The 47,106-nt window shown below is 66.7% G+C and carries 30 protein-coding genes and 1 tRNA gene (1 of these 31 only partly in view); 16 read left to right on the top strand and 15 right to left on the bottom strand.

The genetic code is table 11. From position 1 onward, the window contains the following. Window positions 1–230: 230 nt before the first annotated feature. The 4 genes from ACFYNP_RS33615 to ACFYNP_RS33600 all read left to right on the top strand — a co-directional run bounded on the left by ACFYNP_RS33615 (window position 231) and on the right by ACFYNP_RS33600 (window position 9,056). Window positions 231–3,992 (top strand): AAA family ATPase, encoded by a 3,762-nt coding sequence (locus ACFYNP_RS33615; protein ID WP_388790929.1) that lies wholly within the window; start codon window positions 231–233, stop codon window positions 3,990–3,992. Between the two features lie 598 nt (window positions 3,993–4,590). Then, window positions 4,591–6,276, top strand: coding sequence for an ADP-ribosylglycohydrolase family protein (locus ACFYNP_RS33610; RefSeq protein WP_388790927.1), 1,686 nt, complete (start codon window positions 4,591–4,593; stop codon window positions 6,274–6,276). Window positions 6,277–6,308: 32 nt separating this feature from the next. Continuing rightward, the gene (locus ACFYNP_RS33605; RefSeq protein ID WP_388790925.1) at window positions 6,309–7,373 is read left to right on the top strand and encodes an ADP-ribosylglycohydrolase family protein; all 1,065 of its coding nucleotides are present in this window, start codon (window positions 6,309–6,311) and stop codon (window positions 7,371–7,373) included. Between the two features lie 627 nt (window positions 7,374–8,000). Continuing rightward, on the top strand, window positions 8,001–9,056 hold the full coding sequence (locus ACFYNP_RS33600; protein WP_388790923.1) for an EcsC family protein: 1,056 nt from the start codon (window positions 8,001–8,003) through the stop codon (window positions 9,054–9,056). Between the two features lie 155 nt (window positions 9,057–9,211). On the opposite strand, the gene ACFYNP_RS33595 is transcribed toward ACFYNP_RS33600, so the two are convergent. From ACFYNP_RS33595 to ACFYNP_RS33550, 10 genes are all read right to left on the bottom strand, one after another. Next, complete coding sequence (locus ACFYNP_RS33595) at window positions 9,212–9,514, bottom strand: hypothetical protein (RefSeq protein WP_388790921.1); 303 nt, start codon at window positions 9,512–9,514, stop codon at window positions 9,212–9,214. A 60-nt stretch (window positions 9,515–9,574) separates the two neighbouring features. Then, the gene (locus tag ACFYNP_RS33590; RefSeq protein WP_388790919.1) at window positions 9,575–10,093 is read right to left on the bottom strand and encodes a DUF3293 domain-containing protein; all 519 of its coding nucleotides are present in this window, start codon (window positions 10,091–10,093) and stop codon (window positions 9,575–9,577) included. A gap of 625 nt (window positions 10,094–10,718) precedes the next feature. Further along, window positions 10,719–11,198 (bottom strand): cyclophane-containing RiPP N-acetyltransferase HaaN, encoded by a 480-nt coding sequence (gene haaN, locus ACFYNP_RS33585; protein WP_388790917.1) that lies wholly within the window; start codon window positions 11,196–11,198, stop codon window positions 10,719–10,721. Window positions 11,199–11,239: 41 nt separating this feature from the next. Further along, window positions 11,240–12,403 carry an FxsB family cyclophane-forming radical SAM/SPASM peptide maturase gene (locus ACFYNP_RS33580; RefSeq protein WP_388790937.1) on the bottom strand — a complete coding sequence of 388 codons (1,164 nt, stop codon included), beginning with the start codon at window positions 12,401–12,403 and terminating at the stop codon, window positions 11,240–11,242. A gap of 13 nt (window positions 12,404–12,416) precedes the next feature. Further along, the gene (gene haaA / locus ACFYNP_RS33575) at window positions 12,417–12,608 is read right to left on the bottom strand and encodes a HaaA family cyclophane-containing RiPP peptide (RefSeq protein ID WP_388790915.1); all 192 of its coding nucleotides are present in this window, start codon (window positions 12,606–12,608) and stop codon (window positions 12,417–12,419) included. A gap of 149 nt (window positions 12,609–12,757) precedes the next feature. After that, entirely contained in the window at window positions 12,758–15,538 is a 2,781-nt protein-coding gene (haaT, locus tag ACFYNP_RS33570; RefSeq protein WP_388790913.1) for a cyclophane-containing RiPP biosynthesis TPR protein HaaT, read from the bottom strand. 378 nt (window positions 15,539–15,916) lie between these two features. Beyond that, on the bottom strand, window positions 15,917–19,198 hold the full coding sequence (locus ACFYNP_RS33565; RefSeq protein WP_388790911.1) for a type I restriction endonuclease subunit R: 3,282 nt from the start codon (window positions 19,196–19,198) through the stop codon (window positions 15,917–15,919). After that, window positions 19,195–20,427: a restriction endonuclease subunit S gene (locus ACFYNP_RS33560; RefSeq protein ID WP_388790909.1), complete on the bottom strand. Its 1,233-nt coding sequence runs from the start codon at window positions 20,425–20,427 to the stop codon at window positions 19,195–19,197. The genes ACFYNP_RS33565 and ACFYNP_RS33560 overlap by 4 nt, the downstream gene beginning before the upstream one ends. After that, on the bottom strand, window positions 20,420–22,042 hold the full coding sequence (locus ACFYNP_RS33555; protein ID WP_388790907.1) for a type I restriction-modification system subunit M: 1,623 nt from the start codon (window positions 22,040–22,042) through the stop codon (window positions 20,420–20,422). The genes ACFYNP_RS33560 and ACFYNP_RS33555 overlap by 8 nt, the downstream gene beginning before the upstream one ends. A gap of 17 nt (window positions 22,043–22,059) precedes the next feature. Further along, on the bottom strand, window positions 22,060–24,207 hold the full coding sequence (locus ACFYNP_RS33550) for a hypothetical protein (protein WP_388790905.1): 2,148 nt from the start codon (window positions 24,205–24,207) through the stop codon (window positions 22,060–22,062). A 231-nt stretch (window positions 24,208–24,438) separates the two neighbouring features. Here ACFYNP_RS33550 and ACFYNP_RS33545 point away from each other — a divergent pair, with 231 nt between their 5' ends. The 7 genes from ACFYNP_RS33545 to ACFYNP_RS33515 all read left to right on the top strand — a co-directional run bounded on the left by ACFYNP_RS33545 (window position 24,439) and on the right by ACFYNP_RS33515 (window position 34,950). Then, a complete protein-coding gene (locus ACFYNP_RS33545) occupies window positions 24,439–25,032 on the top strand; it encodes a hypothetical protein (protein WP_388790903.1) in 594 nt (197 codons plus the stop codon). 320 nt (window positions 25,033–25,352) lie between these two features. Then, window positions 25,353–25,784: a hypothetical protein gene (locus tag ACFYNP_RS33540; RefSeq protein ID WP_388790901.1), complete on the top strand. Its 432-nt coding sequence runs from the start codon at window positions 25,353–25,355 to the stop codon at window positions 25,782–25,784. 80 nt (window positions 25,785–25,864) lie between these two features. After that, window positions 25,865–27,550, top strand: a complete 1,686-nt coding sequence (locus ACFYNP_RS33535; protein WP_388790899.1) for a DUF6119 family protein — start codon at window positions 25,865–25,867, stop codon at window positions 27,548–27,550. A 432-nt stretch (window positions 27,551–27,982) separates the two neighbouring features. Further along, window positions 27,983–30,358: an AAA family ATPase gene (locus tag ACFYNP_RS33530; protein WP_388790897.1), complete on the top strand. Its 2,376-nt coding sequence runs from the start codon at window positions 27,983–27,985 to the stop codon at window positions 30,356–30,358. Continuing rightward, the gene (locus ACFYNP_RS33525) at window positions 30,358–30,726 is read left to right on the top strand and encodes a hypothetical protein (RefSeq protein WP_388790895.1); all 369 of its coding nucleotides are present in this window, start codon (window positions 30,358–30,360) and stop codon (window positions 30,724–30,726) included. Before ACFYNP_RS33530 ends, ACFYNP_RS33525 begins: the two co-directional genes overlap by 1 nt. A 101-nt stretch (window positions 30,727–30,827) precedes the next feature. After that, complete coding sequence (locus ACFYNP_RS33520; RefSeq protein ID WP_388790893.1) at window positions 30,828–34,217, top strand: ATP-binding domain-containing protein; 3,390 nt, start codon at window positions 30,828–30,830, stop codon at window positions 34,215–34,217. A gap of 397 nt (window positions 34,218–34,614) precedes the next feature. Next, window positions 34,615–34,950 (top strand): hypothetical protein, encoded by a 336-nt coding sequence (locus ACFYNP_RS33515; protein WP_388790891.1) that lies wholly within the window; start codon window positions 34,615–34,617, stop codon window positions 34,948–34,950. A gap of 261 nt (window positions 34,951–35,211) precedes the next feature. Here ACFYNP_RS33515 and ACFYNP_RS33510 read toward each other — a convergent pair whose 3' ends face one another. Then, window positions 35,212–36,828 carry a hypothetical protein gene (locus tag ACFYNP_RS33510; RefSeq protein ID WP_388790889.1) on the bottom strand — a complete coding sequence of 539 codons (1,617 nt, stop codon included), beginning with the start codon at window positions 36,826–36,828 and terminating at the stop codon, window positions 35,212–35,214. Window positions 36,829–37,829: 1,001 nt separating this feature from the next. Here ACFYNP_RS33510 and ACFYNP_RS33505 point away from each other — a divergent pair. Next, window positions 37,830–38,411, top strand: coding sequence for a hypothetical protein (locus ACFYNP_RS33505; RefSeq protein WP_388790887.1), 582 nt, complete (start codon window positions 37,830–37,832; stop codon window positions 38,409–38,411). 237 nt (window positions 38,412–38,648) lie between these two features. Here ACFYNP_RS33505 and ACFYNP_RS33500 read toward each other — a convergent pair whose 3' ends face one another. Beyond that, window positions 38,649–38,996, bottom strand: coding sequence for a helix-turn-helix domain-containing protein (locus tag ACFYNP_RS33500; protein ID WP_388790885.1), 348 nt, complete (start codon window positions 38,994–38,996; stop codon window positions 38,649–38,651). A gap of 145 nt (window positions 38,997–39,141) precedes the next feature. Between ACFYNP_RS33500 and ACFYNP_RS33495 the strand changes: the two genes are divergently transcribed. From ACFYNP_RS33495 to ACFYNP_RS33480, 4 genes are all read left to right on the top strand, one after another. Then, window positions 39,142–40,089: a hypothetical protein gene (locus tag ACFYNP_RS33495; protein WP_388790883.1), complete on the top strand. Its 948-nt coding sequence runs from the start codon at window positions 39,142–39,144 to the stop codon at window positions 40,087–40,089. A gap of 212 nt (window positions 40,090–40,301) precedes the next feature. Further along, window positions 40,302–41,216 carry a hypothetical protein gene (locus ACFYNP_RS33490; protein ID WP_388790881.1) on the top strand — a complete coding sequence of 305 codons (915 nt, stop codon included), beginning with the start codon at window positions 40,302–40,304 and terminating at the stop codon, window positions 41,214–41,216. Window positions 41,217–41,558: 342 nt separating this feature from the next. After that, window positions 41,559–42,701, top strand: coding sequence for a hypothetical protein (locus ACFYNP_RS33485; RefSeq protein ID WP_388790879.1), 1,143 nt, complete (start codon window positions 41,559–41,561; stop codon window positions 42,699–42,701). A 160-nt stretch (window positions 42,702–42,861) separates the two neighbouring features. Further along, window positions 42,862–42,937, top strand: a tRNA-Arg gene (locus ACFYNP_RS33480). Window positions 42,938–43,559: 622 nt separating this feature from the next. On the opposite strand, the gene ACFYNP_RS33475 is transcribed toward ACFYNP_RS33480, so the two are convergent. The 3 genes from ACFYNP_RS33475 to ACFYNP_RS33465 all read right to left on the bottom strand — a co-directional run. After that, window positions 43,560–45,812 carry a hypothetical protein gene (locus ACFYNP_RS33475; RefSeq protein ID WP_388790935.1) on the bottom strand — a complete coding sequence of 751 codons (2,253 nt, stop codon included), beginning with the start codon at window positions 45,810–45,812 and terminating at the stop codon, window positions 43,560–43,562. A gap of 146 nt (window positions 45,813–45,958) precedes the next feature. After that, a complete protein-coding gene (locus ACFYNP_RS33470) occupies window positions 45,959–46,690 on the bottom strand; it encodes a DUF3800 domain-containing protein (RefSeq protein WP_388790877.1) in 732 nt (243 codons plus the stop codon). A 233-nt stretch (window positions 46,691–46,923) separates the two neighbouring features. Continuing rightward, window positions 46,924–47,106, bottom strand: the 3' portion of a protein-coding gene (locus ACFYNP_RS33465; RefSeq protein WP_388419958.1) for a hypothetical protein. The gene runs 162 nt beyond the window's last position; only the last 183 of its 345 coding nucleotides appear in the window; the start codon falls outside the window, past its right edge — the gene reads right to left on this strand; it ends in the stop codon at window positions 46,924–46,926.

Raw genomic sequence — 47,106 nt, 5'->3', positions numbered from 1 at the left:
TGGCACCTGCCCAGAATCACTGGCTGACGTCAGGACGGCAAGGCAATTGGACGGAGCACGCACACGCTCGGTGATCATTTGTCAGACAAGCCCTAAGGGGTTGTGCTACTCGCCGTGACCGCGCCGAGGATTGCCCCACGGACGGCTCTCTCAGTTGGCACCCACAGCCCGCCGGCTGATGTCTAGGCTTGGCGGACACAGTCAACACGTGATCTGCGGAGGGGCAAGCGATGGCCTACGTGCAGCATCTGTCTGTGCGCGTTCCATGGCACGACACGGGCTGGGAGGGCACGATCTGCGCCGACCCAGTTGCCAACCACTCGTGCCTCGCGCTTGGCAACATCGCCAAAGACCGTGATGACCAGCACGAGGCGACCCACAAAGGACAGGCGTGGAGCACGCTGGGAGAGAAATTGCCTCCCTGCGCCCTGGAACGTGGCAGCTTCATGAGCGACCGCTCTCACACCGTGCGGCGCACCCACCCCTATGCCTGGTTCCTAAAGGAACTGCGGCCAGCCAGCCTCCCGGTTCCGGCCCACTCCGTTCACGGCATCCCCTACTTCTGGCTCAACCGCAGCAACATCGAGGAAAGGGTGCTCGCGGAGCAACCCGTCCCCGGGTACCGCTCCGATGCAGAAGATGAAATCGCTCGGAATTTCGACAAAGAAGCACTGCCATGGGTGATGCATGGCGATAATCAGCAGGCCATTATCAAGACATTCTTCCGATACGTCACACCCCAAGATTCGCTGATTTTCTTCTACCTCAAGCACTCCCCCTTCGAGAACCAGCCCCGGCGCATGCTGGTCGGGGCTGCCACGGTAACCAGCACAACCGGGCCTGAGCCGTGGCCTGGAGCGCAATCCAGTAAGTTTCCTAGCCACATGTGGGAGACCACACTGAGACACAGCCTGCGCCCCGACGGCACCGGCGGCATCCTCTTGCCCGTCCAGGCATTGGCCAACCTGGCAGCTCGCGGCGTGGACGTAACCTCGACCTTAGCCGTGGCTCCTGAGACCGGCCGGAACTTCTCCTATACCACCGAGCACATTTCACCGGACTGCGCGGTGGCGTCGTTGATGGAGCTCTACCGCGCCACGCAGGCCGCCATCTCGTTGGGAGAGCCCACCATCGGCGTCCCTGAGGCGTCGCTTCAATGGCTGGATGAGCAATTGGCCCGGGCGTGGGAACGCCGCGGCCCCGCCCCCGGCCTTCCGGCCGTCCTGCAGTACCTCGGCTTTCGCCACTCCACCTTCGCTGCTCACCGACTACTGTCCGCGGTTGACGACGGCGGAGACCCATGGCCACTGCTGGAGAACCTCCTGGAGGGGCTTGCCGACCCACCCGACCTCACGGAGCTGGCAACCCAAACGCGTAGTGCCATCTGGAAAGGCACGAGCGAACTCGACCGCCGCGCCCTGAGGACTCTCTCCCGCTTCGACCTGACACCGGAAACAATTGCACGCGTCATGGGCGGCCAGACCGGCGTGCCAATCACGCCCGAGGACTTGCTGGACAACCCTTACGACCTTGTGACCTGCACCGTCGATGATGGCGAGCCGATCGCCTTCGAGACCGTGGACCGTGGCTTGTTTCCCGACCTCCAGCTCGCCGAGCACCACCCATTGCCACTCACGCACCCCTTCGACGACCCAAACGATCAACGCCGCCTCGACGCCGCGATCACAACTGTGGTGGCCCGCGCTCAAGCGGAGGGACACACTCTCCTGCCGTTCCAGCAGGCAGCCGAGCGCCTCGCGCTTCTCACAGTCACTGCGCCGCTGGCCATCGAGTACTCGATCCTGAAGCCCCTGGGGCTGGTTCCAAGCAAGTTGTTGCCTTCGGATAGCGAAGATCTCCCGGAACCCTGGAGCCAATTGCGCCGTGCTGACATCAACGGCGGCGAGCCTGCCTACAAGTTGGCCTCAGCCGCAGCGCGCCGCGACTTCATCCGTGAGCGCCTGAACCAGGTTCTCAAAGCCCCTCTCCACAAAGTCCCCTCTAATCTGTCTTCAGCCCTTGATCAGATTCTCGGGAACCTGGCCGCAGATGCAGATACGAAAACCGAGCAGCGAGCTCAATTCGAGAAAGCCGCCGCGTTCGAGGAAATGTATAAGCGGCGCGTGACAATCTTGAACGGTCCAGCCGGCACTGGTAAGACGACGTTGATTCAAGCGCTGGCCAAGCGGACGGAAGTGCTGGAGCGAGGCCTCCTACTACTGGCTCCGACCGGCAAAGCGCGCGTTCAGTTGGAGCAGAAGGTGGGCCGACCGGCCTTCACACTCGCCCAGTTTCTGCGCATCCGAAGGCGCTACGACGATCAGTACGCCCGCTACCTCACCGACCCGGAAGGGGACCGCATGCGGGTGGGAACGGTGGTGGTCGACGAGGCGTCCATGCTCACCGAGGACATGCTCGCCGCATTGTTGGACGCCGTAGAAATCACCGATCGTCTGATCCTGGTCGGCGACCCGCGCCAACTACCACCCATCGGTGCTGGGCGACCATTCGTCGACCTTGAACGCCACCGCAGACCCACCACCATGCCATGGCCACGCATTGCCCCAGGGTGGGCAGAGTTGACCGTTCTTCGCCGTCAACAGGGTCGAGATCGGGCGGATCTCGCACTCGCCCATTGGTACAGCGGAGACGGACACCCGGACGACGCGGAGAACGTGTGGCGAACGCTCCTGGCCGGACACGACATGCAGACCCTGCGGGCCGTTGCGTGGAACGGCCGTAGTCCCTCCCGCGTCCTTGAGGATGTGCTGCGAGAGGAGTTCGGGGTCCGCGACGAGCTGACCTTCACCCATTCCTACGGCGCCACTACCTGGACGAACGCGCACGGCAATCAATACCCCAACTACTCCACTGCCTCAGCTTTGTGCGATCAGTGGCAGGCGCTGTCGCCAACTCGCGGCCGGGCGCATGGGACCACCGACCTCAATCGCCACCTCAAGCAGACTTTCCGTCAACGAGCACTGGCACAGGCACACACTCGTCCCTTCGAACGGCGAGTTCCCGAACCGCTCGGTCCAGAGCAGATCGTCGTCGGCGACAAGGTCGTCAACACCCGTAACCAGTTGCTTCCCGCGTACAAGCCGCAGAGTCGAACTGCGGAGAAAACGTACGTAGCCAACGGCGAGCTTGGGGTAGTCACCGGCCAGCTGCGATCCAAAGGATCGCGTACTCCGCCTTGGCAGACACAGGTCGAATTCTCCTCGCAGCCTGGCCTGAGGATTACCGCTGCGCGGGTCGGCTCAGACGACGAACCATCCATGGAGCTGGCTTGGGCACTGACCGTTCACAAGAGCCAAGGAAGTGAATTCGGCACGGTCATTCTTATGTTGCCCGCGAATCTGCAAGGAGTCTCAAGGGAGCTGCTCTACACAGCATTGACGCGCCAGACCGAGAGGGTGATCATCTGCCACGAAGGATCCCTGAACGAGCTGCGAGAAGTGGCCCGCCCTACAGCATCCGACACCGCACGCAGGCTTACCGACCTCACCAGGGCACCGAAGCCAGTCCCGGTGCTTGACGCTGAAGGACACCGTATCGGCCTCTTCGATGCGAACCTCATCCACATCACCCACTTTGGCCTGCCGGTGCGCAGCAAGAACGAAGTGATCATCGCCGACCTCCTCCAGCGTCACGCACAGGGACGCTTTTCGTACGAGCAGCCGCTGATTGGACGTGACGGCAGGAGGAGGTTCCCCGACTTCACCATCACCACCGACGACCCCAACAGACCGATCTATTGGGAGCACTTGGGCATGCTCGACAACCCGGAGTACGCCCGAAAGTGGGAACAGAAGAAGGCCTGGTACGCAGAACACGGCATTCTCCCGGGTGGCGGGCCGCAAGGAGTGTTGCTGGTCACTGACGACCTGCACGGGGTAAAGGAGGACGAGTGGGAGGACGAGTTCAAGAAGCTCCTCGGGGCCGCAATTAGCATCAGACCGCGGCAAATCACCCGGAGACCGCGGACGTAATAGCGCGTCCGCGGGGCGTCGGAAACCGCCCGGCGGACTCTGCATCCGATGCGGTGACGCGCTGAGGCGCGCCTGGGTCAGCTCTCCGTGGCACCGTTCGTAGACCACTCGTTGACATCTGCGACCGATCCTCGCGCCGGACACGAACGCCCACGCCTGGCTGCATATACACCGAGCAATGCTCAGCCGCGCATACGACCCCGTACTTGTTCGAAGGCAGTCGCTCCATCTGTCCGCTTCCGCCCCCTCCCGCACCCGCTCGTCCACAACCGCAGCAGAACCCAAGCGACTCGCTCTACCGCCCCCCCTCACCGTAGCCACGGCTGAACGACCGGCTGCTGCCACTACTCCACTCACCCAGCCGAGATCGGACGGATCGCGTGGTTCCAGGCGCCGATCTCGGCAAACTTCCAGTATCGTCTCATTGACGATAAGCGGGATGCCCTGTCAGGCTGACGGAGCGTCAATGTGCCGAGGAGTACTCCTTTTTCGGCATTCTGCAGCGCCTGCGCCGTCCCCGTTTATTCCGCGTGGGATCGAGCCTGCACGCCATCGCCCGCCCCGCTCTCCGCGCGCCACCGCACCTTATGGAGTTCCCATGGCCCATGCCCCGCAGCCCCGCCTGGACACGCGGGCCACCGACCGGGCCGCCGGTGTACTGCTCGGCGCGGCCGTGGGCGACGCGTGCGGCGTGCCCTACGAGTTCAAGGCGACGCTGCGCGACGACCAGCAGCCGCGGATGATCGGCGGTGGCCTGGGGCCGTACGAGCCGGGCGAGTACTCGGACGACACTCAGATGCAGGTCTGTATCGCCGAGGTCGCGGCTGGCGGGGCGGATCTGCGCACCCCGGAGGCCCTTGACGCGATCGCCACCAACTTCCAGGGCTGGCTGAGCGGCGGCGCCAGTTACGTCGGCTCCCAGACCCGCGCCGTCCTGGGCGCCGCCCGCAGCGTCCCCGGAGCGCCGGGCGCGGCGATGCTGGCCGCCGCCCGCAGCTTCACCGCCGGCAACGACCGCAGCGCCGGGAACGGCTCATTGATGCGCACCGGCATCGTCGCCCTCGCCTACCTCGGCGGTGCCGCCGCGATGGCCGAGGCCGCCACCGCCGTCAGCGCGCTCACCCACCCGGACCCCGACTGCGCCGACGCCTGCGTGCTGTGGTGCTCCGGCATCCGCACCGCGGTGCTGCACGGGACGTTCGAGGGCGTGCGCGCCGGCCTGGACCTGCTCCCCGCGGAGCGCCGGGGGGTGTGGGCTAGGCGGCTGGACGAGGCGGAGGCCAATCCGCCGCATCACTTCGCCAACAACGGCTGGGTCGTCCACGCGCTTCAGGCCGCCTGGTCGGCGATCACCCGCACCACCGTCCCCGAGTTGAGCCCGGCCGAGAGCAGCTTCCCCGCGCAGCACTTCGGCCTCGCCTTGGAGGCGGCGGTACGGGCCGGGACGGACACCGACACCGTCGCGGCGATCGCGGGCGCCCTGCTCGGCGCGCGCTGGGGCTGCTCCGGCATCCCGCTGGCGTGGCAGCAGGCCGTCCACGGCTGGCCCGGCCACACCGGAGCCGACCTGGTCCGGCTGGCGGTGCGTACCGCCAGGGGCGGGAACGACGACGCCCAGGGCTGGCCGTCGGCGCCCCGCATGTCCGTCGGCGACCACCGCGGCTTCGCCATACCCCACCCGCACGACCCCGGGGTGGTGCTGGGCAACCTGGCGCTGGCCCAGGACGCCGAGCCGGTCCCTGTCGAGGCCGTGGTGTCACTGTGCCGTACCGGCACGGACCCGATCCTGCCCGGCACCGACGTCGAGCACGTCGGCGTGTGGTTGGTGGACAGTCAGGGGGCGAACGCCAACCTCCACTACGTTCTGGACCAGGCCGCCCGCCAGGTGGTGCGGTTGCGTCAGGAAGGCAAGCGGGTCCTGCTCCACTGCTTTGCCGGGCAGAGCCGTACCCCGGCCGTCGCTGCGATCTACAGTCACCTGGCCACCGGCACCGACTCCAAGACTGCGCTGAACGACCTGCGCCGGGTGCTGACCAGCGGCTGGCATCTCGAGGCACACCCGGAGATGCACGACGCGGTGCACGAGCTGACCGCCCGGCGCGCCGGAGGCGGGCAGCCGGCCAGTCCAGGCGTTGCAGCGACTGATCCGACCGCGGCCGGGTCGGCACCGGCCCACCGCACCGCACCGCACCGCGGGAACGGGACCGGGCGCAGGCCGAGCACAGGCAGGGGGCGCTGGACCTGGGCCCTGGCGAGGAGCCGGAGCAGCCGAGGGAGGTCCTGAAGGAGAAAGGGGCGGCGTCCCGGGTACGCGGGATGATGCTGGGCCTGGCGCTGGGAGACACGCTGGGCGCCGCCCGGGGCAAACTGCCGGCCGACGGCCCGCTGCGGGCCGGTGTCAGCACCCAGTTGGCCTGCTTCACCGCAGAGGGCACGATCCGCGCGTGGGTGCGCGGCGAGCACAAGGGCATCTGTCATCCACCGTCGGTGGTGTGGCACGCCTACTGCCGGTGGGCGGCCCTGCAGGGGATCGAGGTCGAGCGGATGCGCCAGCGCTGGGCCCACGGCGACGAGGTGTGGCCCAACGGCTGGCTCGCCCAGGTGCCCGTGCTGGCCGAGCGGCGCGGTTCAGCACCGGCGACCGTGGCGGCCCTGTCCAAGACCGAGCAGGGAAACATCGGGATGCCGACGTCCAGCCGCGGCTGCCACGCGCTCACCCGCACCCTTCCTGTCGCCGTGGTTGGCGCCGCACACGGCTCGAAGCAGTCAGTCCAGTTGGCCCGGGAGATCGCCGCCCTCACCCACGGCGACCCAGCCGCGCAGTCCGCGGCAGCCCACGCAGCCGTGCTGGTCAACCACTGCCTGACCAGCACCCCGGAAATGCAGGACTCGCTGTTCGGGGGGCAGTCGCAGGTGCAGCAAGCTCTGCAGAAGGGCCTCCTTGCCCTTCGTGGAGCCAAGCACAGCCTGGACGCGCGGGAACTCGACCAACTCGCCGAGGCGCTTCAGGAGGCTATCGCTCATCCGGCAGACGCCAAACGGCTCGCAAAGCTCGCACCGGACGCCACCGCACCCTCGGCACTGCTCGGCGGCCTGTATGTCGCCGCCTCCTTCCCCGACCGGGACCAGGTGGGCGCCGCGCTGCGCTTCGCCGCCGGGGCGCCGGACGGCGACTCGGTCGCCTGCGTGACCGGCGCACTGCTCGGAGCGGCACACGGCGTGGAGGCACTCCCCATCGATCTGATCAGCCGCCACGAACTCGCGTGGGTCCTCGACACCCTGGCCCGCGACCTCGTCGCCCAGTTCACCGACTCCCCCAGTGGTGGCGATTACAGCGGCGGCTGGGACCCACACTGGTTGGACCGCTACCCCGGCTGGTGACCCGCTGGCCCCGCCTCGACGACATCGCTGGGACCAGTCGAGGACGTCGAGGAGGAGCCAGAAGGATGTCTTCCGGGAACAGAGGCGACTGCCTGGCGGCAGGGGCGAGTGAAGTCAGGTTCCCTGTAGCCGTGCGCTGGGCAAGGTGCTCACATCGCGGGAGGACATTCCCTGGCCGACGGCAGAGGGCATGGGTGGCTTTACACGGCATTGGGTCTGCACCACGGTCCGCGGCCAGACGTTGTTCACCCCGTGGGCAGTTCCTTCAGCCCGTCGCAGACCAGCATCAGGACGTCACGGACCCCCGGCTTTTGAGTTCGGTCAGGACCTGCTGCCAATGCTTGGCGCCTTCACAACCTTCGCTGGCCCCCCAGCCCAAGGATGTTCCCTCGAACCCTCCAGGTACCTCGTCAAACGCGTATTCTGCTTCACGATGTTCCTCCCCGGGAGACTCACCAGTACTAACTAGCGCCCTCCGGACGGGAGTTACACAACTCACCGTACAGGCCGGCGAATCTGGCTGAGGTCATGGCGGGAAGCTACAAGGAGTTCCTCGTCCAGCGGCGCAGACTCATGGTCGCGATCATGCGGGACTGCTTCCAAGCAATCTGATACTGAGGCGACGACATGACTCTCTCTGCTTACGAACAACGGGAGTGGGACCAACTCCAGAAGCGAAAGGCGGCTTCCCTCAACAAGCAGGCGAGGAACCTCCTTCCGCAGCAGGCCCGGGACCGACTCGCTTCGCTCGGCCAGAAGGCGATGAGCACCCCGGGCGCCGACAAAGTGGCTGCCGCCTACGGCGGAGCCGCAAAGGGTCTCGGCAAGGTTGTGGGAGACACCGCAGGCCGGACAGTGAGCAAGAAACGTGTCGTTGAGCAGTATCGACGTACCGGACACGACATCGCCGGGTTGGACGAGATCCGTGAGCTCGACCTGCGGGTCGTCGATGAGGTTTCGAGGCACAACTTGGTTCGGTACGGCCACGCGCTCTCGGCAGCGGCTACCGGCCTCGGATCCGCTGCGGCCGTGACCGGCGGAGAGGTGCTCGCCGGCGCCGGAACAATCGCCGGCGCCGGCGCGGGTGCCGCACCCGGACTCGGGACCGTAGCCGGGGCGATGCTCGCCGACACCGCGATGATGCTCGCCCTTGCCACGCGAACGGTCGCCGCCACAGCTCTCTACTACGGCTACTGCCCGAGCGATCCCGAAGAAGAACTCTTCGTGATGTCCGTGATCGCTCTCGGAATGGCCACCGGCACATCGGCGAAGACGGCCGCGTACCGTGAACTGTCTCAACTCACCCAGTTGCTGGCACGGAACGCTCCTTGGGCCAAGTTGAACGAGAAGGTTCTCACCAAGATCGCCCAGACGTTCGCAGCGAAGTTCACGCAGCAGCTGACGAAGAAGAAGCTCGGGCAGTTCGTGCCCATCGCCGGCATGGCTGTCGGCGCAGGGCTGAGTTACAGGCACATCGATCGCATCGCTGTTTCGGCGCGCGACGCATATCGCGAACGCTTCCTGATCGACAAGTCGGGCGGCGACCTGACCCGTGACCCGAACTACGGCGACGCCGACCCCTCGCAGGACGATGACGCGATCGGCGTGATCGAACTGCTCCGGGAGGAGGATGCTCTGCCGACGTCTCCCCCGTCCGACTCCGAGGACCAGCCGGACAACTGAGCTCGGCGAAGCACTGCAGGAGAACCGTTAGGGGCCCGAATCAGCTGTCGCCGACCAACAGGCGAGAGCAGCATTTACGGAGGTCAGGGCGCACTTTCCGGAGATTCTCAATATCAGCCAACTCCGCTTGGGGAGTTCGAGCTCCACTTCGACCTCTAACGAGTTGTTGCGGGAACAGTGACGGAGTAGGACTCGAGGCGAAATCCAGTGCGCTGTTCACACGCTCGTCGGCGATCGTGGATGTGCTTCACGCGGTAGGCGAGTCGGTTGCTCCGCTGTGCGACCTCAACGGGCGTCACCGGGACGTCACACTGCCGCAGCCACCTGACGGGGTCAAAACGCTGATTGGTGACGGTGAGTGCGTCGGCCAGGTCGAGGGCAAGGATGCGCCGGGCACGATCGTCAGCATCACTGTCGGCGATGACGGCGGCGAGAGTTTCGTAGTTGCCGCGGTTCATGAGTGTGGCTCCCTCGGGGTGCAAGGCTGTCTTCTTGGCATGTGCGACTGATCGTTGGGGCTACGCGACAGACGGCTGGGAACCCCGTTGAGGTGCTGGCGTGAGGAGGGCAGCGTGCCAGTCGGCGATGACCGTGTCGTGGGCCGCGTCGGTGCAGGCCAGTAGTCGCCATGACGCCGGTGACCAGGCGAACACGGCGTCCTGGCCGAAGCGTCGGCCCAGGTTCCGGGCCTGGGCGTCGTCCATTCCGACGACGGCTGCGCTGATTTCTGCGTGAGTGTCGGCCAGATCGCCTCCGACGGCTGGCCACCACTGCAGCCTATTGAGGCCGATGCTGTGCAACAGCTCGTGTTGCGCCCGAAGGTTGGCTCGGACACTGGTGTTGCGTCCGCCGGGGTTGAAGGCGGTGACGATGTGGATCGAGTGCACATCGTTGAACGGGTATGGGAGGCTCGTCACCCCGCCGTCCGAGGGACCCGCTGCGACACGAATACTGTGTGCGGGGAAGGCGATGTCCACAACCGCGCGCAGATAGTGCGACCACTGCGCAGGCTTGGCGACATGAGAAACGGCAGGCACAGGAGTCTCCTTTGAAAGGGGACCCCCTTACCTGCCAGCAGGGAGATCTATAGAGCCGCTAACGCGGGTCAACCGCAGTTGCCAGGTGTTGATCACCTGACGGACGGGATGCTGTCACATGGCCCTGCTCGAAGTCCATAGGCTGCCCCAAGAGAGGCGTCGTTGCTGCACACCCCTCGCCGCGCTGGCGCAGCCGCCAACCGCGACGCCCGCACCGGCATGAAGGTCGACTCTCCGATCAGCTTCGTTGTGCCGCCAACGAAGCCTGACACTCCTCACACCGCCGAGTCGCCCGCCGGGTGGTGTTGCCGACGGTGGCCACCGCCGGACAACTACTGCCCAGACGGTCCCAGAGTCCGGGCGCAGGATCGCGAATCCACCCCCACCGCGGCGGCTTCACCAGCTCCTCTGTGAGGTGTGTGCATGCCCCCGGTAGGTGCGCGTACCGCGTGGATGAGATCAGGATCGTGTCCGCAGGGAAACGCCACCATTCCTGTCGTGGCTGGGACGCGGAACGCGACTTCGGCACGGACCCGTCAGGTGGGCAGCCGCACCCCAGACCGATGATGCACTCACACCGTTCGCAGCGTTCTTCCTTCACAACCTCGCTCGTTCCCATGCCTTCTCATGACTCGCCGACTTCGACCCTGTAGACGATCTTCCCGTCGAACTCCGCGAACCCGAGCGACTTGTAGAAGGCTCGGGCGCCCGGGTTGTCGCGGTCGGTCATCCACTCGACGCGGCTGCACCCTGGGCGGGCCGCAGCGATGGCGCGCAGCTCGTTCATGAGGCGTTCTCCGACTCCCTGCCGACGGAGCACATCACGGACGTAAAGCTCCTTGAGGAAGAGGGAGTGGGTCGACCCCGCCGACGGCCACAGAAACGAATACGCGGCGAGACCGACAATGTGTCCGGCCTCGTCCTCGACCAGCAGGGCGGAGGCGAGGGGCGGTGAACCGAACAGGGCTTCCTCGACCTGGTCCTGGCGCTCGTCGAAAGGCTGGATCTCGGCGTCGGTCGTGCCGTAGAACCGCTCGATCTCCTCGATCAGTTCAGCCAATCCTTGGAGGTCGCTCTTCTCGGCGGGCCGGATCGTCACGGTCATCGGCGTGCAACTCCTGTCGTTTGCGCTGTCGTGCATGGTGGCTACGAGGACCCGGCGGCAGAAGCCCCGAGCGCCCAGCCGTGCCGTTGTAGAGAACCCTGGACATGCCGTATGAGATACGCCAGGTCCGCGCAGTAGACGGACGGGTTCCTGTACCCACGTGCCTCGCTGAAGCGGTGCGGCAGGTAGCCGCCGCCACATACGGCCACCAGCGGACAGCATTGGCACTCCTCGGAGAGGGCGGCCGTCCCGCTCTCCTGGCGATGCAGCAGCTTGGGGTGGTGGACCGCCGCGTCGAAGGAGTCACTGAAGACATCGAGCCCGAGCCAGGACTCGCCCTCCTCCACCGAGCGCAGGGTGTCCACGCCCTCGACGGAACCGTCGGACTCGATCACGACGCTGGCCGGCGGCGCGAGCCCGAGTGTCTCCACCGCACCGCGCGCGCCGGAGCTGAGCGCCACGATGTCCTCCAGCATGCGCACGCTGTGCCGGTACTCGGGCCGGGCAAGCCAGGCATCGTAGAGGCGGCTCATCCACACCCCGTACTCCGGGACAGCGGGATCATTCCGATCCGGCGGCGCATCGTGGGTTCCGTGCGGCAGCCCGAAATCGATCACCGGAGGCTCGAACGACGCGAGGTAGTCGTGGACCTCCACTGGATCGTTCTCCAGGTCCACAACGGCGAGCAGCCCCGCGAACAGCCCAGGCCGGGACCTCAGCAGCTCGATACCCCGTACCGCCGAGGCCGCGCTCGATCGGAAGGCGTGCGTGAGCCGGTGCCGATCGTTAGCGGCGGGCGGTCCGTCGAGACTGACGCCCACCGTCACCGCGTACTGCTCGAAGAGGTCGAGCCACGCCTCCGATACGAGCGTCCCGTTGGTCTGCAACTCCAAGCGGACCTCGACGTCGGACGGGATGCCGTCCTTGAGCACGTCGAGAAGCTCCCCCAGGTGCCGGGGGCCGGCGAGCAGCGGCTCGCCACCATGCAGCACGACGTGGACGGTCCGTAGCCCGTACGTCGTCACATGCTCGGTGATCCTTCGAGCCGCCGCCCGAGCCACCTCTACGCTCATCCGCGCCGGTAGGCTCCGCCACGCCTGGTCCTTGGAGTTGAAGACATAGCAGTAGTCGCAATCAATGTTGCATCGGTTTGCAACCTTGAGGATGAAGGTGTGGAACGGCGTATGAGGTGGCGTCGGTGTCATCAAGCAGCAGCTACTACAGCGGCCACGGCCAGATCAGCGAGGCGGCATGCGCGCCGTCCCCGATGCTGTTCGAGGCGGCCCGCTCAGCCACCAGGCGGCGCTGCACGCGGGCGGCGACACGGTCCAGGACTTCGGGGCCGAGCGCGAACTCCGAGGTGTCCGGGCCGGCGGCCGAAGGGGAGGGAACATTCGTGCTGGGCGGCATTCAACGCTCCTCGTGATGGGTGTCGAGAGACTGGGACGCTGCGATGGCGATGGAAGCAAAGGGCGGTTGAAGCTACAGATCGGCTGGCAACGTAGCAGCGTCGCCACTCACCGCGACATACGGAAAATGGTCACGTATTTCGCTCCGGCTCATCCCGTCTGCGACACCAAGAGCCGCTCGACGTCGTCGGCCGACGCGCTCACGCCCAACTGTCGGTACATGGTGAGCGCTTCACGCAGCATCCCCTCGGCCTGGGCGGGGCCGTCGATCGTCCAATCGCAGCGGCCAATCCCCTCCAGCGCCCGTGCCTCCTCCAACGGACAACGGATGTCCCGAGCCAGAACCAGCGCCTGTTCGAAGTGCTCGCGCCCGGCGGTCGGGTCACCAGACGTCCGCATCAGCGCTCCCCAGTGGTTGAGCACCTCTGCCTCGCCACAGCGATCGCCGAGATCACGCAGAATCTCCAGGCTCTGCCGGAATGCCTCAACAGCAGCGTCCTGCTCACCGATGATCCCGCGGGCGATCCCCAATTCGCTCAACGAGGCGGCTTCGCCGCCACGGCTGCCGAGATCGCGATACGCCTCCAGAGCCTCCTCGAGCACACGGATCGCTGTCAGCATGTCCCCGGACAGACGGTTCAGCACACCGAGGTGGCGGACGCTGTTCGCGCGCCCGAAGCGTTCGCCGAGCTCGGTGTAGTGTTCCAGCGCCTGAGTGTGGGCGTCGCGAGCGCCCTCGAGATCACCGGTGAGCCGCTGCACCACGCCCAACTCGTTGAGGGCGTACGCCTGGTGGACCCGGTCGTCCAGCGCCTTGTAAATGTCGAACGCTTCGCGCTGCCGCTCGGTGGCGAGGCCGTACTCACCCATGAGGCAGTGCACAATGCCCAGGTCCCGCAGGGAGTTGGCCTCCCCGTACCGGTCGCCGAGCTCACGGTAGATCGACAGTGCTTCGGACTGGGCCTCGACGGCCTCATCGAACCTACTGGTCTGGCGCCGCACCATGCCGAGGTCGGCCAGCGCGTTGGCCTGACCGAGCCGGTACCCGAGTTCTCGGTAGAGGGCGAGCGCCTCAGTCTGGGCACGGGCCGAGGCATCGTTGTCCGCAGTCAGATACCACACGATGCCCACCTGGTTCAGGGCATCCGCCTTGCCACGCCGGTCCCCGACCGCGTCGTACCGCGTCACAGCCTCGTTCAGGGCTTCCGTCGCTTCGGGATAGGACGCCATGAAGCGCCGTACGACACCGAGCTCGGCCAGAGCGCCGGCCAGCGCCTGCTGGTCTCCGGTGTGCTGGGCGGCCCCGGCAGCCGTCCAGTGAAGCCCGACGGCCTGGTCCCAAGGGCCAGCCTGCCGCAGGAAGGGTGCCATGGCCGCGGCCAGACGGATCACGAGGTCGTGCAGAGCGAGCTCGTCGGCCTGCCGGATGCAGGCCAGGATGTTGGGCCGCTCGTTCTCCAGCCAGCCCAGGGCCGCCGTACGCGACTCCATGGCCGGGGTCTCGACGTGTCCCGCGTCGTCCGCCGAAGATGGCACCCCGGAGCCGCCGCGGACTATGTGCTCATTCGCGACGGCCAGAGCGGCCAGGTAGTAGGTGCACACACGCTGAACGGCCGGTACGTGGTCCATGCTGTCTCCTTCGTCAGCGAGACCGCGCGCGTAGTCGCGTAGGAGATCGTGAAGCCGGTAACGGCTCCCCGGGTGCTCGTCGATCAGGTGGGCGTCGTAAAGCGCTTCGAGTTGTCGGCGGGCTACCACCACCGAAACCGATCCGAGCGCGGCCCCGACGTACGCGTCGAGTTCCGTGCCCGGGTAGAAACCGAGGCACCGAAAGAAGTGCTGGCGTTCCGGTGCGAGGTCCCGATAGGACAGATCGAACGTCGCGGCGACCGCGCGCTCGCCGGCGCGCAGTTCTCCCAGCCGGTCCCGGGCCGCCACCAACCGCCCGTGCAGGTCCTCGGCGCTCCAGGACGGATGGTGCCGTAACCGCGCGGCGAGCAATGACACTCCCAACGGGAGGTACCCACAAAGCCGCACTAGATCCTCGACTACATCCCGGTCGAGTGAGTCCGCCGTCCGCCCGCTGAGCCGTATGAACAGGTCCACCGCATGGTCGGACGGCAGCGCCTCGACCGGCAGCACCACTTCCTCATGGGCAGCCAGCCGCTTGCGGCTGGTCACCAGCACGAGACAGTCGCTCCCACTGGGAAGCAACGGCTCCAGCTGCCGATAGCTGGCCGCGTTGTCGAGGATGAGCAGCGCCTTCTTGCCCGCGAGCCTGCTCCGCCATATGGCGGCCCGCGCCTCCGTGATCGCCCCGACATCGTCGCCCACGGGTATCTGCTGCGTCGGCACACCGGTGGCCGCGAGGAGCGACGCGAGAGCCTCGGTCGCCTGCACCGGGCTGCGCCCCGTTGTGTGCCCGTTCAGGTTGACGAAGAACTGCCCGTCGGGAAACCGCTCGGAGAGCACGTGCCCCGCGTGTACGGCGAAGGTCGTCTTCCCCACTCCGGGCATCCCGTCGATGACGTGGACCAGCAGGGCCTCACCAGTCTCCTGCGCAACACGTACCGAGCGCACCAGTAGCTCCAGCTCGGCCGACCGATCGGTGAACGCCGCGGTGTCTCGCGGCAGCGACCGCAGCACCAGGGCAGCCCCGGGCGGACCTGATCCATCATCCGGGCGCACTGTCGGCTCAGGGCTCTGCCCCGGCGCCCGGTGATCGTCCAACGCGGCAAGTAACGCCGTCAGCCCGGCCGTGACCACCCCCAGAATGACGAACGACAGCCAGGGATGCGCCTGCAACCACCCCAGCCATGAAGGCCAGTGCGACTGTTGGGAAACGGCGTTCGTGACCAAGCCCACGAGCATGGTGGTGATCGCGCCTCCGCCGGCGATGACGGCGATCGTCGCGCCGCGCCTCGCTCTCATGAGCGCGTCACCAGGTCGGCTGCGCAATACCCAATGAGCCCCGCTCCCCGGCCATCGGACCAGAACAGCGCATGCAGAGCGGACTTGATCACGTACGCAACCCCCAGAAAGACATCCCAACTAGCCAAGCGGACCAGCCTCATAGAGCTTGGTCAAGGTCACCTATGCGCCATCGGTCCCTCGGTCTGTCAGACGGCGATCGCCACTCGGTGCGGGTGGCAGCCCCTTCGGCCACCGAGAGAGTGACTGCCATCATCCAATTGCCCATCGCTTTACTGGAATCGGGAGCGTTGCGATCCCTGCATCTCTCCTCAACGTGTGGCACGTCCCCAGGCACAGAGCAGTGAAGGCGTGACCACGAAGTCTCCGGGGTTGGCGTCAGCTCTCCCGGCCGCCGGTTGTGGACCACTCATTGGCGAAGTGCTCCATCTGCTTCAGGACCAGGTTGATGGCCTCGACTTCCTGGTCCGGCGGGTAGTTGCGGCGGGCCAGGAGGCGCTTGATGGCACTGCGGAGTCGGGCGCGGACCGGTTCGCGGGCGATCCAGTCGGGCTTGAGCTTGCTGCGGACCTCCGCTACCAGCTCGCGGGCGATGCTGGCCAGCACCTCGTCGCCCATCACCGAGCGCGCCGTGCCGTGGTCGGCCACCGCGTCGTAGAAGGCGAGTTCGCGCCAGTCAAGCGGCGGCTCGAACTTCTCGCCGCGGCGGGCGTCGTCCATGACCTCCTTCGCCATCTCGACGAGCTTGGCGATTAGCTCCGCACTCGTGTACTGCTGCCGCATGTATCGGACCATCAGGTCCTGCAGCCGCTCGGAGAACGTCGTACGCCGGACGATGTTGTGCCGCGTCACCTCGCGCATCTTCCGCTCGATGAGCCGCCGCAGCGCCTCCGCCGCCAAGTGCGGGGTCTCGCTGTTCTGCAGCTGCGCGACGAGCGCGTCGTTCAGGTGCGTCAGGTCTGCGGTCTCCAGACCGGCCTCGGCGAACAGGTCTGTCACCCCGCCGGTCTCGACGACCGAGGACGTCAGCTGCGCGAGGTACAACTCAACATCGCGGGCGACCGGCAGACCGCGCGCCTCGCGGTCCATCGCGTCGTACTTCGCCATGTAGGCGCGGACTTCGACGAAGAACTGGACGTCCCGTCGCCAGGCCGGGTGGTCCGGGAAGCGCTCGCCGATGTTCTTGGCGCTGGCGGACAGGGCGTAGAAGCGCTCCAGGCGGTAGGAATGCTCGCGGAAGCGCCGACCGAGCGTCTGGCGGGGGTCGTCGAGCTTGTCCGGGTCGTTGCCCGCCGTGCGCGGGTCCCGCAGGTAGTTGGCGGCCCTGATCGCGGCGTCGATGAACGCCGTCTTGGACGGCATGGCCAGCCTGGTTTGCCAGTCGAAGCCTCGCAGGATGTCCGTGAGGATGTCGTATTCGTTGCGCAGCTCGTCCAGTGCCCGGTCGAGGTCCTGGCCGAGCGTGCGGTCCTCCTGATCGGCTTCGGTGTACTCGGCGATCGCCCGCTGAAGGTTCTCCGTCAGCGGCGCGTACCCCACGAGGAGGCCGTCCTCCTTGGCGCGGAAGCGGCGGTTGACGCGGGCCAGGGCCTGCATCAGGTTGGCACCCTTGAGTGGCCGGTCCAGGTACATCGTGTGGACGGGCGGGGCGTCGAAGCCGGTCAGGAGCATGTTGTTGACGATGAGCAGCTCCAGCTCGTCGTCGGGGTCCTTGGCTCGGTTGATGACCGCCTTGCGCCGGCCATCGCTCAGGGCGTGGGTGAGCAGGTGCTCGGGGTCCTTACGGGAGTTCGAGGAGAAGACGATCTTCATCGCCCCCTTGTCGATCTCCTTGCTGTGCCACTCGGGCCGCAGTTCGCGCAGGGCGTCGTAGACCCGGACACAGATCTCTCGGGTCGCGCACACCACCATCGCCTTGCCGGCCGCACCGCCCGTCTCGGAGACGCCGACGAACGGCTTCATCCGCTCACGCCGCCCCTCCCAGTGCTCCACCAGGTCCGCGGCGAGGTCCCGTATGCGGGCGGGCGCGCCGTACATCGCGTTCATCGTGGCGACGGCCTGCTCGACGCGGCGCCGCTCGGTGTCGTCGAGGCCGTCGGTGATGCGGTCGGCTTCCTCATCGATCTTCGTCGGGTCGACGTCCTTGTCCAGGACGAGCTGGACGACGCGGCTCTCGTGGAAGACCTTGACGGTGGCGCCGTCGTCGGCTGCGCGCTTAAGGTCGTAGACGTCGATGTAGCCGCGGTATTCGCCCTTGTCGCCAAAGACCTCGCGGGTGTTGCGGTCGGCCTGGGAGAGCGGGGTCCCAGTGAAGGCGAGAAGCGTGGCGTGCGGGAGCGCGTCGCGCAAGTGGCGGGCGTAGCCGTTGAGAGAGTCGTAGTGACTCCGGTGCGCCTCATCGACGACGACCACGATGTTGCGGCGGTCCGACAGCAGCGGGTGGTCCGCTCCGGACTCCTTCTCCTCCTTGGTACGGCCGAACTTCTGGAGGGTGGTGAAGAGGATGCCGCCCGTGCGCTTGGCTGCCAGCTCTTCGCGCAGCTCGGCCCGGGTGAGGATCTGCTTCGGCGCCTCCGGGAGGATCTCGCTCTCCAGGAAGGTCGAGTACAGCTGGTCGTCGAGATCCGTGCGGTCCGTAATGACGACTACGGTCGGATTCAGCAGCGCCGGGTCGCGCATCACAGCGGTCGTCGTGAGGACCATTTCCTCCGACTTGCCTGACCCCTGCGTGTGCCAAACGACACCTGCCTTACCGTCGCTCGCCGCGGCCTCACGTACGGCCTCCGCGGCGCGGGTCACCGCGTAATACTGATGCGGCTTCGCGATGCGCTTCATCCGCTTCGATGGCACGAAGTTAATGAAGGACCTGATGAGGGAGAGGAAGCGCGGCTGGGTAAACAGGCCGTGCACGGCCAGGTTCTGGCCCGAATCCCATATGCCCTCGGCGTCGAGCGGGTCAACGCGGGCGCCGAACTCGTCCGTGTTCCAAGGCGCGAAGTGCTCATACGGGGTGAAAGGTGTGCCGTACTTCGCCGTAATGCCGTCGGAGAGCAGGACCACCGCGTTGTAGCGGAAGGCGGTCGGGAACTCCTCGACGTAGCGAGTGACCTGCGAGTGCGCCGTCTGAAGCGTGGCATCCTCGTCGCCGGCCCGCTTCAGCTCGAGTACAGCGAGCGGCAGGCCATTGACATAGAGCACGGCGTCGAAGCGGCGGTTCCGCTCACCGTCGATGACGGTGACCTGATTGAGAGCGCGGTAGACGTTCGCGTCCGGGTCGTCCAGGTCGACGAGGCGGATGGTGGGGTTGTGCTCGGCGCCGAAAGCGTCGGTGTACGTGACAGCGCGGATGCCGGCCGTTAGATACCCGTGGGCGGTGCGGTTCTCCTCGTACGTGTCCTGCGATGCCGGGGTCGCGGCAGCTGCGACAGCGTCGCGGACAGCGTCCGGGGGAAGGTCGGGGTTGAGCCGCTCGACCGCCTCGCGAAGGTCGCGGTAGAGGATCAGGTCGTCCCACGACTTGCGGTGGTCGGAGCCGGGCGCGAACTCGTTTCCGGGCGTGTGTTCCCAGGCCAGCTCGGCCAGCTCGTCGAGGGCGAGCAACTCCCAGTCGGACTCCAAGGGGTTGTGGCGCTCTCCGTTGTCGTTGCGGTGATGCGTCATGCGTGGTCCTCGACAATCTTCTCGGCGTCGCTGACTCGGATCCGACCGGACATGAGCTGAGGAAGGAGGGTGTCGCGGAGGGTAACGAGGGCCACGGATTCAGCCAAAGCCTGACCGGCCGACTCTTCCAGCGCGTCGAGCTTGGGGCGGAGTTGCTGCTGCTGAGCCCTGCTGGGAAGTGTGATCTCCAGTGCGCCGAGCTGAGCACGCCGGAGCTCGGTCTGGCCAGTGCTGCCTTCACCCATCGCCTCAATCTCGGGCTGCGCGTGAAGCATGGCAAATCCTGCGCAGACCGGGTCGACCGCCATCCCGTCGAAGCGCACGATCGTGATGTGCGAGTCGACTGTTGCCGCGTCATGAGAAGTCCACCGTGCAACTCGCCCGAGCGTTCCGACCCCGGTAGAATTGACCAGCACGTCGTTACGGTGAAGGAGCTTCGGTTCCTTTACCTTTTCACGGAGCGTCAGACGTGCAGGAGCCAGGCTAACGCGGCCCTCACGGATGCACTTCTGATTGAGGACTACGAGATCATCTGGCACCTCAGAATACTTGGGAGCGATCCCCCGGGTGAGGACGCTGGATACTGACTCGACATCAACCTCAACGGATCCGTCAGCAAGGACGGCCCGAGAGAAGTGAGAAAGTGCGAGCTGCTGAGACGTGGCCGCGATGCGATCGTTGATTGCGATCTTGTCATCCAGCGCCCCGAGCACCTGGGCCATTGCCAACTGTTCAGCATAAGGGGGATTCGGTACCATGAGTCCACGGATACTCGCGAGCGAGTTAGCAAGACTTGGCACTCCAGTCGTGACGGCGTGCTCAAGAATGCTGTGGCGGCCAGCGGGGGACCTGAACCAATAGTAATAGAATTCAGGCACGGCACGACGCTCATCGATTCGGGCCTTTACCTGACTCCCCGAGATAGCGTACCGCTCATAGCGCGGATTTCGTGGAATCATCGAGACCTGGCCTACCGTCCCTTTACGGGTAAATACAATATCTCCAGGCCGCACGATTGCAGACTCGATCTCGTTGGCTTTCTCGTCCGAGATGAAAACGAACTCCGAATCCGTGAAGATTCCTTTTGCCAGATTGACGCCTCGAATGAAAGGCACTCCGTGATCGCGATAGTCGCCAGTCGTTACCTTTGATCCGAACGGGCCGATGGAAAACGCCCACCGGTCCAGCGAAGAAAACTGGTCGAAACGGACCTTGGGCCACTCAGACATCGACCCTCCCCAGCTGCTCCCGAACCGTCTTCTCCAGCTCCGCCGACTTGGCGAACAGCCCGTACAGCTCCTCTGTCAGCGTGGCAATCTTCGCCGCCACCGCCTCCGCGTCCTCTTCCTCTGCTTCGATGGCACCCACGTACCGTCCGGGCGTCAGCACGTACCCGTGCTCACGGACCTTCGCCAAGTCGGCCGAGAAGCAGAACCCGGGCTCGTCTTCGTAGGTCAGCTCCTCTTCACGAGCCGACGCCGTCCCCCGCCACGCATGGTACGTCGCAGCGATCTTCCCGAGGTCGGCCTCCGTCAGGATGCGCTCGGTGCGGTCGGCCATCTCGCCCATTTTGCTGGCGTCAATAAAAAGGATCTCGTCGCGACGATCGTCCAGGCGCTTCGCGCCCTGCGGTGACTTGTCCTTGGACAGAAACCATAGGCAGGCCGGAATAGCCGTTGTACGGAACAGCTGCGGTGGGAGCGCAACCATGCACGCCACCATGTCCGCTTCAACCATCGCCTGGCGGATCTCGCCCTCACCGCTCGACTGGGAACTCGTTGAGCCGTTGGCCAGGACGATGCCAGCTGTACCCCGCTCGCCCAGCTTGGAGACCATGTGCTGCAGCCAGGCGTAGTTGGCGTTGTTCCTCGGCGGGACACCGAACCTCCACCGGGGGTCGCCCTCGTCCCGTGCCCAGTCCTTGATGTTGAAGGGCGGGTTGGCCATCACAAAGTCGGCCTTGAGGTCCGGATGCCTGTCGTCGGCGAAGGTGTCGCCCCATCGGGAGGCGAGGTTGCCGTCAATGCCGTGGATCGCGAGGTTCATCTTGCCCAGGCGCCAGGTGCGCTCGTTGAGCTCCTGGCCGTAGACCGCGATGTCGGCCTTGTGGCCGCGCCCCCGATGGGCCTCAATGAACTTGCTGGCCTGGACGAACATGCCGCCCGAGCCACACGCCGGGTCGTACACGCGCCCCTCGTACGGCTCCAGGATCTCGACGATCAGCTGGACGACGGACCGGGGCGTGTAGAACTCGCCGCCACGTTTGCCCTCGGCGCGGGCGAAGTTACCGAGAAAGTACTCGTAGACCTCGCCAAGCACGTCCTGCGCCGGCTTGTCCTCGGTGCCGCCGAAGCGGGCGTCGCTAATGAGGTCGACGAGCTCGGCCAGGCGCTTCTGGTCGACGTTGTCGCGGTTGAAGATCTTCGGGAGGACGCCGGTCAGAGCGGCGTTCTCCCGCATGACCGTGTCCATCGCCTCGTCGAGGAGCTTACCGACGCCCTGGCTCTTGGCGTTGGCAGCGATCCACGACCAGCGGGCGGTCTCCGGGACCCAGAAGACGTGGGCGCCGGTGTACTCGTCGCGGTCCTCCAGGAAGTCGGCGAGCCGGTCGTCAGAGATGCCGTCCTCGGCGAGCTCGTTGGCCAGCTCGGCGCGGCGCTCCTCGAAGGCGTCAGAGACGTACTTCAGGAAGATCAGACCAAGGACGAACTCCTTGTACTGCGCAGCGTCGATGGAACCGCGCAGCTTGTCCGCGGCCTTCCACAGGATCGCCTGGATCTCCTTGGCGGTGGAGGCGCTGAACAGTTCCGCCTGGTCAGTGTGCTTCTTTGCAGCGGTAGCCATTAGGCAGACCGTCTCCTTCAGTCGTCGGTTCCGGGAAGGTTCTGAATGGTCAGCGTGCCGTCGGCAATACCGGCGGCCGTGATGCGGGCCAGGTCGTCGAGGGCGGCGGACTGCTCCCGCAGCAGCGCCGCGCGGCTCTCGATCTCGGCGAGCGCGGCGTCGTAGCGCTCGGCCTCGGCTCGCCCCAGATCGGGGATGAGCAGGTCCTCGATGCTTCGGGAGGCCCGTACGGCACCGCTGGTGCGGGCGTACTCGGCGGCCGCCGCCCTCAGTAGCGCCGCCAACACCCTCGGCCGGACCGGCGGGTCGGCGTCGGGGTGAACGCGCAGGATGCGGGCCGGAGCGGTGACGACCGACAGGCCCTCCTCGTCGACGTGGACGCCGAAGCGCGGGTTGGCCGTGACGACGATGTCGCCGGGCTCGGTGAACTGTGCGTGCTCGTACGCGGTGAGGAGTAAACCGCGGTCGATGCGGCGGCTGCCCAGCCGTGCGGTGCCGAGAATTTCGTCCGGGGCGAGCACCGGGTAGTGGCCCTCGGCAGTGAGGTGTTCGGGCGCGATGCGGTGGCCAGGGCGTCGGCGCAGGCGGCGCTCCTCGATGAGCCGGCGGACCGTGGTGCGCCGTACTGGCTGATCCTCGGGGCGCAGGACGGCCTGGATGCGCAGCGCCGCGCGCAGGTCGGCCTGCTGTCGGCGGGCCTGCTCCTGGAGCTCCGTCAGACGCTGCTCCAGGTCGCTGATGCGGGCCGGGCGTTCGATAACCGCGCGGGTGTAGCGGGCCTCGGCGGGGCGCTGATGCGGGGTGAAGGCAGTGCCCGGTCGGTCATTGAGGTCCTTCGCGGGGACGATCACGGCGTGGCGCGGCTCGTGGCGGCGGTCCCCGCGCCAGCCGGAGGAGCGCCAGATGGCGATGTCCTCGGCGAGGGCGTCGAGGACCGGCTCGGTGAGCGGCTGCGCCGAGAAGTCGGAGAGGAGGACGCGGCCCGCGCGCTCCGCCTCCGCCGTACGGGACAGCACCCACACGGCGGTGCGGTAGCCGGGACGGTAGGCGAACGCCCCGTCGGGCAGGCTGATCGCAGCCTTCAGGAGACCCTCGTGAAGGAAGGAGCGGCGCAGCCGGTCGGCCTCGCCGTGCCGGGGAAGCGCGCGTACGAGGACGTCGGCGGGGCCGAGCACGACGGCCACGGAGCCGTTGTCGAGGTAGTCGGTGAGCGCCTGCACCTGCTCCAGGACGACCTGCGGGCTGCGGGTCTCCGCGCCTTCGTACGGGAGGACGCAGGCCAGCAGGTCCGGGTACCCCCACTCGTCGGCGGAGGAGGACAGGTCCTCGCCCTCCATGACGTCGAGATGGAACTCATACACCCCGCGTACGAGCATCCGTCGGCGTATGAGGCGGACCTGGGCCGGGTCGGGGTCGGCGGCAAGGTAGGTGTGGCCGGAGCCTTCGGCGGCTCGGTCGTGCAGGGCCGCGAGGAGGTCGCCGGCGCGGGCGTGGGGGGTGGCGATGACAGACTCCTCGCCGAGGACGTCGACACCGGACAGGGCTGCGAGAGCCCGGACAACCGCTGGGGTGGTCTCATCGGCGGCCAGGTCATGGGAGCCGAGGCGGCGGCGGGCCTCCAGGACCCAGTCGAAGGCCTCGGCGGGGGTGTAGGCGGCCTCGGTCAGCTCGTCCGCAAGAGCAGCAAGGGCGGGGCCGGTGCGGTCCGGGTCGGGCACGGCACGCAGCTCGGCGAGGAGAAAGGTGTCCTCGGAGTCGAGGTCGTCGGCCCGGGCCAGGAGCGCTTCCCAGCTCTGGCCCGACACGGCGGTGTCGAGCTGCTGGCGCAGGCAGATCAGCGCGGTCAGCGCCCCCACTAGAACGGATGCGGGCAGGGTGGGGGTCCGCCAGGCGGAGAGGGTGTGCAGGGCCAGCTCGGCGCGCAGCCGGCGAGGGTCAACATTGCCGCGGCCGGTCGTCGTCAGCCAGTCGACGACCGCACGGGCGTCGAACAGGGGGCGGCCGTCCTCATAGGCGACGGGCACGGGGAAGTCCGGGTGCCTGCGGCTCCAGGTGGTGGGGACGGGCCGCTGCACATGTGCGAGGGCGGCGATTTCGGCGTATGTGATCCGCCAGGCCGGCATCTCGGGCAGGATGTGGGATCCCGCTTCGAGCGCAGCGCTCATCGTCTCCCCCCTTCCCGTACGGGCCTTGCCCTGTCGGCTCCGGGAGGAAATCCCGGCTACGGAGCAGGTGGCAGAACCTTACTGCGGACGGGTCCTGCTGCAACCGACATGTTTGATAACCGGGGTTATCGCATTCATTCACTCATCTTGTCATCCGCGAACGTCACCTTGGCCTCCGTTGACACACCACCCGCGTGGGACTGACCACGCGACAACCCGGAGGTCCCCGATATGACCGGCACGCCCTCTATACCGCCCGCCGCCCAGCCCGCCGGGGCAGGCCCGGCCACCAGCTGGGGCACCGTGCCGCCCCCGCTGCAGCCGCCGGTGCAGAAGCCGTCCCGCCGGAAGGCATGGCTCACTCATGGTGCGACTGCGTTCGTCGCGCTGATCTTCGGTGCCGCAATCGGCGGGAGCGGAGACTCTGGCAGCGCAACGGACTCCGCGTGGCCCGCACCCGCCGTCACCGTCACCAAGACCGCCGATGCCTCTGCGCCGAAGCCAGCCGCGACCGTCACCGAGACGGCCAAGGAGACGGTCACCGCCAAGCCGAAGCCGACCAAGAAGCCCGGCCTGCCCGACACCATCGACGGCGACGGCCAGTACCTGGTCGGCGAGGACATCCAGGCCGGCACCTACAAGACCGCCGGACCCGAGAACGACGACTTCGGCCTCGGCTGCTACTGGGCCCGGAACAAGAACGCCTCCAGCGAAATGGGGGCGATCATCGCCAACGACAACATCACCGGCCAGTCGCGCGTGACGGTCAACAAGGGCGAGTACTTCGAGACCAAGGGCTGCCTGAAGTGGGAGAAGGTCGGCTGACGCCGACCCCTTCGGCTCTCCCCCACCGGGCGGGGCGGGTCTGCCGCGCTCACGGCCGCCTGCCTCCGCCTCGTTTCAAGTCCTGAGAGGAAGCACCGCGATGTCCGAATCCGAGCTGCCTGCTCACGTCCCCGCCCCGCCTCCAGGTCCCGAACCCCGTCGTACCGAACCCTGCCCTGGCGGCGGCCCCAGCCCCGTCCACGCCCACGTTCGCACCGGGCGGGGGCCGTAACCCGGCCGGACCATCAGGCCCATCCCGCTGGGCGCGACTGCGACGGGGCACTGTCCTGGCCTTCGGTGTCGGCGCAGGAGCCACAGCGATGGCGACGTGCTGGCTGACCGTGTCTCTCATCGGCGGAGTCACAGTCGGGGCAAAGGGTGACAGCCCTTCGAAAGCCGTCACGGCCGAGGAGACGAAGGCACCGGAACCGTTCGATACCGATGGCACGATCACACTCACCGACGTCGGCGCGGACCTCGAAGACGGGCAGCCGTGCTCCGGCACGGGCGGCTACTCCGACATGGACTTCGGCACCCAGGTCAACGTCACCGATGCGGCGGGAACCCTGGTCGCCACCAGCTCCCTCGGCCTCGGGGAGAAGACCGAGGCGGGCTGCACTTTCTCGTTCACGGTCGACGAGATCACCCCAGGCTCGAAGTTCTACACCGTAGAGGTGTCCCACCGCGGTGGTCTCACCCAGACCGAGGACGAACTACGCGCAGGGGCACTCGAGTTCACGCTCGGCGACTGACGTGGGTTCGGCCGGAACAGCGAGAAATCAGCACATGCCCAAGCGCCGCCTGTCCTTATTACGACCTGAAGGGCCATCCCATGAGCAGTACCCAGCAGCGCAAGCGCACCACTCGCAAGTCAACCCTCCACCGTCTCAGAGTCCCCGCGGAGCGCACGATCGAGCTCCGGGACCTCGTCCGCAGCCGCTACCTCGATCGCCCCGGGTACAAGGTCCAGGACTTCGTCAAGGACGGCATCGAGGGCCTGTTGATCACAGGAGGGATTCCCCGTGAGAGAGCCGACTGGTGCGCCGCGGTCCAGGCCATCACCGGGATCGAAGTCAGCGAGCGCAGCCACTCCGCTGCGGGCCTCGTCCTCATGAGGACGGAGCGCGGTCTGTACGCCCTCAGCTACGGCGTAGGCCACCACATGCTCGATCCCTACTACCGCGACGACGACTTCGGCCTCGAGTTCGCCACGCGCAGTCTTGACGAAGACGGCGTCATCAAGGTCCGCAACCAGATCATGGACGGTCGGGGCCGGGTCGACGAATACTCAGCCGCCCGGGGCGAACGAATCGACGGTTTCGGGCTGGACCGGTTCGGCGCCATTGTCAGACGCCTGTGCGGCACCGTCAGCGGCATCCCGCTGACCTCTGTGCGGGGCGGAAAGGCTCATCGGGTCAAGGTGGAACGCGCGGAATCGACCATCAAGCTGCCCCTGGCGACCCACCCGGAGGACTTCCTCGGTGATCTGCGAGCGATCGAGGAGGTCTGCGCTCGTGAAGAGCCTCTTCCAGAGCTGCGTTTCGTCGACCGGGTTCGCACCCTCGCGCCCTCCGGTCGCAAAGCGGAGGATGCCCAGGGTGCGCTGGAGCGGCTGATCGCGGATTCGAATAGCGCTCGCCTGGCTCTCAGCGTGCCGGAATCCTGCCTGGAGGCGTTCGGGTCCGCCCAGGCGTTTCGGCTCACCAGACCGGGACACGGCCGCGAGGAGGTGACCGATCTCGACCTCCGCACTCTTCTCCAGTTCGTCCGGGACAAGGAAGAGGGTGACCGCTTGAACGCTCTCGAACGAGCGCGCATCACGATGTACAGCGATGAAGACTGCCGTACTCCTGCGAGTGCCTCCACCAAGGGCTGTGAGTGGCTCATCGCGGACGTCCCGGCCGGAGCACACCGGTACTTCTACGGTCAGGGGAAGTGGTACGAGGTCGGTGCCGACTTACTGACCACGCTCGAAGAGGAGCTGCGGGAGCTCCTCGCGCAGAAGGGAACGTTGACGCTGCCCGCCTGGCCGAAGGGCGTTCGCAACCCGAAGGGGCAGGACTCGCACGACGAGGGTTGGTACAACGACCTGATCGCAAGGCAGCCCGGTTACACCCTGTTCGACAAGAAGACCATCGTCACCGAGAGGTTCAACGGCGGCGGTCTGGAGATCTGCGACGTTCTCGGTCCCCAGGGTGAGCTGATCTGTGTGAAGAAGGCGTCGAAGACCGCGCCTCTCAACCACCTCTTCGCGCAAGGAGTGGTCGCGGTCGAGACGCTCCGCACCGACAGCGAGGTGCGCGAGAAGTTCCTCGCGCAGGTGGTCGCTCGCTCCGGAACGCGCAGTGGGGCGGAGGACCTCGGCGCGCTCCGGGTGGTGTTCGGGATCCTCCTCAAGGACGGGCAGGACATCGACGTCGATTCCCTCTTCGCCTTCGCCCAGATCTCGCTCCTGCACTCGGCCCAACGGCTGCGCGCCATGCACGCCGAGGTAGAGGTAATCCCCATCCGCCGTTGACCGGTGGAAATGCCGGGAAGCACTTGCGCGAACTGGATCACTCATGCCCTCGCCCGCCGCCCGGCCGTGGCGGCCGGACGACCCGCTACCAGGCTCAGACCGTCTGTGTCCATGAAGCCGTCGCCGGAACGCCAGGGCTGCGGGATTGAACGCACGCACCATGGATGGTCAACTATCCATCCCGCACTACAAGTTGATAACCCAGGTTATCAACTTGTACATGACGCTCAACACCTCGTTCTCCCTATCGTTCCCGGTGTCGGATGCGGCGCAGGAGTCACACCCTCCACGGTCGCAGCCGGTGTCCCACCCCTCCTCCGCATCAGCACCAGCCCCCGGGAGACACCCATGACCGCGACGGAACAGCCCGAACAGAACGCACTCCACCCCACCCGCCCCAGCCAGCCGGCCCAGCTCGAGCATCCTGTCCCCGTGGCAGAGCTGGTGCAGACGCGCCTGGCGGCCGCAGACCTCACCGAGGCCGTGAAGGTGATCCTTAAGGAGGCTCTGGGCGACGGCGAGACCCCGCAGGCCGGCCAGGCCGGCCGGATCTACCTCGAGTCCGTCGCCGTCACTCGGTTTCGCGGCATCGGTCCCCGTGCCTGGCTGAAGCTCAGCCCCCGGCCCGGCGTGAACCTCGTCGTCGGCCGTAACGGCTCCGGCAAGTCCAGCATCGCCGAGAGCATCGAGACGGCCTTCACCGGCACCAACCTGCGGTGGCACGGGAAGGACGCGACGCGCAGCCGCAACTGGCGCAACCTCCACGACACCGGCAAGCCGGAGATCGAGGTGAAGCTGGCAGTCGAGGGTGACACCGGCCGCAGCACACTCACCCGGACGTGGACGGGCGAGGACTTCCACGACTCCGAGGGTGAACTCAAGCGACCTGGGCACGGCCGTGTGCCCCTCGACCAGGCGGACTGGAGGCAGGCTCTGACGGACTTTCGACCCTTCTTGTCGTACGTCGACCTGGACCGCATGATCAGCGGCAAGCCCTCCGAGATGTACGACGCCATCGCCACCATCCTCGGCCTGGGACAGCTCAGCACTGCCGACAGCCGGCTCCGCGAGGAGGCCAAGGCACTCGACGACGCGGCGAAGGAGGCGAAGGCGGAGCTGCCGGGCCTCAAGGAGGGTTTGTACGAACTCGAGGACGACGAGCGCGCGGTACAGGCACTCGTGGCAATCGACACGAAGGGAGCCCCTGACTTCGCGACCCTTGAAGCACTGGTCAGTGGTCTGCCCAACGCCGACGAGAGCCTGCTCGCCGAGCTGCGCGCCGAGGCCGACGTAGAGGGACCCGACATGGCGCAGGTCGGCACGGCTGTGGACCGGCTGCGCAAGGCCCTCGCCGACGTCGAGGACCTGCGCGGTACCGGCGCCGAAGACGCTCTGCAGCGCGCGGAACTCCTCGAGCGGGCAGTGGCTCACAACGACCGCCACCCCGACGAGGATTCGTGCCCCGTGTGCCGGACCGATGGGATGCTGGACGCTGCCTGGGCCACGGATGCCACCGCCCAGATCGCCGCGCTGCGGCAGGAGGCGACGGCCGCCGCGGACGCGCGCAGCGAACTCCGGTCAGCCGCTCGGACTGTGCAGGACCTCGTCCACACGCCCGGGCGGATCCCCGTCGCCTTGACCGACCCGTGGGGAGCCTGGACCGCCTGCCGGACGATCAGCGATCCCGCCGAACTCGCCCGGCGCGCCCACGAAACCGCCGCGCCCCTGGCCGATGCCTGTGCTGCGGTCAGGGAGAGGGCCCGCAGGGAGCTGGAGAAGCGGGACGAACGCTGGCGCAGGCTCGTCACCCGCCTGACGGGCTGGGCGGAGAAGGCCCGTGCCGTAGAGGCGAACAGGGGTCGGCTGCGTGACCTCAAGAAGGCGAGCACCTGGATCAAGGCCCTGGCCACCGAGCTGCGGGAGCAGCGCATGGAGGGCTTCGCCGACCAGTCCCAGCGGATCTGGGAGAAGCTCCGCCAGGAGAGCAACATCGACCTCAAGGCCGTGAGCCTGAAGGGCAGCGAGAAGGCCACCGTCCGCAAGCTCGTCATGGACGTCTCCGTCGACGGTCAGGAGGCCTCGGCGCTCAGCGTCATGAGCCAGGGCGAGCAGCACTCCCTCGCGTTGTCCCTGTTCCTGCCCCGGGCCGCCACTGCCGACAGCCCGTTCGGCTTCATCGTCATCGACGACCCCGTGCAGTCCATGGACCCCGCCAAGGTTCACGGACTCGCCCAGGTCCTGTCCGAACTCGGCGAGCACCGGCAGGTCGTCGTGTTCACCCACGACACCCGGCTCCAGCGGGCCTTCGCCAGCCAGGAACTGCCCGTGACCGTGTTCGAGGTCGACCGGGGTATGTCGTCGAGGGTGACGGTCAAGCTCGTGACCGATCCGGTCGCCCAGGCGCTCGCCGACGCCATGGCCATCGTCAGCACCCCGGGCCTTCCGTCGGCGGCGCGGACCCATGTGCTGCCCAGCCTGTGCCGTATCGCCCTGGAAAACGCCTTTCTCGAAGCCGCCTGGATCCGGCACCACCGCTCCGGCGGTTCCGAGCACGCGCTGCAGGCCGCCGTCGGCGACGCCGACAAGTTCAGGAAGATCGCGGCGCTGGCCCTGTTCGGCGACATCGGGCGGACCGCCGACGTCGACCAGGAGCTGCGCACCCGCTACGGAGCGCAGACCGCGTACCTCATCAAGCAGTGCCAGATGGGTGCCCATTCCGGAGGCGCACAGATCGCTGACGCGCGCCGATTCGTGAAGGACATCGAGGTCCTGGCGCAGAAGGTGCGCAAGCCGGAGGTGACCGCGTGATGACGGGTCCTGCCACCTCCGTCGAAGACCTCCTGCTGACGGCCGACCGGCTCCTCGCCGGCAACCTCGGCGCCACGGCCTCCGGCCGTCACCGCGGAGCGGCCCTGGCACTGCGGACCGCCCTGGAGATCGCGGTCGGCCAGGTACTGGACGCCGCGGTGCCGGGGCTGTCCAGGACCACGGGACGGGCCCGCATGCTCTGCCTGCGCTGCTACACCGTGGCGGAGACCGCCCGCCGGGCCAAGGCCGTCTGGTCTCACCTGTGTCTGGGGTGCCACTACCACCAGTACGAGATCGGCCCCACGCACGATCAGGTCCTCGCCTGGCGGACGGAGGTCGGCGAGCTGGTCCGAGAATTGGGCCCCTGACTGGGTGTCATCAAGCGATCTCTGATAGTTCTTTCGCCGGGGTACGGGCGCAGGCCCGTAGCGACGTCCTTCGTTCGGGGCGTCGCAAGGGAGGGATGCACATGGGCACCACGACACGTGACGAGATCATCGCCGTCGAGCAGAAGGCGGTGGACCACGCGTATGACTGCTATGCCGCGCGACTGGCTGAACTTACCGGGGGTTCGGTCGCCTCGGCCTCCGCCAGCGGCAAGGACAGCGTCGCCAACCGGATCGAAGCCGAGGAGCGGGCGGCGTCGTACGGCGGTCTCGGCAACGAATCCCTGGTCATCAGTCGTGTCGACGTACAGGACGAGCCTGACCCCTGGTATGTGGGACGACGTGGCGTCAGCAATCCCGCAACTGGCGACCGTGTGGTCCTGCTGTGGACCAGCCCGCTGGCCAAGAAGTGGTTCGAGGTCCGGCCTGACGCCCCGGGCGAGGTTCTGCTGCGGAGGCAGTTGCGCTGCGTCCAGCGTGTCGTCGAGGACTACTTCGACGAGATCGCCCCCGCAGCCACCGTTCCGCAGCCACGGCCGGCGGCGGACGACGCCGAACCGGAGGCGCTGCCTGCGATCCCTGCCACCGGCATCCCGAAGGGGGGAGCACCACGCCCGCCCGTTCCCAGCCCCGTCCTCACCCCCGCCGACATCGCCCGCATCCAGCGCCAGAAGCCACTGCAGCCAGACGAGTTCCTGCTGCGCGAGCTCCAGCGCTCGCGCAGCGGCAACATGCGGGACATCGTCGAGACCATCCGCCGCGATCAGATGGATTTGGTCACCGGCTCGCCCTCCGACATCCTCGTCGTGCAGGGCGGCCCGGGCACCGGCAAGTCTGCGGTCGGCCTGCACCGCGTGACCTGGCTGGTCAACAACGAGCACTTCAAGGCCCAGGACATCCTCGTCGTCGGCCCTCACCAGCGGTTCCTCGACTACGTCGGGCAGGTCCTGCCCACCCTCGGCACCCGCGACGTCAACTCGGTACAACTGACCCGCCTGTGGGACGGCGAGATCCTCGGAATCGACACCGCGCAGGCACGACTGGTGAAGTCCGACGAGCGCATGGCGGCTGTCCTGCGACAGCGCGTCGAGAACGAATGCCGTCCCGAGGCCCTCGACGACCTGCTCACCGCCGCCTCCTACGAGGGCGACGAACCGGGTTTCACTGTCACCGCCGGCAGTACGACCCTGCGCATACCGCGCTCCGAAGCCCTCGCCCTCCTCGACGAGGCCCGCAGCGGTGACGGCGCGTACCGTGAGCGGCGCGACCGCTTCCGCAGCCTGCTAGTCGACCGCCTCCTGCAGGAGCTCGTCGCCATCGCCTCGCGCCGCCGCGTCGACGACACCATCCGTCGCGACCTGGAACGCAACCGTAGGGTCGAGCGCCTCATCGAACGCGTCTGGCCGTCATCGGGCGCCAGGGAAGCGCTCCGGAGCCTCTACGACTCGCCCGACCTTCTGCACACCTGCGCCGACGGCATCCTCGACGACGAGGAGCAGGCCTCGCTCCACCGCCCCCGGGCCGCCACGGCCGCCGACGACCCCTGGACTCTCGACGACCGCGTCTGCCTCGAAGAACTCCGGTACCTCATCACCGGGGAGACCCCACGGCGCTACGGACACATCGTCGTTGACGAGGCGCAGGACCTGACTCCCATGCAGGCCCGCTCCCTGCGCCGCCGCCGCGCGGTGAACGGCTCCATGACCGTCCTCGGCGACCTCGCCCAAGCCACCGGGCCCCACCCCTACGACGACTGGGACCGCCTCGGCACCCTCCTCTCCGACCACGGAGACTGGCGCGTCGCCCAGCTGAACACCAGCTACCGCGTGCCCGCCGAAATCATGGAGTTCGTCGCACCCCTGGCCCGCACGGTCGCCCCCGCACTGCCCTATCCGCAGGCCGTACGCCAGGCAGGCGAGGACGCCGTCCGGACGACGGCGACCGAGCCCTGGCGACTCCTCGACGACACCATTGCCCAGGTCACCCGCCTCGTCGGCACCAGCGACGGGCACACCCCTCGCTCCGTCGCCGTCATCGTCCCCGACGACTCCGGCTGGCTCGACGAGATCAGCCGCCAGCTGGACCGGTCCGAGAGCATCGATGACCAAGGACGCCAGGCGGTATCCGTCCTGGCCGCCGCCCAGGCCAAGGGCATGGAGTACGACCACGTTCTCGTCGTCGAGCCCGCCACCCTCGCCGACCGCGGCCCGGCCGGCCTGCGCCAGCTCTACGTGGCGCTCACCCGCAGCACTCAGAGCCTGACCGTCCTGCATACTTCCCCGCTCCCGGAGTCCCTCACGAAGACCGACAGCACTACCGAACACGCACCTATCGAAGCCGAACCACGCATGGCAGGCGGTGACGTGCCCGACATCGGCACCGACATCCGGGTCCGGGTGAGCGGCATGGGGCCCGGCGGCCGCTATCAGGTCAAAGCCTTGTCTCCCGTCGTCCGCACCCCCTTGGTCCTGACCGTCCGCCACGGCTCTGCTCCACCGCGTCCGGGCGACGAACTGGACTGCTGGGTATTCGCCCACGAGACGAACCACTGTGTGATCACAACAGACCAGCGGGGCAGACAGCCCATCTCGTTCAGGATGGCGGAACGCTACGTGGCAGCACTCGGCGTTCTAGACGAGCTGATCAGCGGTGACGGCACGGTCCCAGAGGACGCTCGCGAACGTCTCTCAGAACTCAAGGGCATGGCCAACCGCGTCCTCCGTCGGGACCAGGCGGACTGGGTGGATGTGCGGCGCGTGCTCGGAAACCCGGACAGGGACCGTCTGGGCGTGCTGCGCAACCTCGCGGCAGGCGCCAACCGCGCGCTCAAGGACAGCACGCTGAATGTCAGCCAGCTGCGGGCCGAGCTTTCGGAATCCACCTGGGCTCAGGCCCTGACCGAAGCGCAGGAAACGCTCCGGACTCGACTTGCCGCCCAGGCCGAACCTGACTCCGAGAGCGCCCCCGCCACCCCAGTGCCCCAGCCCGAGCAGAAGGAAACCGAACCCGTGACCACCACCGACAAAGCACCCGCCGCACCGGCTTCGACCACAGAGAAGGGCTTCCTGTACGCGCTGGAGACTTCGGCAGCCGCCGATCGCACCTGCAAGAAGCACGAGGCGGTGCGCCATGCCTTGAAGTCGGCCTTGTTGTGGTCAGACATCCAGCCGACCGACTCAGAGATCGTCGACGTCAGCTGTGTCACGGACCGCGGCGTATTCGTCTATGAGGTCCTGGGCGCCGGCCGCTGCACCTACCAGGACCTCCGCTCGGGAGCCACCCGCCTCCTCGAGATCAACCACACCCTGACTACCCCAGCGGCCGGCCTCTATCTAGTCCTCTGCGAGCCGCCTGCCGAGGACTGGTCGGCCGACACTGTCCGCGACGTCTTCAACGTCCACGTCCTCTGGCGGAGCCCTGGCGGATGGGGCGGCCAAGACGCAGAAACTGCGTTGGGCTCCCCTGGGGCATGACAACACCAGACACCGTGGCGGGTCGTGCACCAGTCTGCCGGGCCTCGAACTTCACTCGGCCCTCAGGTATCGGCAACCGGGCAGTACTGGGGTAGGCATCTCTCCACGGCCAAGAGTGATGACCACATCTGCAGTTGCAAGGTAGTCGGCTTGGGCGCCTTCCATCAGCCCACCCAGGGGGCGCGCCTCAACCCGGCCTTCCCAGCATGCCCTCTCACTCGTTCGACACCAAGGAGTGGCTACTCAAGTAGCAGATCCTTACGTTTGAGGTGTGCCACTCTCCACTACCCCCTGGCCCCGGTTAGACCGCCGCGTCTACCTCCTCTTGCTGGACGACCAGCGTCGTCTCCTGCTGTGCGGCGGATGCTGTGGCAGCTGGACCGTCCCTCAGGTACGCATGACAGCCGGCACCGACTTCCTGGAGTCGGCCACCCGATTCCTGAAGGAGCGATTCAAAGTGGCGAATCCACGCTACGGGTCGGTCTATGGAATCCGAAAGTCACCCATCGGTGAAGACTGGGAATTCGACCAAGCCACGGCTGCACGGGTCTTTATCGTCCGCATCAGCGATGCTGAAGGATCGGCGATTGAGGAGCAGTCGGTCGCACACACTCGATGGAGCATCGAGGAATTGCACAGACGGAGGAGCGATATTTACCCGGAAGGCATCGTCCTGCTGATCACTGGCTACGTAGGAGGCTGGATTCCCGATGGCCCCATCACCCTCTACTGAGAATGACGCCCAGAGCCCGCTGAAGCTCCCTGATCAGCGATCCACTCATCAAGCGAAACTTTCCTCCCGATGCGACGAGACCAAAGACCATTGGAGTGAAACTCGGGTAGATGACCGCGAGACATCACAGCCTTCGAAAGCTGCGGGATCGGTTTTCCAGCAACATGACTCCATCAGGACCAGGGCATACCAACCCACGGAATCGACAGAGCAGGGAACTTGCTACATGGCATACCTGGCGGCCTGTCCACCCTTCGCCCGTTACCGTCCGTCTGCACGTCCGCGCCACTGCTCCAGCACTAGCCAGAAGTCGCGAGGCCAAGACATGGTCAGAGGGTCGAAGGAATAGTTCTCGGCCGTAGCCTTCTTCCACAGGACCTCGGCGCGCTCAGCCTCGCCTGACAGAAGGCGCGCAGTCGCCAGGTGGCCTCGGGCCACGGCGTACTCTCTCGCCTCCGCGGCACTCACGAGGGCAGGCCAAAGTTCCCACACCAGGTGCTTTTGGAGTTCCCGAAGGTGATTACCAGCCGTCTGGCAAATTGAGGCACCCACGTTCCGGTTCACTTCGTCCATCTGATGGTCGAGTTCACCGGAGCGATCGTCGTCATCATCCCAACCATGCTCCTCGACGAGTTTCCTCCAGAAGTCCCAGGACCGCTCCGCCTCTGCACGCGCCTGCCCTTCCAGTTCTTCCTGAGTCAGTCTGGGGAAGTCCTGATCACCCTGCGCGTCGAGGTCCGAGATTTCCAGCGCCAAGTTCGCCTCGCTGCCGAACCTGATCTGCGTAAGGACCTCCAGCAGACGAAGCGAGGCTTCGATGCCGTCATCACGAATCAGGCCGCAGATGTCTGCGATGTCCTGCTCGACACTGTCCCAGTCAGTCTCCGCGATGTGGTTATCGAGCTGATCTGCCAGCCAATCTGCCGAGCCGCGACCTCGCAGGTCGTCCAGCAGCTCCTCGATCTTGGAGCCGAGCCGGTCCACGACGGCCTCGGGAGTCTCCCTCTCCCGCTGTGCTGCTGCTTCACGCTGCGTACGCTCGGCAGCCTCTCGGCGTCGGTCACGAGCCAGCCGAGCGGCCGGGAGGCGGGTCTGAACTGCTCGCATCTTCTCGGCCATCGCCGGATCAATCGCGTCCAGCCGCTCAATGGCTTGCATCCTATGTCCGACTTGCACGATCGGATCCGCTGCGAGACAGCACAGCAAACTCGTCGCATCGTGGGGAGCACGCTGCGCCACGGCCATCACCAGCGCGAAACGGTCCGCGCTCGTTGCCCCGGAGTGCGCCACGAGTTGCTCCACGGCACCGGGAACGTAGCCGGCCGGGTGCTCATACTCGGCGAGAGCCAGACCGACCCTCATCCGCGTCATCAGCGGGGCTGTCTCATCCTCGGCAAAGAGATTCGCGGTCCACACCGCCCACCCCTCGCGCACCGCGTCAGCCAACCAACCCCAGCCGTTCTTTGGCAGCAGGTTTCGAGCCTCCGCGTAGCCCACATCATTCGCACGATGCACCAGAGCGTCAGCTGCCCGGTGACGCAGTCCTGCCGGAAGGCCCTTGGTACCCGCGACGAAGCAGAGGCCGACGGTGTACTCAGTATAAGAATAGGACGGCCGATCAACGTTAACCCTGGACATGCTCAAGATGCGCTGCAACTCATCGTGCCACGGGCCTGGAGCCTGGACCATGAACGATGCGGCAGCCAGTGCCGCCCTGCCACGGATCTGACACGCCTGCAAGCTGGAGATCCGCCAACTGTCGGCAAGTGAGTCATCGGCCAAGCGAACCAAACTGTCGAGGATGACATCGTCTGGTTCTCTGTGACGAGCCGACACGTCACAGTCCGGCAGCAGCTCGGGTCTCTCAATCCCCGCCATATTGTGCCCCCTTGATCGGCAGTCATGGGCATCCTAACTCCGTAACATTCAGCACAATGGGCGTCCCCCATCTCAAGCAGGCGGCCTGAAAAAGGCGTTCATCGGCTAGAGGCGGCCTTGACCGTGACGATCCGCCCCGCTGCCAGGCGGGACATCGTGGCCGGGGCTGAACTGACCTCGCTCTGCGCGCTCCCTGGCCGCTGGCACCACCTGCTCCGTCGTCCGCTGGCCGCATTCCAGTGGCTCGCAGCCGGCCATTCCTTCTCTGGCAACCGCCTTCGCCCTCTCCGGATTCTCCGTCTATGCCGTCCTCAAGGGCCTGATCCCGCTGTTCGCCGAACACGGCGCAAGCTCTGCGGCAGCCGCCTGGGCCCTGGGACTCGACGACGCCGGACAAACCCTCGGCCGCACCGTCTACGGGACTTTGGCCTCCCACACCTCGACCACCACCCATACAGTCACCCTGATCGCGTTGGGGGGAGCCACGGCCGCGCCCCTGGCCCTGGTCCCCGGCCCGGTGCCGCTCCTGGTCGGTCTCGCGGTCCTGGCCGCAGTGGTCCGCGGCAATCTCACTCTGCTTCAAGCCACTGCCATCACCAATCGCTGGGGGACCTCCCCTACGGCCGACTGTCCGCACTTCTCAGCGCGCCAGTCCATGCCGCAGCAGCTTTGGCGCCCTGGGCTGGCGCTGTGCTCTCAGGGGTCTCGGTGGATATCCGCAGCTCTTTGCCGCCCTCGCCGCTGTCTCGCTCATTGCGGCAGTACTGGCATTCACTGCAGAGCGCACCTGAGAGCAAGTTTTACGAGTCATGACCCAGCTCGATCGCAGAGCGCTCCAAGGGCAGAAATGCCTTCTGACTCAGTCCAGTTGGAGCAGATTTTCGCGCAGGCCAGCGAACAGATTCAATCGCACGTGACCCGCACCAATCAAGATTAGTCAGCTGTGCGCTTGGGGCTCAGAAGGGCAGACGGATGCCTTACGCCTTCCCTAGTGTTGCGCCATGAGCCTGATCGACGGCCGCTCGCCGTCCGCGGACTGGGTCGCCAAGGACATGGAGGCGATGCTCAGGGAGTGCGACGCACTCATCCTGTCCAAAGATGAGCTCACGCGTCGCCTGCAGGAGTCCATTGAGACCCTCCAGCGCGAGATGGCCAAAGCCGCCGAGGAACGCGAACAGGCAGCGCTGCAGCGGCAGAAGGCCCGGGAGTGGCTTGACGACTTCCAGGCCACGGTCCGAGAAGGGGCCACCCTGCGGGCTTCGCTACGGCCTCAGGAATCCGTCCAGCTGAGACTCGTACAGTCCTTATTGGAGCCCCCAGCCGAACCTTCGGCGCATGCGGCACCCGTCCGGGTCGAGGGCTCCCGTTCGATCGCAGCCATGCAGGTCATCAGCAGCGACCCGCGACGCGCGTGGAGCGCGTCGGATGTGGCCCAGCTACTCGAAAGCGGCACCCCTGGCGCGGTGCGGCGAACCCGGTGCCTTCTGGAGCATCTGCAACGACTGTCCGTACTGCAGAAGGTCCACAGTTCTGACGGAAAGCGGGCGTATTACCGGCTCGCGGTCTCATGGGAGGCCGCTTAGACGAGGGTCGGCAAAAGGCGACCGCCGCCTCAGGCACGGCCAGGTTCCTAGGCCAACACCGTGCAAGGGGCGGCGGTCTTGAGACGGCTTGGCCGCCGCATTCGACGCTAGCTGCCCATTCGGGCATGCGCGGGATGTTCGGCCATTTCCACGACATCGGATGGTCGGTCAGACATGCCCTTTTCGCTGTTTCGTTCGGAGCACGGCGCAGCCACCGTGGAACTGCTCGATCCCGCGTCACCCTTGGGGCGGCAGCGGCTCTCGTGCGACACCGTTCTCGTCGACGGGCCACTCGAAATGGCGGGGCCAGAGCATCTCCCCAAGGGCTATTTCCAAGCTCGCCACCGTCAGGATGTCGGGCCACGTCTCGCCCCGCAGCACGTACGTGATCACCTGCCGGTTGACGTCGGCGGCGGACGCGAGGGCATTGGCACTCAGACCCTGCCGCTCCATCGCCTCCGACAGTGCTCGGGCGATCGCCTGGCCGATCTGCGCAGGCCGGTACCCGTCCATCACTGCGTACGGCCAGCTGGCATCGAGCGCGTACTCGCACGGCCTCTTGCTACGTCTCGTTCCTCCAGCCACGCGCCCAGTGTGACGGAGGTGCTGCCAGGATGCGCAATCACATCTCACACGCTACTCAAGTAGCAATGCCGTGTGTAGCCGATACCCACGCCCGCTTCTCGGCGGTCCGCCGCCCGGGCCTGATCACGACACGTACTGGAGGTGAGTGGTGACGGTGCAGGGGCGCTCACTGCTGGCGCCGAACGAACGGCTGTTGCCGACTTACAGGCTGCGCGCAGACGACCAGCTCAAGGTGATCCGCGTCGCGTGCTCAAGTGCCGGCCCGTTCATCAACGCGTTCCGGCTGGCGACCGATACCGGACTGACCGAGAAGAACTGCGGTCTTGTCCCGGCATTTCTGTTCGCCACCGGCCTCCTGGAAAAGGCAGGTGGGCACTTCTCGAGGTACCGGCCGACGAGCAAGGGCCGGAAGGTAGGGGCTGCTTGGCAGAAGGGCGAGCGGGAAGGCCTGCTCGCCCTTCGAGACGCTTGGAAGCAGCAGTGGTTTGCCCGCAGCATGAAGGAACGCCTCGAATCCGGACCGGCAGCCCGCGACGGGCTCCTCGCCCGGCTCCTCACCGCTGCAGGCGCGGATGGTCATCGCATGCGCCAAGCCGAGGCTCTGCTAGACCTGCTGGTCGCCATCGGCATGATCGTCCCTGATGGCGACGGTTTCATGTGCTGGCATGAAGGCGCCCCCGCGGACCAGCTGAAGGAGACCACCCGGGATGCGGCGACGCAGCAGCCCCCGACACCTTCGCACCCCTCCGAGGGCGTCGGCCCGACCGAAATGCACGCTGAAACATCACCGGGAGATCGCCGCTCCCCGGCAGAGCCGACAGCAGGCGACCCCCGCCACAGCGACGACGAGGAAGGCTGCTCTCCGGATCCGGGGGCCGCTTCCATTCCGCCGCCCCGACAAGAGACAAAGGAGCCTGCCACGGACTCCGGCCCGACGGCATACGCCGAGGTGGACCTCCTCGCCCTGCTGTGTCCGCCTGTCCTACTCGCCGACCTGGTCCGCCTGAGTCCGGAGGAGCTGATGCAGCTGCACGGACACCTTCGCGGTCTGGCCGCCCTGACAGCCAAGCTCAGGGGGCAGCCCGCCCTCTGACCCTCACGTACGGTCCGGCAGCGCCTTCATCCCTTGGCCGGGTTGGCGCTGCCGGCCCCCTCCTCCACCCATCGACCCCGCGGCAAGACCGCACGGAAGGGGCTTCGGCATGCCCTCACACAAGGAGAGGAGCGCTGCCCACGGTAGCGCGACCTCGCGATGCAGCGCGTGGGATTCACCCGCACGGAACACGGTCCCGACGGGGGGCCTGCGTGGCTAGGCCCACGATCAAGGAGGCGCTGCTGCAGGTGTCCCGCGTCTGGAAGCAACTCGCGTGGGACGGGGTGATGAGCATCGAGACCGTCGACGAGTACATCGAAGTCACCGAACGGCTCATCGACTTCGCCCGAGCTCACCAGATCACTCGGCTGGATGACGTCACCCCAGCGCTGGCCGAAGCGTTCGTCAATGCCCCGGGGCACGACCGGCACCGAGGCATCATTCCCACTCCTGCAGGGAGCACCCGCCGTCAGCGACGCTCCGCCGTGACGTCCCTGTTCGCGCATGCGCGTGCGCTCGGTCTGACGAAGGCCGCACCGATGGTCGACTCCGCGCCCATTGCCCGTAGTCCCCGTCGGCCGGGGGCGGACCTCCAGCCTCATGAAATCGCCCGACTGCAGTTCCACTCCGAGCGGGGCATGCCGGCCACCCGCCACGCAGCCCTACTTGCCCTCCTCCTCGCAGGATTCTGGAGCGCCGAGGTCGGCGCCGCGTCCAGCGCCGATCTAGATCTCACCGCGGGCACCGTACACACCAAGGGCTCGACTCGGACACTCGCCCGGACCTGTCCGCTGGACGAGTGGGGCGTCTATGTCCTGGGGTTGCGCGCCACGCATCTCGGCAGGCGAGGGGCGGCCCCGTACCGGCTCGTGGCCAGTGCCACCTCCGCCCCGAACGTGGTGCAGTCCAGCGTAGGGGCAGGCTTCGGGGACATCGCGCGACGCAGCGGACTGTCCACGCGCGCCCGCAAGGTCGAGCCCCGCGACATCACCCGCTACGTCGCCCGCAAAATCCTCAACGAAACCGGCCGGCTATCCGAGGTCGCCCGCCACCTCGGCCTGTCCTCTCTCGACATCGCCGCCAGCCTGGCCAATCTGCAGTGGCACACAGGCGGTGATGCCGCATGACCGCTCCCAGGAAGCGAGCCCGGCGCAAGCCGGTGACGAAGCAGCCGGCCTACGTCATGGCCGAAGTCCCCCGACGACACGTTCGGCGCAGCCACCGATCCCCTCCCGCCCAAGGGCCCGGAGGCCCCACCCCTGACCACAGACGAGCGGTTCGAGTACCTCCTGAACAACCCCGACCTCTACGCAGCCGCACAATCCCTCCCCGGTCCCAGCCGCGTCGGACGCCCTGCCCACCACCCACCCGTCGTCTATCTGATCTTCCTCTGCGCGATCTCCTTGTTCGGCTCAGCGCGAGCTACCGCCTGCCACCTCCAGCGTCCCCTCTGGTGGGATCTCGTCCGCATGAGCATCCGTACCCACATGGGCGATGCGGTCGCCGACGCCCTTTTGCCGGTCGGCCCGACCAGAGGCCAGTGGAACTACTACTTCCACGCGAAACTGAAGCCTGCCTTCGCCGAGGTACGCGACATCAGCCGAGACCTGTGGATCCAGCAGGCTCTCGACCACGGGATGCTGAACGAGACGGGCACTCGGGTCAGCCGGAGCTACCCCGAACGCCACCAGGTCATTCACGCCGATGCCACCGTCGCCTGCCCGCCCTCCTCACAGAGGCACAGCGAGACCGTCAACGAGGTGACCGGAGAGATCCGCTCGCACCGCGTCGACCCTGACGCCAGCAATACAGTCGAAGGCGGTGGGACCCGCGTGTACGGCAACAAATTCCTCTCCGCGGCCGTCCGCCTCGGCAACATTCCCCACAGCCGAGTCATCCTGGGCATCGAGTCCATCCGCCACAAGTCGGCCAAGCGCGCCCCCCACCGCGACGACGAAGGCACCGCCTTCGTCAAGCTCGCCCGGTACGTCCTCGGCCGAGCCCCTGGCCTGCGCGCCATCACCTACGACACCGCCCTCCGCGGATCCCACCGTGCACCCCTCATCGCGGACGGCCTCGTCGTCTTCACCACCCAGCACGGAGGACTCGCACCCGAGTCTCTCCAACGTTTCGAGGACGGTCCCTGCCGCCACGACCTCTACGTCGCCGAGGGCCGCGTCTGCAAACGTCTGATCACCGACGACGGCACCACTCACTACACGCCGCTTCCTGTGGAAGAACTTGAGCGCCGCGAGTCGAAGCGGACCCGCTTCTACCACCGGCTGACCATCCCCTGTCGGGTGAAGAACCACACCCTGCGCATCCGAGTCGACGAAACCCCGGAGGACCGGGAGATCGACCCCTCGATCAAGCGGCAACGCTTCAACCGCACCGAGCACCTGAGGCAAATACCACCGGACACCCATGCCGGCCGCCGCCTCACGGGCTTCCGCCAGGACAGCGAGTCCCAGCACTCCCGCTTCGACCAGAGCTACCCCCACAAGAGAGTCCCTGCCTACGGGGCCGACGCGGCCCTGCTGATCTACATCGGCTATGCCTGGCTGAGCAACTCCGTCGCCCGAGCCAAGATCACCCACGCGCTCGCCGCCTGAGCCAGTGCGCACATCTCTCCGCCCTTGGATCAGGTACCACCCGCTACACTGACCGCGGTGGCTACGCCCTCACGGGCTGCCACCACGACCTGTCGCCAAGCAAGCCTGAGCGGTCCGCCCATCCCGGCAGACTTTCAGACACGTTTTCCGACAGATCCCCGCCTCCGTAGCTCAGGGGATAGAGCACCGCTCTCCTAAAGCGGGTGTCGCAGGTTCGAATCCTGCCGGGGGCACCAGCGAAAAGACCGCACCTCAACGTTGAGGTGCGGTCTTTTTACATCTACGGCTGACATCAACGAGGCCGGTCACCGGCGCCCCGCACGCCTCAGCCGGTCCATGTGGCTCATGGCCTCGCACTGCCGTCCCGCACGACGTGGATTGAGACAACCAGGGTTGCCGGGAGGAGATGATCACCTGCAATGTGGCCAACCTCGTCGAAACCACCGGCGAGCGGATGCGCGTGAGCTGAGCCCGTGGACGTCGGGCGAGATCCCTCGCGGTCGCCGCTGTGGTCTTCCTCTCCAGCCGTAGGAGGAGGTGCCGGACGTCGGCGGTCCCGAGGGACCGCAGCCGCTTCCCTCCCATCATCGGGCCGAGGTAGAGGCGGAAGCGCGCCTGCTCGGCATCAAGCGGACGACGCCCAAGCGGTCCCCAAGCTCAGAGCGCGAGTTCGATCCCCATCACCCACGCCATGACGAAGGCCCAGGTCGTTGACCTGGGCCTTCGTCATGCGGTGAAGATGCGGTTGCGGGGGCTAAGCCATCAAAATGCGGTATTCGCGGTGAACCAACTCTCCGAGCCGGTCCACGACGAGTCCGGACATGGCAGAAGCCGGCAGAGGAAACCTGGGTTCGCCCCCTAGTCTTCGTCGTCCTCTGACGCCTCCGGCAAGGTCGGGTCATCGCCCTGAATGCCACGCCGCAGGTTCTCAAGGTCGGTCTGGAGCTCAAGCAACGACTGCCGCAGCTCCTCGAAGTCGGAAGACTCCATGACCGGCGGCCAGCTGCCGGCCGTACGGTCGATCTCCGTCAGCCTCTCCAAGGCGTATCGAGCACTTTCCAGACCGGCCCGCAGCGTACGCCGGGATTCCGGTGCTTGCCGCAGAGTCGGAGCGCCATCGCCAGAACCGCCGAACGAGACCTCGCCCGGCTTGGGTTCGGGCGAGGCGGTCTCCACAATTGAAGGGTCTCCGTCGGCCGACTGGTCTGCGTCCGGACCGGTACCCGCGGGCTGTACGGGGCTCAGGCGCGCCAGGTGTTCCGCATAGGCGGTGCTGGCACGCACCTCGTCGGAAGCCCACACGACGTCCCACTCGTACAATGGAACAGGTACACCGTTCTCGTCCCGGGCGATCCTGTCCGGCTGCTCGATGTCTACCTTGAGGTGGACGTAGGCCATGCCCTCTTCGTCCCTCCGGTCCCGGCGAACGAGCTGCCGTACCGGTTGGGCATTCTCAGGCAGCGAGCCGTCCTGGAACCTGTTGGCGGTGAGCGCCAGCAGCCACAGACCAAGCTCGTTGCCCTCCGCCGAGAGGTTCTCGACGACCAGGTGAACGTCCGACCTGAACGGCACTCCGCCCTTCTCCTTCGGCCCCATCAGAGTGGAGCCAACGTTGCGGGTGAGGAGTTTGTCAGCGATCAACGAAATGCCGCCGGCCACCGCCAGCGTGCAGCGAGCGTTGGTGTCACCTGCCAGCGCAGGTGACACCAGCGTGGTGAAGTCGGCAGTAAAGACCGGATCCCACTCCTTGAGCACGTCCCGCGTAAGAACACCACCGTTGCCCCAGGCGTTGCGGGCCTGCTTCGAGACAGTCTTCTTGGCACTTCGCCACGGCAGATCGATGATCGGCCCCAACAGTTCGGCGAAACCCTTGGAGCTCATCCGTGAGCCACCCTTGATGATCTTGGCTTGATCCTTGAGCGGATCATAGAGCTCAGGCCGGGTGAGGGCATGGACCAGCTGGATGCCGCGCCACAGGGCGGTGCCCGGGAGGCTGTCGTCCCCGTACTCCCGGGGAAGGTCCGCGGGGACGGTCCGGCCCACCGCCAGGCCGTAGACGACCTGAAGGTCTTCCTTGGTCACTTGCGCGTTGCCGAGCTGAATGACGCGCTTCAAGGCCCGGGTGGCGACCTCGACATTCTGGGCCGCGGCGTCCCACGCCTTGAATTCGACGTGCACGCTGGCCAGGATCGAGCGCATGGCGTCGTCGAAGACATCCTCGGACGCCAGCAGATGGCCCGGATGCCCTACGACGCCGACCGCTATCTGGGCCGGCACCACGTAGGTCTGCGCGATCTGGACTCCGCGGTCGCCCGGCTCCGGCCCTGCCATCGCCTGGGCGAACTCGTCGGCGAGCGTTGTCCGCCAGTTCCTGCGGACCGCCGCCAGCTGTTCAGCCAGCGTTCGACCGTCTGCCGCCGGGGCCCCCGACACCTTCCCGAACAGTGACTCCACCATCAGGTCGGCGGCGTCCGACGCCCCGGCGTCCGGCCCGGCGAGGACCGCCCATGCGCTGGCCAGCCTCGTGATGCCGTCTCGTACGGCCAGGGCGTGGAAGGGCTCGGTGCCGTCATCGAAGGTGAACTCGACCGGATGGGTGATCAGAGGCCGGGTCACCTTTCGGCTGAGGATGGAGACCGCGTAACTGTTGAGCGCCAGGGTGCTGTGTACGGTCTGCCGCACGTGATCCTTCAGGTGCTGAAGGCTCTTGTAGCGATAGCGCACGACGGCGCACGGCTCCCCGCCTTCGGTCGTGCCCACCACCTGTGGGTCGGGTACGTCCAGCACCTCCATTCCCGTGCGAGGCTGGATGCCCGGCAGGAGTTCGCTGAGCCACACCCGGGTGTTGAACGTACGGAGGGTGGCGCCTTCGACGTTCTCGTCCAGCAGAAGACCGACGGGCTCCTGGGCGGTGGGCTCCAGCATCACCGCCACGCCCTCGGGATGAGTCGCCGCCCGGGCGACCGCCTGCCAGGCACCGACGGGCAGCGGGGCAGCCGGATTGGCGAGGCCGGCCGCCTCGACCTTGTCCTGGGCTGACGTATCGGGCGACACGGGCAGGGTGTGTTCGACGTTGGAGACCGCGACGTTCTCCCCCCTCCAGGAGAGCATCACGGATTGGGAAGCTGGGCGGGGCATGCGTCCTCCAGGTCACGGGCGCTGAATGTATGGGAACCTTGGGCTGCGGTCCTGGCCCGGTTCTCCGGATCACCAGGTCCGCCCCGGGCCCCGGCGTCAAAGCCGGGGTCCGGACCTTTTCAGTCGAGTCGGCCGAGATCTATCGGCAGGCCGGATTCGGGAAACACACGCGGGTACCAGTCCCACATGAACGCGCGGGCGGGATACCGGACCAGGAACTGGTAGGCGGCGTGCGCGACAAAATCGGCCGCCTGCAGCAACGGGGTCGCGCGGGCCGGGAGAAGTTCGGGATCCCCCACAACGTGCCGACGGTCGCTGGGCAGTCGACGATGCGCATCCCGCAGTGCCCTCTCCGTGCCGTTGCCATCGACGACGAACCGGCATGAACTACCAGCCTCGGCATGCCAGTTGTTGATCATTTCCACCAGATCCGCGTACAGGGCCTCGCGGGTCGCGCCACGCCGGTACACAGACCCCACGGTCAGCTCGGGCACCTGCGCCAGCGTCTCCAGACCCTGGAGCACTACCCCCGCGGCCTCGCGTTTCCGCTCCGGACCGGGCGCCGGACCCCCCTCCGGGTGCAGCAGCCGACCTCGGCCTCCAAGAAGGTCAACGGCATGGAGCGGATACCCGGGCGTATAGCTCAAGTGCGGCCTGAACTGCAGCTTCTCCAGGAAGGCACTCCACTGAGCATCGGCCACACACGGACCTTCAACCCAAGGGACCCGAAAAAATCCAAATACAGACATATCCCTATTTCCCGAGTCGTCAAGGAAATAGACACTGTCCGAAAGCGACTGTTCCGGAGGCAGATTCGAGGCGGCGGAGACACTCCCTTGAGATGGCGGCATGGCACTTCGAACCGGGTGGGACGGCGGGCGCCGATGGTGGTCCACGTAGGCAACTCCGTTAGCGGGACTATCGGAAGAGGAGTCGCCCACGGCATGTCTGGACCACTCAGACAACTCAGACCGCTGCACGCATCACAGCAGGAAGAACTTTACGAGAGTGACGAATGGCCAGTGCGAAAATATTCAGGCAGGACGGGATCTGGCCGAAAGCTATTGCACCTTGGCCGGTCCCCCTACGTCAGGTGGGTTATAGCTGACGAGAATCGGCCGAAAAGACTGGGAAGCACCGGAGTTCCCATCTTCTCCATCATTGCGACAGATGAGGCGATAGTTACGGCCTCACCCAGCGGGCTGTCCTTCTTGATGACGAAGACGAACTCGTTTTCCGTGGTGGGGAGTTGTCGAGGGAGAGTCAT

Origin of the sequence: Streptomyces sp. NPDC006691 (genome assembly GCF_042869955.1) — a bacterium.
GTDB lineage: Bacteria > Actinomycetota > Actinomycetes > Streptomycetales > Streptomycetaceae > Streptomyces.
The sequence above is the reverse complement of the archived record's forward strand: the minus strand, read 5'-3'. Positions and strand labels throughout refer to the sequence as shown.

Coding starts and splice junctions, on each gene's coding strand:
- haaN (WP_388790917.1), bottom strand. CDS start 11,198: ATGACCGTGACGATCCGGCCCGCCGAGAAGAGCGACCTCCAAGGATTG.
- ACFYNP_RS33595 (WP_388790921.1), bottom strand. CDS start 9,514: ATGAACCGCGGCAACTACGAAACTCTCGCCGCCGTCATCGCCGACAGT.
- ACFYNP_RS33475 (WP_388790935.1), bottom strand. CDS start 45,812: ATGCTCTCCTGGAGGGGGGAGAACGTCGCGGTCTCCAACGTCGAACAC.
- haaA (WP_388790915.1), bottom strand. CDS start 12,608: ATGCCGCCCAGCACGAATGTTCCCTCCCCTTCGGCCGCCGGCCCGGAC.
- ACFYNP_RS33580 (WP_388790937.1), bottom strand. CDS start 12,403: ATGACACCGACGCCACCTCATACGCCGTTCCACACCTTCATCCTCAAG.
- ACFYNP_RS33555 (WP_388790907.1), bottom strand. CDS start 22,042: ATGGCTACCGCTGCAAAGAAGCACACTGACCAGGCGGAACTGTTCAGC.
- ACFYNP_RS33470 (WP_388790877.1), bottom strand. CDS start 46,690: ATGCCGCCATCTCAAGGGAGTGTCTCCGCCGCCTCGAATCTGCCTCCG.
- ACFYNP_RS33525 (WP_388790895.1), top strand. CDS start 30,358: ATGACGGGTCCTGCCACCTCCGTCGAAGACCTCCTGCTGACGGCCGAC.
- ACFYNP_RS33615 (WP_388790929.1), top strand. CDS start 231: ATGGCCTACGTGCAGCATCTGTCTGTGCGCGTTCCATGGCACGACACG.
- ACFYNP_RS33510 (WP_388790889.1), bottom strand. CDS start 36,828: ATGGCGGGGATTGAGAGACCCGAGCTGCTGCCGGACTGTGACGTGTCG.
- ACFYNP_RS33560 (WP_388790909.1), bottom strand. CDS start 20,427: ATGTCTGAGTGGCCCAAGGTCCGTTTCGACCAGTTTTCTTCGCTGGAC.
- ACFYNP_RS33535 (WP_388790899.1), top strand. CDS start 25,865: ATGAGCAGTACCCAGCAGCGCAAGCGCACCACTCGCAAGTCAACCCTC.
- ACFYNP_RS33540 (WP_388790901.1), top strand. CDS start 25,353: ATGGCGACGTGCTGGCTGACCGTGTCTCTCATCGGCGGAGTCACAGTC.
- ACFYNP_RS33550 (WP_388790905.1), bottom strand. CDS start 24,207: ATGAGCGCTGCGCTCGAAGCGGGATCCCACATCCTGCCCGAGATGCCG.
- ACFYNP_RS33565 (WP_388790911.1), bottom strand. CDS start 19,198: ATGACGCATCACCGCAACGACAACGGAGAGCGCCACAACCCCTTGGAG.
- ACFYNP_RS33610 (WP_388790927.1), top strand. CDS start 4,591: ATGGCCCATGCCCCGCAGCCCCGCCTGGACACGCGGGCCACCGACCGG.
- ACFYNP_RS33515 (WP_388790891.1), top strand. CDS start 34,615: ATGACAGCCGGCACCGACTTCCTGGAGTCGGCCACCCGATTCCTGAAG.
- ACFYNP_RS33605 (WP_388790925.1), top strand. CDS start 6,309: ATGATGCTGGGCCTGGCGCTGGGAGACACGCTGGGCGCCGCCCGGGGC.
- ACFYNP_RS33485 (WP_388790879.1), top strand. CDS start 41,559: ATGAGCATCCGTACCCACATGGGCGATGCGGTCGCCGACGCCCTTTTG.
- ACFYNP_RS33545 (WP_388790903.1), top strand. CDS start 24,439: ATGACCGGCACGCCCTCTATACCGCCCGCCGCCCAGCCCGCCGGGGCA.
- haaT (WP_388790913.1), bottom strand. CDS start 15,538: ATGAGAGCGAGGCGCGGCGCGACGATCGCCGTCATCGCCGGCGGAGGC.
- ACFYNP_RS33520 (WP_388790893.1), top strand. CDS start 30,828: ATGGGCACCACGACACGTGACGAGATCATCGCCGTCGAGCAGAAGGCG.
- ACFYNP_RS33600 (WP_388790923.1), top strand. CDS start 8,001: ATGACTCTCTCTGCTTACGAACAACGGGAGTGGGACCAACTCCAGAAG.
- ACFYNP_RS33505 (WP_388790887.1), top strand. CDS start 37,830: ATGAGCCTGATCGACGGCCGCTCGCCGTCCGCGGACTGGGTCGCCAAG.